The organism is Sphingomonas sp. FW306-1B-B10E, from assembly GCF_058782005.1.
Genome location: NZ_JBYSXG010000001.1, coordinates 1 through 55495, shown reverse-complemented (window position 1 = coordinate 55495; position 55495 = coordinate 1). Strand labels below are relative to the sequence as shown.

Below are 55495 nucleotides of genomic sequence, written 5' to 3'. Positions count from 1 at the left end.
CATGACCTCGACGATTTCGGGATCGTCGAGCCAAGCGGCGATCGAAGAGCCGAGCGCGGTCCGCAGCATGCGAGCGCCCCGTCGCGCGGCTTCGGAACGGACTGGCGTTGCGCTCATCGATCGGCACCCTGGCTAGGCCGGCGCGATACTGCACCGGCGACAGGGCTGACTAAGAAGGCAGGAATTTTGCGCTTGGCAACAGGGACTTATCGGCGTCGCATCGTGGCGTAGAATAAGAAAGTGCCGGCGCAACGCCATGTTGGACGAGGTGCCGCGGCATGGTCGACCGGCCTCGACGGCGCCCGTCCGAGTCGTTTCGGTTATTCGACCGACGCTACTGCGGTTTCAGCCGCTCGGAGGGCGGCGTGGACAAATTGCACGGGCGGGTTAGTCGAGCGCCCATTTCGATGAAGCATCCACGGTGTCGCGCCCCATGTGGCGAATGAAGGCGTGACGAAGGCCCTGCCGTTGCTCGCGCCACTTCGTCGGGTCAGCTTTCGGATCCGTACCGTCTGCCATGAATAGCCAATCGACGAATTGATCTGCGGTGACGGGTCCATGTTCTGGAATGAAGTCGTCGACATGCGACGGACATCCATCAACGATCCATCCGCACCAACCACGCTCGACGCAAACTTCGTGCATGAGCGCGTCGTAACCGGGCCGATGTTCCATCAGCTTTAAATACCAGCACCCGCAAACACCGGTAAAGCGTGCTTCGGGCGAGCATATTGAGTTCCAGACTGGACGGTCATGATCGAGTCGAGACGGGTGGAACCTAGACATCGAGGTTGTTATTGACCGGGCGGGGCCGGGTCGCGATCTTCGGAAATCTCGTTCCGAAGCCTCGGCCCGAACTCCATCCTGCGAGTGAGCGTCTCGACAAACCGCTCCCAGCGTTCCTTGCCCATCGCCTGCGCGGCGGCGAGCGCGGCATCCGGCAGCGGCGGATTGTTGATCAGCCAGAACCGCACGAACAGCGCCAGTGTCTCATTGCCCAGCTCGACGTGCCAGAGAAGACGTTCGGCCTGCCGCGACAGGCGGTCGAGCCGGCGGCTGAGTACCGCCTCAAGATGCTCACTGCTGTCCTCGGAAAGGAAGCTCGACAATGCGGTCTCGACGATAAGCGCCTGGGCCACGCCTTTGCGGGCGGCATAGTCCGCCAGCTGCGCAGAGAGTTCGGGCGGCAGCCGGAACGTGTGCTTGATGCGAAGCGCACTCATAAATCACCTCCGTTCTTTGGATCGAGCGAAATTCGGCGCGCCGTGCCACGCAGGCGACTGTTCAAGCGTCGCGCGGCGGCCGTGTCGTCGGTTGGTGCGTCGTCGAAATCGAACTCGCCACGGCGCGGCGCGGGAGGCGTGACGGTGTCCGGCACCTCGGCCAGCTCGGTCTCGCAGCGAATTCCGCCATTGGCGCTGTCATCGGCACGCTGTGCGGCTAATTCAGTCTGCGGGTGCCCGAGACTGGACAGTGCCGTCCAGTCGCTGGGGCGTACATTCTGCTCCCTCCCCCGCGGGGGTGGATCGACAACCCGGGCGGCAAGCCGCGGGTCGCTGAAGTAGCGGACCTTGCGCGCACGTATCGGTCGGATGCCGGCCACCATGACGATCTCGTCGTCGGAGGGCAGCTGCATCACCTCGCCAGGCGTCAGCAAGGCCCGCGCGGTCTCGGTGCGCGACACCATGAGATGCCCGAGCCATGGGGACAGGCGATGCCCGGCGTAGTTCTTCATCGCGCGCATCTCGGTCGCCGTGCCGAGCGCGTCGGAGATCCGCTTGGCGGTGCGCTCGTCATTGGTCGCGAAGCTCACGCGCACATGACAATTGTCGAGGATCGCGTTGTTCGGCCCATAGGCCTTCTCGATCTGGTTCAGCGACTGGGCGATGAGAAAGGCCTTCAGCCCATAGCCGGCCATGAAGGCGAGCGCGGATTCGAAGAAGTCGAGGCGCCCGAGCGCTGGGAACTCGTCGAGCATGAGCAGGATGCGGTGCCGCCTGGTATTTGGCGTCAGCTCCTCGGTCAGCCGGCGCCCGATCTGGTTGAGCAGCAGCCGGATCAGCGGCTTGGTGCGGCTGATGTCCGACGGCGGCACCACCAAATACAGCGTCGCCGGCCGATCGCCTTCGACCAGATCCGCGATGCGCCACTCGGAGCGGCCGGTGACTTGGGCGATCACCGGGTCGCGATAAAGGCCGAGAAAGGACATCGCGGTCGACAGCACCCCCGAGCGCTCGTTCTCCGACTTGTTGAGCAATTCGCGCGCAGCCGAGGCGACTACCGGGTGCACCCCCGCCTCGCCCAAATGCGAGGTCGACATCATCGCCGCGAGCGTGGCCTCGATCGGACGCCTGGGATCGGAAAGAAAGGCGGCCACCCCGGCCAGCGTCTTGTCGGGCTCGGCATAGAGGACATGGAGGATCGCGCCGACCAGCAACGCGTGGCTGGTCTTTTCCCAGTGGTTGCGACGCTCGAGCGAGCCTTCGGGATCGACCAGCACGTCGGCGACATTCTGGACGTCGCGGACCTCGCACTCGCCCCTGCGAACCTCGAGCAACGGATTGTACGCAGCCGATCCGGGATTGGTGGGATCGAACAGTAGCACGCGTCCGACGCGGGCGCGAAACCCCGCGGTCAGCGTCCAATTCTCGCCCTTGATGTCATGGACGATCGCCGAGCCTGCCCAGGTCAACAGCGAAGGGACGACGAGGCCGACGCCCTTGCCCGAGCGTGTCGGCGCAAAGCACAGCACATGCTCGGCACCGTCGTGACGCAGATACCTGGCCCCGAGCCTGCCGAGCACGACGCCGTCCTCGCCGAGCAGCCCCGCCTCGGCGACTTCTTGGGGCGTTGCCCAGCGCGCCGAGCCATAGGTCTCGGCATGCTTGCGCTCGCGCGCCCGCCACACCGACATGGCAATCGCGACCGCGACCGAGACAATACCGCCCGAGGCCGCGATATAAGCCCCGCGCACGAACACTTCGGGCGCATAGGCGTCGTAGCTGAACCACCACCAGAAGAAGGCGGGCGGCGGATAGACCGGATAGCCTTGGACCGTGAACCAGGGCGGGCCCAGCTCGCCTTGATAGCCGAGCGCCTGTGCGGTCCATTGGGTCGCGCCCCAGACCGCGCCGACCACGATCAGCAGCACGATCGTGACCTGGCCCCAGAGGATCTTCGAGGACTGCATAGATTGTGCCCCTAGATGCCGAGCCCGCGGCTGCGGCCGATGGTCCAGTCGATTCCCCCGCCGGCGGTCATCGCCCCGGTCACGGTCTGTCCTAGCTGACGGTCTAGCGCGGGGCGCCAGGGGACGAGCTGGAAGCCGAGCCCGTCGTCGACCATCGCGAAGCGGCCCGAAGCGAGCGTCACCCGCTCGCGATAGGTGCCGGCGACCGTCGCGCCTGGTGCTGGCTGATAAGGGGTAAGGCCGGTGCGCGCGGCGATCCGGGCGCTCGCCTCGCTCACATCGGCGGCGCGGAGTGTCTCGATCAGGTTCGGCGCGAGCGCCGCGCGGCCGCTCCGCCGGCTCGCGAGCCCCTCGGCAATCAGATGTTCCTCGCGCGCCGCCATCGCCGCGCGAACTTCGGCGCCGAACCCCTGGGACGCGAGTGCGAAGTCCCCGGCGAGCAGCTGGCGATCGAGCCAGGTCGCGCCGCGCGCGGTGACCTGCCGGTCGAGCGGCAGGTCGCTCCGTACCGCGAGCGCCTGGCGCTGGGCGCCGCCGCGGTCCTGCCAGCCGCGCAGCTCGACGATCGCGCCGGGCGCGGCATCGCCGGTGAGTTCCAGATCGTTGAAGCGAAGATGGTGGTACCGGCCATCGATGCCGTCGACGATCGCATAGGTGGTGCCGGTCAGCTCGTCGTGAAGGCCGCGCGCGACCAGCCGCCCCATGACCGGCTCCGGTGCGGAAGGCGAATGGATCGCGAGGCTGTTCTCACGGATCGCATATCCGGCGCCCTGCATCGCGCGGTGCATCGTCTTGATGATGTCGCCGCGGTCGCCGAGTTCGCGAAGCCGTGTCTCGAAGTCGGGCTTGAGCGTCCAGCGCGCCGGACCCGCGGGGGTGGCCATGCCCAGCCGCTCGAGCTTCCGGGCGCGCCCCGCCAGGAGCAGCGTGCGGCGGTCGGGCGTCGTGCCGGGATCGTGACGCAGATCGACCGCGCCGTCCTCGCCGGCACGCGCGCGCAGGCCGCGATCGAGGCTGGTCCAACGGTCGGCCTCGACTTCGCGGCCGAGCGCCTGGCCGATCTCGCGCTCGCTGCGGGGACCCAGCTCGAGAGTCGCCCGCGCCTCGGCGCGGTCGCGTAGCCCCTGCGAGATATAGCCGCGGTCGATGATGAGATCGGCACCATCCTCGGCGGCCCCACGCACCAGGATATGGACGTGCGGATTGTCGGTATTCCAGTGGTCGACCGCGACCCAGTCGAGCCGCGTGCCAAGATCCCGGGCCATGTCGCCCATCAGCTCGCGGGTGAAGGTTCTGAGATTGGCGAGCTCGCTTGCGTCCTCTGGCGAAACGATGAAGCGGAAATGATGGCGATCGTCGGTGCAGCGCCCAGCAAAAGCGTCCCCGCTTGCGTGGTCGAACTGCGCATCGAACATCGAGGCGTCGCGCCCGTCGCGAGTCACGCCGTCACGCTCGAGATAGGCGATGTGCCGTGCGAGCGGCGCCGACCGGAAGCGTGGCCCAGAATGGCGGACGATCCGCGCCTTGACGATGACCCGGCGCGACGCCGCCGATCTCCCGTGCAAAAGTGCCACCCCGCGTCCTCGCCCCAGGCGTCCGGTACCGCCTCCGCGCCGGGCGCCCCGCCGCGCGAAGCCGACCCGGCCCGCCGCGCGCTTGACCTGCGCGGCGAGGCTGAGCGGCTTGACGCTCCCGGAACCTCGGCTTCGTCCCTTTCCGGGCCTGACGCGGATCTCGTCCTCGCCCGCGGTCACGCGCGTGCTCCCGGCGACGCTGCCAGCGCTCCAGATACTGAACTTGCAGGATAAATTCGGGCGGGCGACGGCAGGCTACGGAGGGAGACGGCGCAAATAAAATAAGCAGAACAACCAGTTGCGTCCGCCCCGACGGCCGCGCTTTTATCTCGCCATCCCCCACCACCTTCCTTCCCCACTCCCGACAGCCTGCTTTCCGCCACGGCTTCACTGCAGCAACCGGGCATCCGAGAAAGTCCGAAATGCGTCATTTCGGCGCGCCCGTCCGAGGGACGAATAGGCTGTCGCGCGGAGGTTCGGACGGCCGCAAGTCGGGCTTGTTTTGCGGTTTGGAAGCGCGGGAAACGCGCAGCTGGGATGGGTCCTCACCGGACTTTTCCGATGCGCGAACGAACAGCTCGCCACGCCGCCAAGCATCGGGATCGGGCAAGGCTCGGGCCGGCACCAGGGTGCCGCCGCCCATCATCCGCCCCGACAATCGGGCGACATAGGCGATGGTCTCGGGAGGCAAAGGACGCCCGGCGAGATTGGCTTCGTAGCGCCCCGGACCGGCATTATAGGCGGCGAGGAAACCGGGGTCGCCGTAGCGATCGAGCAGCTCGCGAAGATAAGCGGTGCCCGCGAGGATGTTGTCGCACGGGTCGAAAGGATCGATCCCGAGGGCGTAGCGGCGGCGCAGCTCGGCCCAGGTTGCGGGCATCAACTGCATCAGCCCCATCGCGCCCTTGGGCGACACGGCATAGACCGCGCCGCCGCTCTCCACCGCGATCAACGAGCGAATTAGCGTATCCGGAATCGCGAAGCGGTCCGCGGCGCGAGCGATCGGCGCATCGAGCCCTGTCGAAGATGCGCATGCTGCGACCGGGCCGGCATGCGCGCTCGCCAGAGCCGAGCCGAGGCATGCCGGCACCAGCGCCAAGACCCGCAATGGCCTGGCAAGGCGATGGCCGATCGCACGCATTCTATTGCTGCTCGGTCTCGCGGCGGCGCTGGTTGCGCTGCCAGAAGAGCAGATGCGGCTGGCCCTCGCTGATCGGCCGGAAGAGGTTGGCACGTATTGGCCGCGGGAATTGCGGGTCGTCGACGACGACCGCGAGATAGGCGCCGGCGCGTTCGCCGGTGCGCTTCCACGCAGCCCCGATCTCGGGTCCGTCGGCGTATTCGCCGGCATGGACGCGGTAGTCGGGAGCGTTCCGGATATCGCTCCTCGTTGCGGGAACAATCGCCACCGCCGCCCGCAGTCCGAGCATCTCGAGGCGGCCGACATAGCCGTCACCCTGCTCGCGAAATTCTCCGATCCTGATCATTTCAACGCTCCTTGGTCTTCGCTTGGGAAGGATTTCACGGCGCGCGGCGGCGCTCGGCGGGGCGGTCTCGCCGCTACCGGCAAGCCAGAGGGGGGAGAGCACCGCGACGATTCGACGCGCCGGCACCGGCCCGAAATAGCGCCCGTCGAAGCTGGCGGCCGACGCCGGATTGAGCAGGAAAACCTCGCCGGTGCCGAGGGTGCGACACCTGCTCCAGGATGGAAGCGGACGCCCGGCGCGGTCGCGCTCGCGCGCCTCCGCGACGCGCTTGCCGTCGATCGAAATGGCCAGGCCGACACGGCAGACGCGCTGCCCGGCGACCGCCGCGACATGCTTCAGCATCGGCGCGCGCAGCGGCAGATAGCCGCGCTCCGCCATCAGTCGGGCGACCGGCGCCGGCGCATGCGCCGCGACCAGATCGCCCACCTTCGCAGCTGTTGCGGGCCGCGCCGAATAGAGGCCGACGGGCACGCTGGCGCTGGCGTTCCAGATCAGCCGCGGCACCGGGCGGACAAAGGCCGGGATCATCACCGCGCCGATCGCGAGATAGCCGGTGAGCAGGATGCCCAAGCGAGTCATGCGCCGATCTCACGGCGCAGCAGCCAGGCGCGATGCCGCGCCGGCGAATAGGCCCGCGGCGCGAAGCCGGCGACCAGCCGGTTATGCGCATGGCGCCAGTAATCGGGCGCGACCGCGCTCGGATCCACGCCCATATCCTCGACGGCGTCGATCAGCGCGAGCGCCCGGCGGACTTTGGGCCAGCCGCCCAGATGCAGCAGCAGTTCGCCGCCGGGCGCGACGCAGGCAAGCGTCGTAAAGGCTTCACCGGGCGGGACGGCGCGAACGATAGCGAGGCGGGAAAGGACGGTGCCATAGTCGTTCGACGCCCAGCGGACGAAGGCGAACACGCTGCCGGCGGCGAACGAGAGCAGGCGCCGCCGCCGATCGAGGACCTGGTCGAGTAGCGGCGCGCCGAAGCGAATCCAGCGCTCGGTCGCCTGCTCTACCCAGGTCAGCTCGACCGTGGTTATCCCCGCCAGGGGAGAGGCTTGTCCACCTGCGGGGACAAGCGCGCCGGTCCCGGAGGAGGCGACCAGATCGCTCATCGCCGCACCGCGCCCTTGCGGTCGAGGATGCTCGGATCGATGCGCTTGGCGGGGTGAACGATGCCGGTGCCGCTGTCCGAAGTCGAGCGGCGGACGCCCTGGTCGGCCCAGCGGATCAGGTCGTCGACCGAATAGACGATGCGTCCGCCGAGCTTGCGGTAGACCGGGCCGGTTCCGTAGCAGCGGTGCTTCTCGAGCGTGCGGGCGGACAGGCCCAGAAGCAGCGCGGCATCGGGCGTCCTGAGCAGCCGCTGCGTCGTCTCACCTGTCATCCAAGCCTCCGCGTTGGCCCGGTAAGTTCCTCGGGCTCGTTCCAATCACCGGCATTCAATGGCGGCGGATGGCGAGGCTGAGGGAGCGGGCGAAAGCGCACCCCAGCTAATGTCGCCCCGAGGCGGTGAACAGCCCGCGATAGCCGCGCGCGGCGAGCGCGCGCGCCTCAGCGACGAGCCGCTGGACGCGGCGGCGCTCGCTCATTGCCTTCCACGGTACGGCGTCGGTTCCGGCGAGCCAGGGATAGACGAGTCTCGTGCCGATCTCGCGATTGCTGGCGCCCGCCAGGGCGGCGTCGAGCACGCGCAGGAGCAGCGCCAGGCGCTGGCGCTGCAAGGCGCTCGGGCGCAAGACGGCCAGCGGCTCAGCGACGCTCAGCCCCGCGAACATGCGCCGGGCCGCGTCGCAGGCGGCGGCGCACAGCGCGTCGCCGTGCGGCGGCAGCAGGACGGCCAGCGGCGCATCGCGAGCGGCGGCCATGACCTGAAAGCGGTGCCTGGCGTCGGCGATGTCGAAGACGAGGTGACGCAAATTGGCGAGGCTAAAGTCCACGACCGGAGCGACGTCCGGCAGCGCCGCCGCGCCGCCCAGGCCGCGCGGCGCGGCTACCAGCGAGACGATCGGCGAGGCGCAGTCGGCGCGCCAGATCGCGGGCTCGGCACGCACCGGGCGGTCGGGATCGAACAGGCGCACCAGCCCCCAGCGCGACGCTTCAAGCAACGCCGCCTCACTGGTCAAGCTCCCTCCGCGAGCCCGCCAGGCCGCGCGATATGCCGGATTTCGCCGCAGGAATTCCTGCGCGAAATCGGCGCGGTCGTGCTTCGCTAGCCATTGGGGCTGGGCCAATAAGGGCGAGCGAATGGCGACGGCGAAGCGCTCCGGCCGGGACTATTCCCGCCGGAAAGGCTCGCCATTCGCCGCCCGCTTTCGAACGCCCCGTGACGGTCCAGCCCTGTCCCCGCGCGCGGCCAGCCTCCCATAGCCCCGAGCCAAACCAGACACGCGAAAGGCGCCCCCCCGTCGCCGGCGGGGCGCCTTGGCCTCGTGTCAGTCGTTGCCGGAGCGCCGCGGGCGCGACCAGATCAGGCTGTAGGTCTCGCCGCCCTCGTCGTCGAACAGGTTCGCGAAGATGGGCTGGGTGAAACTCGGATCGTCGAGCTTGACCGAGAGATAGTCGCGCTGCTCCGCCGAGGTCTTGGACCAGGCGGCGCCGATCTCCGCGCGGCCGACATAGACCCGGTGGGTCGGTGCGTTGTCGTTCGGGCGGTTGTCTTCTGGAACGATCCGGACGCCCTTGGCCTGGACGCTGAGGGTCACGATCGAGCCCTGATATTCCTCGCCGACCTTCTTGAAGCTGCCGATGTTCGCCATGTCACTTACTCCGTTTTCGAGGACCGCCCCATGCGGCCTCGATGGCGTCAGAAGGACGGGTGCGAATGACGCCGCAGCTCTGCCCGCAGCAAAGCGGAGGACTGCCCAAACGGGCTTTCTTGCCTCGCGAGGAATGGGCGTGTCCGGGGTCCCCGCGCGCTCGCGCGTGGGGGTGGAAGCCCAGGGGAAGAAAGTCTGCTTGGGCAGTTGCGGCCAGTCAGTCGAGGCGAAGCCGGTATCCGGCCACACCGCCATCAACGAGGCCTCAGGGGCGGCCGGGAAGCGCGAGATGATGATGGTGAACGATCCCGCGCATCATTCAATCGGCGTGGCAGGTTGCGACCAGACCCGTGAACCAGGCAGAATCCGGACCCGACCGGCCGACCGCACCCCGAAACGCACGCCCCTGTCTGCCTCTCGGCCGCGCGCATAGGTGTGCCGTAGCCAAGCTCGCCGCGCAGCCTAGCATTCGATCGTCAGCCGGCCACCGTGCACCGCTCGACATCGCACTGATCAGAGGCGGGGCAGGGACTCAGGACGCTGGCTGCCCCAGGTATGCAATGCCTCGACGCGAGGCTTAGGCGCCCGCGAACGGCGGGTGCCGATCGCAAATCAGCACAAGGCGACCAGTCAGGTTGGACTCAGCCTTTCAATGTTCTATATTCGTTCCATCGAATCACAGACAGGACATGAACGTGGCTGGCATGAACAAGGCAGCGGAAGGCAATCGCGCACTGAGCGAGAGCCAGGCGGAATATTCGAAGCGGCTGTTCGATGCCGTGCTCGAAACGGTGATCGGCCTCAATGCGGTGCCCGGCACCGAGGGCGGCTATGTGAGCCCGGATATCGTGCGGATCGCGCTCATTGACGTGATGGTCGCAGTCGATTTCAATTGCGGTCTGGGGCGGGTGCCGAGCGAGCGCCGCGAGACCGGCGAATATATCGGCAAGCGCTACGCCAAGCTGCTCAAGGACTTCGTCGACACTCCGGAATGCGCATGGACGCCGGCGATGCAGGTCAGCCGCGAAGGCGCGCTAAACTAGGTCGTGAACTCATGATGACCGAGATCGGGTGTTAAAGCGGACGCGAGCTATCTGTGACGCGGGACAAGACGAAGTCAGCACGGGCAGCGACAGTGTCGCGAGGTAGTTCGATTGGCGCGTATCCAGCGTGCAGATAGGCCGCCTTCATACGATGGTAGTCGCTCAGGGCTTTTTCGAAGCCGTGGCGCCTATCTTCGTTGACTTCGTAAATCTCAGGCCAAGGCGCAGCGAAAAAGACACGATCATAACGGTAGCGGGTAACTTCCGAGGGGATTGGACCACCTCGCGAGACTATTATCACCCCTGCGTCGACAACGCCGCGATCGAAAAAGGTAAGCCCTCGCGCCGCTTCGTGATCCGCTACGGACATGGCCATCACGCGCCGGCCAAACGCCAGTGCATCGACTGACGGGAGCGCACGTCCATCGCCTTGCTGCTCCTCACGCAGGATCCGTAGCGCCGCTTCAGCGACCACGGGATGGCCACGTCCTGCAAGCTCGGAAAGCAGGGTCGATTTGCCTCCTCCCGAGCACCCCGAAAGCATCACAAGCACCACTTCATCCCTTTCGATCCGCATGATCGAGATGCCGATCTAACCCACCACTCGCGATGTGTTAATGTCCGGAACGGGGCGACAGCCGACAGGCAGATTTTTTGAGTCTGCGGCCTGGCCCGGAAGCCTCCGCCCTCAGCGGACGAAGGGATCAAATTCGCGGACGATCAGCAACGGATCTCCGTCGAACTCGCGCTCTTCGGCGACGCCGAAATTGCTGCCTTCGATCCGGAACACGACCATGACGGTCATGAGCGTTCGCGAGAGGTTCCAGGCGTTCCTTTGTGCGAGGTTGAGCGGCATGTCCGAGCTCCTGTCCGGGAGCGAGGACCGCCCCCGCTCGACAGGCGCCCGAAGTGCCCGGCGCACGGCCGCAATCACCGCGGAGGCGCAGCCGCAGCGGCCGCATGCGAGGCATAGCGGACCCTTTACGGGTTGATGGCGTTAGGCCGTGGGCCGGGCCAAGGAAGTGCCTCCAGGAGCGGGGGCGGTCCCCGCGAGCAGGAGCCGACCGCGCGCCGGTCTAGCACAGGTCAGTGTACGGACGATCCTCGCGGCTTTATCAAAGATCGGGCAGGACCTGGTCCGCACGGCCCCAGCCGAGCAGCGCTCTCGATCCGGCACGGCGCACCAGTTCGGCCGCATCGCCGACGTGCCAGCGGGCGGGTGTCGCGATCGTCTCCATTTCCTTCCACGTGATCGGCGCCGCGACCGGCGCGCCCGAGCGCGCCCGCACCGAATAGGGCATCACGGCCGTCGCGCCGCGCTGGTTGCGCAGATAGTCGACGAAGATGCGCCCCTTGCGCTGCGCCTTGGGCAAGGCGGCGGTGAAATTGGCGGGATCGGCCTGGGCGACCGCCTGCGCCAGCCGATGTGCGAAGTCCTTCACCTCGGGCCATTCGGCCTTCGGTACCAACGGCGCGATGACATGTATCCCCTTGCCGCCGGTGACCATCGGGAAGGTCTCTAGGCCGATCGACTTGAGGATGTCGCGGAAGTGGAAAGCCGCGCGCCGCACGGCCTCGAAGTCGAGGCCTTCATCGGGATCGAGGTCGAACACCAGCCGGTCGGCCTTCTCGACATCCTCGATCCTGGCGCCCCAGCCATGAAACTCGATCGTGCCCATCTGCACGCAGGTCATCAGCCCGTCGGCGGTGTCGATATACAGGTACGGCTCTTCATGGCCGTCCTTCTCCATGATGCCGACATGCTTCACCGCGTCGCCGAAGCTCCCGGCGTCATGCTTCTGGAAGAAGCATTTCTTGGCGCGGCCCTGCGGGCACCGTACGAGGCTGATCGGGCGGCTGCCAATCCAGGGCAGCATGATCCCGGCGACCGCCGCATAATGGTCGGCAAGCTGCCCTTTGGTGATGCCGCTGTCGGGATCGATGATGCGCTCGGGGTTGCTGATCTTGACGGTGCTGACCGCCGGCGCCGCGATGTCCGCGACCGGAATTTCGGTCTCGAGCACGATCGCCTCGGGCTTCTTGTCGGCGCGCAGCCCCAGATAGCTGGGGTGCCGCAACGTGCCCTCGTTGGTCATCTCGGTATAGGCGATCTCGGCGACGAGACGCGGCTCCAGCCAATGCGCACCGCGCACTTCGGCGCGCGGTGCCTTGACAGTCGGCGCCTCCTGCTCGAGCGGCTGCATCGTCTCCATCAGCCGGAAGATCTCGTCGTTGGAAAAGCCGGTCCCGACCTTGCCGGCGTAGCGCAGCACGCCGTCCTCGTGGACGCCGAGGATCAGGGACCGAAAGGCGCGCGACTTGTCGGACGGCGTCCAGCCGACGACTACGAACTCCTGCCGCTTGATGCATTTGGTCTTGAGCCAGCCGCCCGATCGCGAGCCGATATAGCGCCCCGTCGCCAGCTTGGAGATCACGCCTTCCAGGCCGGCCGAGCAGAAGCTGGCGAGCAGTCTCTCGCCACTGCCGACGATGTGATCGGAGAAGCGCAGACGATCATTCCGCTCGGGGAGGATCGCGCGCAGCCTGGACTTGCGCTCGACCAGCGGCAGCGAGGTCAAATCCTCGCCATCGAGCTCCAGTAGGTCGAAGGCGTAGAAATCGATCGTTGCCGGCGCACCCTTCAAGGCGCCCTGCAGCGCCTGGAAGCTCGACCGCCCGTTCGCGTCGAGCACGACCGCCTCGCCGTCGATCAGCGCCGAGCGAACCTTCAGCCTGGCGGCCTCCGCTACAATTCCAGAAAATCGATCGGACCAGTCGAGGCCGGATCGTGTGTAGGCGCGGGCCTCGCCGCCACCGACTGCGGTCAGCGTGCGATAGCCGTCATATTTCATCTCGTGCAGCCAGCGGTCGCCTGCCGGTACGGTGTCGACGAGCTGGGCCAGCTGCACCGGGCGGAATGGCGGCGGCTTCAGCGCCGCCCCCCCCATGCGCGCAGCCAGCCGTCGCGCAGTCGTCGTCTTCGTCGCTATAGTCGCCCGGGTCATCGGAACACCTCCGACACTCAGACTCGATTCGACGTGGAGTCGTTCCACGCAGCCAATGGCGCGAGAACAAGCCGTCAGGCGACCGCAAAGTGGCTCTCTCGCGAGAGGCCGGCGGCAGCGCGGCGTGCGCGCGGGCCTGTGGGCCAGCCGCCGCGCTGCCCTCCGGCCGCGCGAGTGTGCCATGCGGAAGCAAGAGGCGCGCGAACCCTGGCGGCACCGCAGGTGCCCGCCAGCGTGCGCTCCGCTGAACCCCGCATTCCAACCTGGGCCTGCTTCTGATCAAGGTAGGAACGTCGACGGTAATGACGTCGGCTTCTGGGCGATTTGCCGTCTGTCGCGTATGAGCAGGCTGTGGAAAGCGGAGCTTGTTCGGCTTTCTGCTGCAGCCGCAAATAGCCATGAACGGAGGCTCAATGCGCACCTTGCGCTGCTCGAAAGCGGACGCCCGTTAATCAACTAACCACCGGAGCCTGAGCGCCGCCTGTGTGTAGGTCTCCACGACGTTCTGCGACGTGCGTTTAAGCAGCGGTGGTCGGATCAACGAACAGCCGCGCTCGTTGGGAGCCTCACAGTCACAAGGCCGGCACGGCATGAACAATATTGAGCGCGGCACTGGACGCACGCTGCTTCTGATCCACGGCCTGGGCGGGAGTTGGCGATCCTGGAGTACCATCTTGGACGCGCTCAGCGCCTCGCGAAGGGTTATCGCGATCGACCTTCCCGGCCATGGTGCCACGCCCGCAGAGCCCGACAGCGGTACGTTCGACGGTCTGGTGGGCAGCGTCGAGCGGTACATCGCGGAGGCAGGCCTGACCGGCATTGATGCCGTCGGAAGCTCCATGGGGGCGCGAATCGTGCTCGAGCTCGCACGGCGCGGGGTCGTCGGCAACGTGGTCGCGCTCGATCCCGGCGGCTTTTGGCGCGGTTGGGAGCGGACCTTCTTCAGAATCACCATCGGCGCTTCCGGTCGCCTGTTGCGCGCCATTCGCGCGCACTTACCCGCATTGAGCCGAAACGCCGCGTCGCGCACGGCGCTGCTCGCGCAGCTCTCCGCGCGTCCTTGGGCGCTTGATGGTCAGGTCGTCGCCACCGAGCTGGAGGGTCTCAGCAAGACGCTGACGTTCGACGCGCTGGTCCATGACCTTGCTACGGGGCCTGAACAGGCCGGACCCGCGGCCGCCGGTACTGGTCGGGTCCTCATCGGGTGGGGTCGGCACGACCGGCTTTGCCTACCGAGGCAGGCTGCGCGCGCGCAAGCAGCCTTTCCCGCCGCCCGGCTCCACTGGTTCGAAGGCAGCGGCCACTTTCCGATGTGGGACATGCCGGCGGAGACGGTCGCGGTTATTCTCGACGCCACTCAGTGAAGCCTCCGGACGTCGGGCGACTTGAGGTGAGCGAGAGTGACAGCCTAAAGCCAGAAGCGTCACTAACCGCCCTCCCCTTCCCCGATTCCGGCAAACCATTCATATTTGGAAATCGCGCTCGCGAGCCTTGGCCGCTCCTGACGCTAAACGGCGACATCTGGGACGAAGCCGCCGTCTCGAAGACCCTTCGAGTAACATCTTTGGCGGATACGCTTTGCGCCCTGTCCAGGGACGGTCTTCGACTGCTCTGCCAACCAATGCCCTTCGATCGCGCTGCCCCTGGCGATGGTCCATTCATCAGGAGCGAGCCATTCTTCCATATGTCGACTGGAAGGCGAGTTTCAGCCGGCGGTTAGCCCCCGAAGGGGCGCCTGCCGGACGAGACGAGAACGCGACTGCCACGTCGCCTCGCTCCCAAGCTCTGCCTTCCGCTCATCAAAGGCGGGCGGGGGATTGCCGTGGGCACCGATTCGTTGCTTTGGAGTTATGAGAAAGACAGCCGGCGCAGATCGACGGCCAATTCTCCGGGAGAGCGGTTCATGCCTGTCCGTGTCAACGGTGTTGAAACGCCGCTCCCGCAAGACCCCCGTGTCTCGCTGCTCGACCTGCTTCGCGAACATGCTGGCCTTAGCGGCACTAAGAAAGGGTGCAACCAGGGCGCATGTGGCGCATGCACCGTGCTGGTAGATGGCGAGCGCATCCTCTCCTGCCTTGCGCTCGCGGTGCAATATGAAGGGCGTGAGGTCACGACGATCGAAGGCCTTGGGACGCCGGAAGACCTGCATCCGCTCCAGCAGGCGTTCGTACTGCATGACGGATTCCAGTGCGGCTATTGCACGCCGGGACAAATCTGCTCTGCGATAGGCATGGTCGAGGAACTCAAGCGCGGCGTGCCGAGCCACGTCACCGCCGATATCGCCGCCGATCAGATCGCGCTCAGCCCTGACGAGTTGCGCGAGCGGATGAGCGGCAATCTGTGCCGCTGCGGTTCGCATAACGGCATCGTCGCGGCGATCGCCGAGACCTTTGCGGAGGCGGCCGAATGAACCCCTTCCACTATGCCCGCGCTGCCGATGCCGGTGAGGCGCTGCGCCATATCGGCGTTTCCGACGCCAAATATCTGGGCGGCGGCACCAATCTGGTCGACCTGATGCGCGAGACGATCGAGCGCCCCGCGGCGCTGGTCGACGTCACCGAGCTCGACCGTTCGATCGTGGAGACGCCCGAGGGCGGGCTGCGGATCGGTGCGGCGACGCGCAACACCGCCCTCGCCGAGCATCGGCTGGTTCGCACCCGCTATCCGATGCTGTCCCGCGCGATCGTCGCGGGCGCCAGCGCGCAGATCCGCAACATGGCGACAGTTGGCGGCAATCTGCTTCAGCGCACGCGCTGCGCCTATTTCTATGACAACCAGGGGTCGCGCTGCAACAAGCGCAGCCCCGGCCAGGGGTGCGATGCGATCGGGGGATTCAACCGCAACCATGCGATTTTCGGCGCTTCCGACGCCTGCATCGCGGTGCACCCCTCGGACATGTGCGTCGCGCTCGCGGCGCTGGACGCGACGGTGCACCTCGAAAGCCGCAATGGTCCGCGCAGCCTGCCGTTCGCCGAACTGCACCGTTTACCCGGCGACCGGCCTGATATGGAGACGCTTCTCGAACCCGGCGAGCTGATCACCGCGATCGAACTGCCGCCGCTGCCGATCGCCGCGCGTTCCGGCTACCGGAAAGTGCGCGATCGTTCGAGCTATGCCTTCGCGCTGGTTTCGGTCGCAGCGGCGCTCGAAGTTGCGGACGGCAGGATCGAAGACGTGCGGCTGGCCCTAGGCGGCGTCGCGCACAAGCCATGGCGCGCCCAACGCGCCGAAGCGACGCTGCTCGGCCAGCCGGCGGGCGAAGCGGCCTTCCGCGCCGCCGCCGATGCCGAGTTGGAAGTGGCGCGGCCGCAAAAGGACAATGGCTTCAAGATCGAGCTGGCGCGGCGGACGATCGTCGCGATGCTCGGGCAGCTCGCGGGAGAGGCGGCATGAGCATTGTCGAGGACGCCAAGACGCTCGCCCAAGGGCTGATGCAGGGGGCCATGGCCCGCGCGGTGGCGCTCGCTCCCGATAGCTGGATGCCCGGCGGCACCCCCGACCCGCTGATCGAGCGGAAGCACGGCCATGTCGGCAAGCCGGTGTCGCGGATCGATGGGCCCAAAAAGGTCTCGGGCGCCGCGCCGTTCGCGGCGGAATTCCCGATCGAGGACATGGTCTATGCCGCGGTCGCCTATAGCAGCATCGCCAAGGGCCGAGTCACCGACATCGACGTGCGCGCGGCCGAGGCAGCGCCGGGCGTGGTGCTGGTGATGACGCACTATAACGCGCCGCGGCTCAAGCCCGCGCCGCTGTTCATGAGCGACCCCAAGGCCGCGGCGGGGGATAGCGTGCCGGTGTTGCAGAACGACCGCATCCACTGGAACGGCCAGCCGATCGCGGTGGTGCTCGCCGAAACGCAGGAACAGGCGGATTACGCCAAGTCGCTGATCGTGGCACGCTATGCGGCCGAGGAAGCGGCCACCGATTTCGAAACGCTCCGCGCCGGGCCGACCAGCCCTTCGCAGTTCATGGGCGGGCCGATGCACAACGAGATCGGCGACGCGAAGGCGGCGCTGGCGGCGGCGCCCGTCGCGATCGATTCGAGCTACGGCACCCCGCGGCACAACCACAACCCGATCGAGCTCCACGCGGTGACGCTGGCCTGGCAGGGCGACACGCTGCGCATTCACGACGCGCAGCAGGCGGTGGCGCATTCGGCCTGGACGCTGGCGCAGGTGTTCGAGATCCCGACCGCGAATGTCGTGATCACCTCGCCCTATGTCGGCGGCGGTTTCGGCAGCAAGACGCTGTGGCAGCATCAGATCCTCGCTGCCGCGGCGGCGCGAATGGCCGGGCGGCCGGTGCGGCTGATGCTCAGCCGCGAGGGCGTGTACCAGGTGGTGGGCGGACGATCGCCGACACGGCAGCGCGTGGCGCTGGGCGCACGCGCCGACGGCACGCTGACCGCGCTGATCCATGAAGGCGTCACCGCCAAGACGGCGCACAATGTGATGCCCGAGCCGTTCATCCTGCCGACGCGCAGCGCCTATGCCACCGAGAATCTGTGGCTCGACGTCCAGCATGTCGAACTCGACATGGTCAGCAACACCTTCATGCGCGCTCCCGGCGAGGCCGTGGGCACCTTCGCGCTCGAATGTGCGATCGACGAGCTCGCCGAGAAGCTCGGGATCGATCCGATCGAGTTGCGGCTGCGCAACGAGCCCGACAAGGATCCGATCTCGGGCCTACCCTTCTCCGCGCGACATATCGACGCGGCGTGGCAGATGGGTGCGGACCGGTTCGGGTGGAGCCAGCGAAATCCGGTGCCCGGCAGCGTACGCGACGGCGAATGGCTGGTCGGAACGGGCTGCGCGACGGGCACCTATCCCTATTACCGCATGCCGGGTGGCGCAGCGCGGCTTACGCTGGCGCACGACGGCAGCGTCACGGTCGACGTTGCCGCGCACGAAATGGGAATGGGAACCTCGACCGCACAGACACAAGTAATCGCCGATCGGCTTGGGCTCGAGCTCGATCAGGTGCAGTTCAACTATGGCGATTCGACGCTGCCCGGGCTGGTGCTTGCCGGCGGATCGCAGCAGACCGCGTCGATCGGCGCGGCGGTGATCGCGGCGTACAACAAGCTGGTCGCCGAATTGTTGAGCCTGGCGGGCAATGATTCGCCGCTCGCGGGATTGAAGTCCGACGAGATCGGCAGCCGCGACGGAGGGCTGTGCAAGCTCGACGATCCTAATCGCTGGGAGAGCTATGCGTCGATCCTCGGCCGGGCGCAGCGCGAGACCATTGTGGTCGAGGCGCAGCCGCCGCAGCCGCTCGAGACGATGCACTGGTCGATGCACAGCCACGCCGCGATGTTCTGCGAGGTGCGGGTCAACGCGATCACCGGCGAACCGCGCGTGTCGCGCTTTCTAGGGTCGTTCGATTGCGGACGCATCCTCAACCCCAAGACTGCAGCGAGCCAATTCCGCGGGGGGATCATCATGGGGTTGGGTCTCGCGCTGATGGAGGAGACCCAGTTCGATCCGCGCAATGGCCGGGTGATGAACCCCAGCCTCGCCGAATATCATGTGCCTGTCCACATGGATGTGCCCGAGATCGACGTAATCTGGACCGATCTTCCCGATCCGCACACGCCGATGGGCGCACGCGGAGTGGGCGAGATCGGCATCACCGGCACCGCTGCGGCGGTGGCCAACGCGATCTACAACGCGACCGGCAAGCGCGTGCGCGAACTTCCGATCACGCTCGACAAGCTCCTCTAATCAACCCCGCGCCTATGGGTAGCCTGTCCGATATCTCGAGGCATAGAGACTTACAAGCGGCCGCTCAGACCGCCCATTCCGCTTCTCAACTGCAGACGCTCGTTCATGCCCGGGCCACGACCGCTTTAGGCGGGCCAGATCGGTCGCCGGCATGTCTCAAACCGGGTGGATTGCGGACCGGCAGCTTAGCGGCCGCCGCCGAGGCTCTCTGCCGCCTTGGTCGAACCGATACGATTGGAATTAACGAACGATGTTCTTCGCTCGAACCCGCAGCAGTGGTTCGATCAATACGGTCATAGTTCCATCTCCGAGATACCGCTTCTCGTGTCGCGTGGTACTCACCCGACCATAGAAGTCGACAGTGAGTGTCCCCCACACCGGCTCGGGCTTGTTCCAACGAGCTACCTTCCGAGCCCGGGCGCCGAGTTGCGAACAAGCCTGTCCCAAACACTCGATCGAGGCACCATCCTCGAGACGAACAGCTTGCGCCCCGACGACACGACACTGCTCGAACCGGCTGTTCTCGAAATTCGTGAACCACTCACAACTGAGATGCTGCCTCGGTCCAAAGCTCGTGCCCTTGAAGGTTAAGCCCTGATCTCCGGCAGGTGAGATGGGCGCCAAAATGAGCGCGATGAGTTGCCACATTTCGATAGCCTAGCTTCAATCACCATGTCCGCAACCCTATGATCGTTCACCGCGCGATATACGACTGCTTCCGGCCAGCGTCCGGGCAATGCGGGTTGACCGACTTCGGGAACCTCTGCGATATCGCGGGACGGCAACAATCGGGGCATTTCCTGCCAGTCCGCTTTTGGCAGCAGCTCCAGGCTCGCGAACGTCCGGGACCGGGTGGTTAGCTGCCGTTCCAGAAATCATCATCTCGCACTCCGAAAGCGGTGACTTCCCGGCCGCCATCCCCGACTTCCAGCGAATGATCGCTAAGCCCCACCGCGTCGCAAGCAAGAGGTCGTCCATCTGCCCATGTGACCCGCAAATCAACGACGCGATCCAATAGGCTGCCGTCGATTTGCGTTGCATGATCGGAGGGGTGGTAAGCCTCGTTTGGTCGAAAAACGCCGAACGCTACCCCCATGCCGCTATCCCACCCGGTAAAGGCCACCGCACCAATCACGGTGGTGTTAGCTTCAACGATGAAAGGCTTTGGTGGCGGCATCTGCGATGGATAGCCGTTTCGGGAATGTCTGCAATCGGGGCGGCAGCTGACTGGCAGCTAGGCGGCCGCAAGGACCCAGAAGCGGTCACTCGGACCGAGCTTTTTGATCCCAAACTTCGGGCATTCGTTCACCTCAGGTGGCTGTGCTCACCCACCGGATCAACCGGCTCGACGCCTAAAAGTGAATATCGCCTACTAGCAACGTTCGCTTGGGGCGCTCTATCGTGCCTACGGAGGGCCGCTAACCATTAACGACGGCCGACGCGCGATGATTTGACGCGTTCCGCCTTACCGTCGCCGCAGACGTGGCTCGCACTGACGACGGCTCCAATACGGCTCCTGCCTTGCGCGCATGTGGGCCGCTAATATGACCAATGCTCGCCGACGCTGTCGGTTTGAAGAAGGTAGGACTGTAAGCAGTTGCCAATCCGTCGTTCGCAGCCACGCTAGTCTTAACGCCTTCCGTCGACATTTGCTCTACCACAGGCTTATCCGTTGGTCGGCGGGCAGATAGAGTGCATCCGATGGTTTAATCGCAAATGCGCGATACCACGCGTCGATATTGCGGACGACGCCATTTACCCGGTAAGCGGGCGGCACATGGTAGCTGTTGGCGGCGATGTGCCGAATGGCGCTGTCCGGCGCCTTGTAGCACCACACTGCCGCCCAGCTCCGAAAGAGCTGACGGAGCGCATCCTGCCGATCTTCGTCGGGTGTCGGATGGTCTATTCGATACAGCTCGTACGCTCGCAGCGCCAGCGAGACGCCCGAGAGATCCCCGATGTTTTCGCCGAGCGTGCGGCTGCCATCGAGCTTCACCCCGGGCAGAGGCTCAAAGGCGCTATATTGCTCGACCAATCCTTTCGCCCGCCGGCGGAACGAAGATTGCGCTGCCGGGGACAACCACGGGCGCATCACTCCCTTGCTGTCATAAAGCAGACCCTGGTCGTCGAAGCCGTGACCGATCTCGTGTCCGATGATCGCGCCGATCGCGCCGAAGTTGGCGGCAGGGTGCCCCTTGGCCGAGAAAAATGGAGGCTGCAGGATCGCGGCGGGCACCTCGATCGCGTTGAGCAGCACGCTGTAGCTAGCGTTCACCGCCTGGGGCGCTTGATACCATGGCTCGACGCGCGCAGACGCGTCGGTGAGGCGCGCGCGCTGCCGAGACCACTCTTGTTCGACGAGCTTGTCGAGATTGCCGATCGCATTATCTGGATGAAGGTCCCTAGCCTGCCCTTCCGGCCAGGTACGGGGATATCCGACTTTAAGCGCCATTGCATCGAGCTTTGCAGCCGCTTCCGCCTGGGAGACCGGATCCATCCAATCCGCGCCCGCAATCCGCTCAGCCATCGCACGTTTCAGATAGCCGAGCAGTTCGGCAGCCGAGGCTCGACTTCCTTCGGAGAAATGGGCTTCCACGTATAGCCGCCCGAGCTCCATCGGCATTCGCGCCTTGAGAAAGCCGAACGCTTCGGCCTTTCGCGTAGGCTTGGTGGCTCCCGGGCGCACGACCGTCTGAAAGCGCCAATATGCGTCTCGATACGACGCCGGCAAAACGTCCACCGTATTACGAAGCCACGAAAATGCGAGCCAATCTTGCCAGGTGGTCACCGGCGTTTCGCGGAAAAGCCGTGCCTGCAAAGCAATTGCCGTATCTTCGCCCACATTGACCCGCTCCACATCGCCCACACCGCGAGCGGCCAACATCGTTCGCCAAGGGAGGCCTGGCGCATATGCCTCCAACGCCTCGACCGTCATGATATGGAGATTGGCGCGTCGGTCGCGAAGCCGTTCCAGATCCCACTGGCGACGTGCTATCTCAGTCTCGAGAGCAACGATCGATCCGGCACGTCGATCGGCGTCGGGAAGCCCGGCAAGTTCGAACAACTCGCGAATGTAGGTTCGATACGCCTCGCGCACGCTGCGCGCATAGTCGTCCTCTGCCGTATATATCGCCGCGGCCAATCCGAGCATCGGCATGCTCTGGTTCTGCTGGTCGACATGCACCGTCCACACGCCGTCGGCGGGAAAGACATTGAACGCGATAAGTCCACCGGATCGCGGATCTGCCATGATCGCCGCCACAGCCTGATGCGTCTTTGCGGATCGGATCACCCGGAATATCCTCTGGATGTGCCGGGCACCTCTTTGCTCGAGAGCCTGCTCGTTCAGCAGGGCGGCGTATACGATCCCAATCCGTTCGGCCGCGGATGCCGGTGACAAATTTGCGGCCGTCGCTTCAATCAGGCTCTGAAGTTGGGCATCGACCTTGTCGGCGATGCGATCGAACTGACCGTAGTCCCACCGCCCTTCGGGCACCGTCATGCGATCGAGCTCAGCAGCGTTGACGTATCGATAGAAATCGTCGCCGGGCCGGGTGGTGGCGGTCGCTCGAGTGACCCGCGCTGAGAATATGGTCGCGATTGACGAGGCGGTGCCGAGCCGTAGGGCGTTGCGGCGCGTAACGGATCGTCCAATCATGCGTCTGACCTTTCGGTAACCATTTATGACTACAACTGTAGTCGAGACGGATCAATCAAGCTTGCAGTCGGGTCGGGACGATCAGCTTATTGTCGGCAAGCCCCTGACCGATCTGTTCCAAGGTCACGGTTCAAATGGTCGGCCCGGGCGGAAGCGACCACGATCATAATCACCGGATGCGGCTTCTGCGCTGTTGCAAGCCTCTCGAGCTCACAGGTCGCTTCAAGGCCGGCGGTGGAAAGTCCGGCATTGCGAAAATGGGAGGCGACAGCGTCGCCTCGGAGGGCAACGCCTCTGCGTTCCCTGACCGCAAGAATGCCACTACCTGCGCTGCGATGTCGGGGTGCTCGCCAAATAGCGCCTCGCGGCTATGATGCCTGCCGCGATGCACCACCATCGCCCGCGCATTCGGGAAGTAGGGCAGCGTGCCGAGCATGTTCTCAACCGGGGTCGCGATATCCCAGTCGCCATGTATAAAGATCACTGGCGTCGAGTTGCGCTTGGGCGCGCGAAAACCGTCGTCGAGTGTGGGGGTCGGCCATGCGTCCTCCGACGCGATCAGCGCGTCGAAGTCCCAAAAGCCAAGCAGGGATGCCGCGGGATCGGTCTTGAGCAGATAGGTACGCTGTGGTGACGCGTTCAGGCTGGAGTCGATCAGCTGCTCGATCAGGCGTACGGGTCCTTCCCCATTCGCACGGCGTTGGGCCGCCTCGGCCGCCAGTTCGTCATAATGGCCATAATAGGCTGACAATACGAAAGCGGGCCAATCCGCTGGCGCGCGCAACAACGAAGCCTGGAAATCACCGACGCCCAACCTGATCGTACGCGCTCGCGTCGCCTCCGAATCGGCAAGCGTTACCGTCACCGGCGTTGATCGCAGCCGTCCTTCCACGGTGCGGATCGCACCTATCAATCCCTCTTTGGGGATGTAGGGCCGCAGCCTCGGATCTTGTTCCGCCTCCCACGCGATGCGTTGGAGCGACGCGAGGATTTGCGAGGGCATGTCGAACGCCTTGTCGAGTGGCTCGGTGCCGGACAGGACAGCCCGCGCGACTATATCGGGATGCAGCCGCATTACCGCGAAGCTCCATTGCGATCCGAAACTCTGCCCCGACAAACTGATCTTGCGATAGCCGAGCGCGACGCGAAGATCGTTCACGTCCTCCGCGCATTGGACGACGGTGTAGCCAGCTAGATCCTTGCCGGGGTTCGCAGCAATAGCGCTGCGCGCGAGTGCGGCCATCTCGACTGCCTCGGCTTCACGGTTGCGGGGCTCGCTAAGCGACTTCTCGGGAGCGGTGAGTTCGAGAAGGTCGCCGCGGGTCGACCATCCGCGCTGATCGACCAGCACGATGTCGCCCGCGTCGGCATAGCGCAGCAACTCCGCCAGAAGCGTCTTCGATTCCGCATCGCTGCCGGTAAGTGCACTGAGATAGCTGCGGCCCGGACCGCCCGGCAGTATGAATATCGGCGGAGCGCTATCCGCATGCGTGGCCTTGACACGCGCGAAACCCACTCCGATGAGCCGACTGTCAGGAGCCAAGCGGTTCTCGGGCACGAACAGCGTCCCGATCTCGTAAGCCAAGCGCACGCCCTTTCCGGTGAGGGTCGACCCTGCTTCGATGGCGATATCACCTGCGCGATGGTTGTCGGGTCGTGGCACGGCGGCCGACGAAGCGCCCAGCGGCACAATCAACATCAGGAGTTTGGCGGCCAAGCCGACTGCCGATAGTCGCATCTCTATCTCCCTACCGAACATATTTGCCGCCCCTCGCACTGACGCGCAGCCGGAGCTTGCGGAATTTTAACTAATAACTAAAATATAATGGTGACTTTTTAAGTCAAACCTAAATTTGGGGTTCGTATGCAACCTTCTTTTCGACGTCGCGCCGCGCTGTTTCGCCTCGCCTGCATCTCCGGTGCGATCGCCATCGCATTCCTGATCCTGGGAACACGGGTACTCACGATCCACGACGTTCAGGTCGTGCCCGTGTTCAGCTACCTCGTGGGCCTAGGCTTTCTAGGTCAGGCGTTCGGAGAGGTCGCCGGTGGGCGTGGCTTTCGCTCCGGAGCCCTGCGCGGACTTCGCCGATGCGGCGGGATGCTGCTTTTTGGCGGGCTTTACGCGACCTTCGTTATCCCAATCCTCAAGCACGCGTTGCTCGAAAAGGGTGCTGACAAGTTCTTCGACCCCGCGTCGCTCGTCGTCGCCTTTGTCGGAGCCGCACTTCTGATGCTGGCGAGCCTCCTCGCCGATGCAGGTTCGATGGAAGCCGAACTGGAGCAGATGTTTTAATGCCGGTGCGCGTAACTCTGGACGAACGGCTGCACGCACGGCGCATGACCGCACGCGACCTGGCGGGTCGGATTGGCATCAGCGAGACACAACTCTCCCTGTTCCGCTCGGGCAAGGTTAAAGGCATCCGCTTTTCGACTCTCGCCAGGCTCTGCGAAGCGCTGGAGTGCCGGCCGGGCGATCTGCTGGACTATGACCCGGAGGAAAATGGTACGGGTAGATAGCCCAGCGGCGGTATCGCGCCGCTGTTGCGAATGCGCCGGCAGCCTAGACCAGCGAAGACCCAGTTGCGGACATTCACACGGCCCTGCCCGATTCCGGAAGCGGACGCTCGTTCATCTCAACCTTAGATGCCGGCTAAGCGAGCTCGTTTCGCCCTCTCGCCTGGCGCACGCATCTCAGAAGCGGTCGTTCCGGGAAGGTGGGCTGTGCACGACGTGCGTTTCCCCCCTCACCGCACCGTCTTCATGATCGCTCCCGTAAGGATGTCGCGCTCGTCGATCGTTACCGTCCATTCGACGGCTCCGTTTGAGAAGTCCGAGAGGTAGACATCGTTGCCTGCTGGGTCGACTCGGAGAAATCGGATTGCGCGCAGGGCGCCCAGCTCGCCGAACTGGCTCCGAAGAGCGGCGAGATTGTCCCGCACGGCGCTACTCAGTTGATTTCCGATTCGCAGATAGTCGGGCGATCCGGACGACAGCCCTGCGAGGAAGCCACGCAGCACCCGCTCACCTGATGGATAGGGCCGCTGTGACAGCACGCGTGCAGCGAGGCGATCGCGCACCAGCTCAATCTTGTCCGCCACCGGCTTCCAGGCATCGGAAAGCGCCGCATAGACTTCAATGAAGCGCGACTGGCACATCCCCTCGGCGCTTCCGAGACAGACAATGCCGATTTGCGTTTCCGGATCGAAGAACGCGCTGGCCGCATAACCGGTGACTAGGCCGTTATGGCCCATGAGCGTCCGACCTTCATGGTCTTCCGACGTGAATCCTATGCCGTAACGGCCGCCGCCTGCCGCGGCGAAGCTCCGGGTATAGTTTTGTTGAAGCCGGGCGGCATCAAGCGGCGCACGTGATGCGAATCCCATTTCGAACGCGAGAAATCGTGCGATGTCCGGAGCCGTCGAGAATAGTCCGCCATTGGGAATGCGATATCCGCGACCATTCTCCAATTCCGCTCTTGGCGCGACAACATCGCCATCCGGGCGATGGCCAACCGCCAGCCGCGAAAGCGCCTCGCGGCGCGGTGAGAAGCTCGTCGACCGCATCCCGAGCGGCCGCAGTAGCGCGTGATCGACATAGTCGACATAGGGCCGTTGGGCCGCCTTCTCGATAGCCAGGCCGAGTGCAGCATATCCGATGTTGGAGTATCGTCCCTCAGCGTTGGGCGGAAACGGCGCTTTGGCGGCGGCCAGTCCCTCCCGCGTGCGCGCCTGCCAGTCTGTCAGGGGCCCCGAGGACAGCGCCGGATCCCCTGGCTCGCGCGCAAGCCCGGATCGATGGGTCGCAAGCGCCACGAGATCGACCGAGGCGGCTTGGGCACCCAGCGGGATGACCAGTTCGGGGACATAGCGCCACGCCGGTGCGCTCAGCTTGAGGCGGCCGTCTTCCGCGAGCTTGAGAAGCGCATACCCGGTAAATTGCTTGGTGATCGAGCCGATCCGGTAGAGCGTCTTCGGGGTCGCCTTGATGTGCTTCCGCGGATCCGCAAAACCATAGCTCCGCACCAGAACGATCTTGCCGCGCATGACGACGGCCACCGTCATGCTGCCGAACCGGTGCCCGGCCGCCTCGGCATCGAACAATCTGCGCACACGCTTCATCACTCGAGGATCGAAAGGCGATCCAGCCGGCGACGCGCGCGCGACGCAGTGCTGCAGGGGCGCATAAGCACCCGAGCCGGCAGCGTCGCCGCGCCGGCTTTTCCCCATCGGAAGTCCCCGCGTCGAGATTGCCGCGGCGTCGGTGGCTTGCAGCATAGCTGCCCATGGGCGCCGGGGGCGCGTGGAGCGGCACGCGCAGTCGCTCGCTTCGATGGTGAGCAGTGCGGCCAGGCTCAGGATCATGGCCGTTCCTCCTCTTTCCGAGCCGGATGATTCCGTTGCTGCTCGCGGATGCGGTCGGTCAGGCTCCGCGCCTGCAGCGCATTCTCGATCCGCCACAACGGATCGAACACCTCGGCATCCGCCTCCCGCATCAGCGTTTCGAGCGCGGGAATGAAATGCCGGCGCACCGCGACGAGCTTGCGCGCCTGCGCCTGACCGGCGGGCGTGAGCGCGACCAGGGTGCGCCGACGATCCGGATGGTCGACCTGCGTCTCGACGAGGCCCTGGTCTCTCAGCTTCCCCACATATTTGTGGATCAACGGATGCGATTGAACTGTGCTCGCGGCGAGAAACATCACCGTCTGCGGGCCGCGTACATGGAGCAGGTGAACGACGGACACCATGCTGGAGGGCACGATCACATCATAGTCGGCCAGCACTTCGTCGCTTGCATCGACAATGCGGTTGGCAAGCCGGCGCAGCACATGCGCCAACCAGATAACACCCTGCGATCGCACAAACTCGTCCGACAAGCGCAAGCTCCATCACGCGTAATATGTAACGCGTTACCTATTACGATTAGTGCATGGGCGCAATACAGGTATGCTTGCCGGCTATCGGATCGTCGCGCGGACGGTAGTCGAGGACGTCGCGACCCTCAGGGTTGCGCAGCGGGCGGAGTTTGATGTGGGGCTGCGGTACGCTTGGGCGGAAGCGGACCGGCATCTCCGCGGCGAGCGAGACCCATACCCGGACATTCAGGCCGCCCTCCCCGCTTCTCAGAAGCGGACGCTCGTTCATCTCCGTCCCCCGTGGCCGCTTAGCGCCCCAGAAATGGTCGTCCAGCTTCGGTCAGTGAGTTGCCGGAAGCTGCCGTTCGTTCACTTATGCCTGATTGTCTGGCTCCGGATCGTCGTCCGGATACGGTCGGCCGTCGAAATTCAGGGTCCGATAGTGCTCAGTGTAATGCGGCCCAATCGCGAGGTGTTCCAAATCCAGCGCCGGGTTCGGCATTGAGGTCGTGAAAATAATCTGATGGGTGAGGCGCACCTGCTTGGATAGTTCGACGATCATCTTCTGGAAGTTGTAGCTGCGCACCTGCTCCATCCCCTTGTCCTCGACATTGTCCATAAGCAGGAATCGGGGGTGATAGAATTTTTCATCAGATGCGGCTGCACCAAGCAGTGCGAGGATCACCGCATTCTTCAACACGACGTTACTGCTCTCGGCGAAATTGAGCTTGCCATCGACAAGGATGGCATCGTCCTCAAAATCGACCGTCACTTGACGGGGATCCGCAAACTCCTCTTGGCGCTTCAGATCCTGCTTCAACAGCTCCTTGGTCATGGTTCCGACCAAGCCCATAGCCTGGGTGACGCGTCCGCCACTTGCCATACGCAGCGAGTCGATGCGCGCGGTCACAACGTCGACCGATTTCTGCGCGTCATCGCGTTCAGCGATCAGCTTGGCCACCTTCTCGGCCAATTCCCGCACCGATCCCAGATAGGCGATCTGCTGTCCGATCTCGCCGATGCGCTGGTTGAGGCCGGCCAGGCGGGCCTCACGCGGTGACACAGCAAGCTCGAACTCGGATTGGAAGGCGATGGAACGCTTGGCCATCGCCTGGCGTGCCGAACGCAGTTCCTGCCCCGTTTTCTGTAGCTCCAGCTCCTTGCCCTCGAGGATCTGGCGGGATTCGCGCAGCTGCAAGCTGATATCGAGCTTGATCTCCAGATAGCGCGCGCTCTCGCGTTCAGGATCAACGGGCTTGGTGCACACGACGCAACGTCCGCTTTCCCGCTCGCCGTCCAGGGGCTCGAGGCAGGCGGGGCAATAGGCAAAGTCGATCGCACCGAGCGCGTCGGCGATCGACGAAGCGGCGCTCACCTTGCCCATCGTCTCCTCGAGATAATCGACGAAGACGTCCAAGTCGGTGATTTCGAGGCCCAGTCGTTCGCTCTGCTCTTCGAGGCGCCGCAGCGACGTGCGCTGGCTGCGCAATTCCTTCACCGCGTCGGTTCGCCGGTCCTGAAACTCCTTTTCCGCATCCTCGGGCTCGTCTTCGTCAAGATTGCCGATCTGCTCGACGAGCTGGTCGGCTTCCTTCGATAGCGCCGCGATCCGCGCGCCGAGCTCGCCGGTGTTCATCGAGCCATAGTCGCTCGGGATGGCCTCCAGCAACGAGCGGAGCCGTTGTTGCCGATCCTCGAGCAGCTTGGTCGCTGTCCGAAGCTCGACCTGGGCTTCATAAAGCGCATAACTGTTGGCGCCGAGCAGCAAGTCGCCAACCGCAGCGCGGATGTCGCGCGTATCGAACCTTTCGAACCGGAACAGGCGCGGGGCCGGCGTACGCTGATCGGAATAGAGCAGGCGCATTATCTGGTGAGCGGTGACGTTCGACCCTTCGTCGCTTGGCGCCTCGGGAATGCCGCAGGCGCGGAAGAGCACCTGCGAGAAGCCCAGTTGCTTCTCGGTCTGCCGGCGGATCGGATAGCGTTCCCATCCCTCGAGCGGGCTTTTCTCAGCGTCCTCGAGCCGGCCATAGAAGACGGTGATCGGCTCCTGCTTCGTGCCGACCCGCCGTCTGAGGGTGAGGGTGGCGGACGCGGTCTGGATCTCTGCGCGGATCTCGTCGCACTGGCGTGCGCGGTCCTTCCAGTCGTCGAACTCGCCGCCGAACACATAGAAGATGAAGTCGGCGATAGTCGATTTGCCCGAGCCATTCTCGCCGCGGATGACGTTGACGCCGAGATGGAAGCGCTCGTCGTAGACCGCGCGACCATGGGAGAGGACTTTCAATCGCCGGAGCGCGAGCAGGCTGAAGCTCATGTGCCGGGCCTCCGCAGGCCGGTACTCAGCCGCAATTCGCCGGGCGCGTCGGCACCGATGCGCGCGAAGCTCTCGACCAGGAACTCAACCACGCGACGCTCTGCCTGGGTCACGAACACGGTGTCGGCAATCTCTGGCAGCTTGTCGCCGCCCTCGATACGACCTTGGCGCAGGGGCTCGATCGCGACGAAGCCCTTGCCGACGATAGTCCGCAGCGCCTCCTTCTGCACCGGCTCCATCTTCGCGAAAAGCATTTGCGGCGATGGATAGCTCAGGAAGCCCTTTTCCGGGCGCATGATCGAGAGTGCCTGGAAATCCCGGCGCGTGTCGGAATCCATCCTGGTCTTGTGGAGCAGGCCGGGGCTCGCAAGATAGAAGTCCGAGACGTAAAGCCGCTCGGGAGTCATGTCGCGCTCGGGCCAAGCGACGATCAACGCCAACATGCGCCGGACGGTGTCGTAGACATCAAGGTGCGGATACCAAAGCCGAACGTTCATTGTGGGTCCCAGCGGATGTGGCATTGCTCGGTCAGAAAGTACAAAGCCTCGACGACCCTCCTCGCCGGGACGCGCTGCTCGACGAACTTGGTGACCACAGCATCGATCACCTGGGTCTGGATCGCCTGCTGGATCTGAGGATCGGATGCCGCCTTGCAGATCAGTGGCAGGTAGACATGCATTTCGAACCGCTGCTGAACTTCATCGAGCAGATTGTCATTAGCCTCCTTAGCCGCCGCATGCAGACCAAGCCGGATGTAGCTCTGGGCGAACTTATTCTGCGCCTCATTGGCGAAGGCATATTCATGCTCGCGATTGGCCGCGGTCAGCTTTTCGAGGAGGTCCCGCCGGTCGCTCGCTTTCTGAGTGAAATCAGTGCCGTCGAACTGGAAGGGCTCGTCCGGCCGCCCATCCATGATTGAGGGGCAGGTCTCTTCGAACTTCCTGAGCTTGCGCACTAAGCTCAGATAGACCGGTGAATTACGGTTGGCGGGCTTGCAGATCGAGATATGGTCGGCATCGACCGGGATAGGATTTACCCCTGTGACACCAGGGTTTGCACTTTCCTTGGTGACGATAATCGCTCCTTTGGTCGCAAACTTCTCGTAGAAAACGACAGTCTCGATCGGGCGTTTCGCAGCTGTCGTCTTGTACGACGCATTCAGCTCGTCCAGCTGGGGACTTCCTGCCTTCAATGTCTCGATAGTTGCCGAGGTGGTCCGAGGCAGGAGGAATTTGAGCGTCGAGGCGACGCTTGAGCCACTGTGTGGAGTCGCCAAGAACGCCACGAACTTGGTGTTGCTAGCGATCGCCGACCAATCTGAATCATCGGCCTCGTTGCCGGTCCGGATAATTTGCTTGGCCAGCAGGCCACCCAAGCTATGGCAAACCAGTGCGATAGGTCGACTGCCCAGCCCCATGCCCGCTAGCTGCTCGAGCACCGCCTTGGCGCGCTCGTAGAGCGACATGGCTTGCTCGATCCACTTCGCCCACACATCTGCCGGATAGCCCAATGTGTAGACATTTGCGTTGGGTAGATCTTTGGCGAGCCAGAGTGGCCAGTAGGCGTCCGAGGGATCCTCGGTATTGCTCGTCCACGAGCCCTTGGGGTCGCCAGAGAGTCCGTGGATGAAGATGAGGTCAAATGTACCCGAGCCGCCCGCAATTCGCTCGATCGAAAACGACATACGCCTGACAGTCAGCCCCCTAGGAACGCCCCCCCGGCGATCCTGTTTAGAGATGTGATAAGTGAGCCGAGGATGAATGTAAATTTCCCAACGAGATGGGTTTAGTTCATCGGATGAGCTGACGCATGGTGTCGCGCGGGTAAGAAGGCGCTTTTATCCCTTGGTAGACACTTTTACCCGCTGCTTCGCTCCATTGCGACAATCTCTGTGGGCCAGCCGATGGAAGCGCAAGATTTAGGATCTTGTGCCTGAGTTGTGCCGGTTCAATGCTCCAATAATCTGAACCATTATGAATCGATTGGTGCCCGTGCCCGCAAGTGGCGCCTAAACGCGGATAGCGGCAGATTGCAGCTATCAGGCTCGCCAGGCAAAAAGCGGACTGACGGCTAGCGGCCCGTTATCGGACCGGCAGTGCGGCTAGAAGCCGCCGGTAACGAATGCGCCCGAATTGCGGTCGTTGAGCGGCGTGCGCGCTGTCCCCGAAACCCGCGGTTCGTTCATCCCCGGCAACGAACGTCCAAGGGACGGGGGTTAGGGACTTTCCGTCGACGCTGACGGCGATTGCTCGTCGTCCGTGGGCGAAGCACCAACCAGTACGGCTGGCGATTGCGCCTCAGAAGAATCCTTGGTCAGGAAGGCATGCAGCGCTTTCAGCTTCATCAGAAGCTCGCTGAACGTAATCACCGTCACATCCTTGAGGCCGTTGCGGAACAGCTCGAACGATTTCCGCTGATCCGCATCGTCGATATCGCGCCCGGCGATGACCAGCCCCTGAAGGGCGTAGGTGAAAATGTCGAACTGCCCGGAAGCGATCTTCTTGTTGTTGATCTCCATCTGCAACTGATAGCGCTGATCGAGAACCTGGTTCACTGCGCCGGCAATTTCCTTGTCCGGTGCATATACGCCGCCGCGATAGGGTTTGGCGGCCATAAGCTTGCTGTCCGGTCGCTTGATCTCGATGATCGCCATATTGCCATAGGCGCCTGCGCGCAGAAGATAGTCCGCGATCTTACCGCCGGTGCCGTTGAATTTGACGCCGCCTACAGCGACTTGCTCCCCGAAGACCGCGATCGGTAGGCCGAATGCGAGACGGACAATGAAGGGATTGTCCGACAGGAATATCTGCCAGAAGGTCTCATTGTGCTTCTTCGCCATATGCTCCTCGATCCTGGCGATCAGCTCCTCCAGCGTCAGCAGTTCGATTTCCCGATTTAGTGCGAGCAGCTCGGCTTCCCGCGCCTTCAGCCCGGAGCGGTTCTGCCGGGCAGCCCTGACGATGTCGGTTGCCGCAGCGACTGGAGGCTGTCGTCCTGGCAGACTCAGTGCAGAAAGCACCGAATCAGCGAGCTCGGTAGGGTTCAGTCCAGTCGGCGACGGCTGCGCCGCCAGACTGAGTTCGGTAGCGAGCGCGTTGCGCAGATAGTCGCGCTTGGCGCTGTTACCGAACAGGACCGCACGCAAATGGCTACGGTTGATCGCCCTGCGCCATTTGTCGAATGTACCGTAGACGATGTGCGCCGTGGTGCCGGAGACGCTCGAGTGCAAATATTCCGATAGCACCAACTCGGTGAACCCGCCGATACGTTCAAGCTCGTCGATTATGAAACGCATATCATAGGTCGCGCCGAAGCCGGCGAAGATGTCCTTCACGAAACCCGGCGGCATTGTAAGGACTTCGATGTCGAAATTTCCGAAGCCATCGTCGAGATTGCCATGCCCCTCGAACTTGATGGTTTGGAGCACCTCGTATTTGCGGTGGAGAAAATAGGGACTGCCGACCGTCAGCGTCGTAGGATGGGTTTCGATGGTGTCCGCGGCGCTATCGTAGCGTGCCAGGAGCTGGCGATGTCCGGCCTGGAAGTTGGCGGTGAGATTCGCGGCTACCGCAGCAGCGTGAGCGCGGCCACGCAGTACGATCTCCATGTCATAGCCAGCCGCAGTGCTGGTCACCTCAATGACTAGGTCATCTTCGAGACGATGGGCGGATACCTGCAGCCCAAGCCTAGCCGGCGCAGGCGTTGGCGTGGTGATATTAATGGTTCCGCTGCTATAATTTCTTCCCGGCACGCTCAGCCCCCTGTCTGGCCCTATTGCTAATTTTGGAGGTCCCGTCCGTCAAAACAGGGTACGCACGGCCGCCAAGGTAGCGACCTGCCGGGTCTGGAAGTTCCTGACCAATGTCATCAGTCGCAGATTGATCCTGTCCTCCCGGCCATAGAAGCGGTGCCGATTCCTGAACCTTTCGAACTGGCCATTCTTGCGATCCGGCATCAGCACGAATCGCTCAATCGCCTGGCCGTTCTCGATGACCTCATAGGCCTTGGGCATATCGTCGAGCAGGCCATCATGGATGAGCAAGTTGCGGACCAGCTCAATCTCGGCAACCTCGTCGCACGCCTCGAACAGCGTCCCGGCGGCATTGTTCAGCTTCAATCGCTTGCGACCCCCGAACAGGAAGTTGGACGAAGCGAGCTTCGGGTAGCTGCTGAAATTCGTCGGCATATGTTCGACTTCGCGCGCTAGCTTGGCAACATAGTCGAGCAGGCTGTGCAGCCGGATGAAAAGGAAGCCTAGGATAGAAAATAGCATCGTGACGGTCGGTGATGTGCTCCAGCGCGTCCCGTCCTCCTGTGGAATGCCGGGCGTGAAAAAGGGTTCGAGATTGAAGATGCGATAGAATTCGCCGGTGAGTTGGGACACTTCCTTGGTGCATTCCTGGATCGCCGAGACGAGCACCCTGCTGTCATAAAGATAGAGGAGCCGATTGAGATCGGGAAAGCTGGCAAGCTTGACCAGAGCTGCCTCGAAGGCGTCGCGGCCCATAGCCGCCTCGGAGTTGAGCCCCGCCTGATCGAGGAATGGCGGCGCTATGTGGAGCAAGGCGTGATAGCGCTTTATGTCGCCGAAGATCTTGGCGGCCAAATCGTTGTGCAATGCGACGCATTCCGCCTCAACGGCGTAGAGGCCGTCATCTTGGACGGGTCGCCAGCTTCCCTGCGGCTCCTGCCAGAAGCAATCGCCCTTGGCGCCGTCGCGAAATAGTGTCGGAATGCCGTTGAGATTCAGGATCGGAGACGTGGGACCAAGCGAGGGTCCCTCCTCGCGGTCCATCACGCGCCCGCGGCCGCGTACGGCAGCAGCGCCCGCATCCAATCGCTAAGGTCCGGATTCTGTGCTCCGTTCACATATACATCGCAGAGCCTCACCTTACCGGCGGGAAGGTCGAGGGCGATATGCAGGCCGGCCGCATAGCCATAGTCACCGCGCTGGTCGGTCATGCCCTCCAGCTTCCAGATGTCGCCGTCATAGTGCTTGTTGTTCGCCTTCTTCACTTCAATGACGAGGAGGTTCTCGCGCTTGCCGACGCGGTGAACGATGATGTCGGGGACGATCAGTCCTTCGCGGACAAGGTCGTCTTCGGTAACGCCGTGGCGGAGGCGCTTCGCCACATCCTCCCGGCGGTTCCATTCGTTTCCAACCGACCAGCCCGGAAATCTCGACGGCAGAAGTTGCGCCAGCCGCGCCACGATCGCCTGCTCTCCCGGATTTGCATAAATGAGCTCTGCATCTTGAAGCAGCTCCACAACCGCTTCGGCAAATATTTCCAGCGCGGCTTGAGGATCGTCTGTCTGGTCTGGCATGAAGTTCGAACATCCCGATCAAGAGGTTGCCAAGCGTGCGCGTCGAAAAAGCAGAAGTCGAACATTACGCGGCATATCTCAAGGACAAGTCGCGCCCGCCGAGCAGGGGCGGCAATAGCGGTGCATGGCATCAGCACGTCCTCACAATCGGGGGCGAGACATATTCCTTTCTGGCGCCCTGGTCTGGAAAGCTGGTCTATAAGGGAGAGACGGTGAGTTTCGACTGGGAATGGGATTCGAGCGGCAAGTACCGCAATGCCGACCTCGCCAGCGTGGTTGCGTTTAAGCCAAATGGTGAGCAGGTCTGGAGGGGGGATCGCGGCAACAAGAAATGGCGCACCGCGAACACCCGGCCCCCGGGCCGTCGCAGCGAGTGGGAGAATTGAACGATCCCATTGCGGCGGCACAGGCAACCGGCACGAAACCGTTCACCAGAAAAAATAGCCTGCCGGACGTCTATGCCAGCTCCCATGGCTGCACCGTTGCCGCCTATTTGCGAGACATCATCCTACCCGCGGTCGCCGCGCTCAAACGCGGCGTCAAGTAGCGGCGGCTTGCATGGTTTCACGCTGGAGTGCGGAACGGCATAAATTGGTCGTTTGCTGCCAGTCGCCCGGTGGCGCGCGAACGGCGGCTATTCACATTCGGGCGTTTGAAACCTGCCAGTCGGCAACCGGCCCACTTTCAGCCGTTCGGGGCGCTGGATGCCAGGGATGGCAGCTACTGGGCCGGCTGCGGACAGACAGCTTTTGGCATAGGCTCGGCCAAAGCGGACGTAACCCGGCTGACCGCGGGCTCAACATACAACGGGTGGCTTCCTGCCTGTCCACCACCGGCAGGAAATCTTCCATAGCGGTTTTCTCGTTTGGCCAAGGGACGAGCGACGTAGAATGGCCGGATGTTCAGGGTGAGTCAGGTCGAGCTTGGTCGTAGCCGCTCCAACTCCTCGGTGAGCCGGGCCACTTCGGCGTCCTTGTCGGCAAGTCGGGAGACGTTTGCCTCCTGAGCCGCTCGCAAGGCATCCTCTGCGGCGCGCCGCTGACTGATCTCGACAAAGCTGAGAACGACGCCGTCGATCCGATCTTCTACCGTACGATAAGGCCGCAGGCGCATCATCAGCCACCGATCGTCCTTGGTCCGCACTTCAGCTTCCAAGGGCGTCAGGTCGCGAAGCACCTTCTCGACGTCGTCGTGTACGCCGTCATATTCAAGTTTGTGCGTAAAATCGGTGATCGGCCGGCCAACATCCGAGTCCGTCACACTGAATAGCTGTTCGACCGCAGGGGTAAGCATCTTGATCCGCAGCTCGGGATCTAGGAACAGCGTACCGATCTCGGTCGCGTTCACCAGGTTCTGCAAATCGCTGTGCGCGTTGGCGATCCGGTCCAGCTTGCTCTTCAGTTCGGTATTTACGGTCTGCAGCTCCTCGTTGATCGACTGCAGCTCCTCCTTGCTGGTCTCCAATTCCTCTGCGGTGGAGCGATATTCCTCGTTCACCGATTGAAGCTCTTCGTTCGCGATCCGCAACTCCTGGATGGAACTCTCATGTTCACGGCGGCTTGCGCTCAAGCGTTCCTGGGCACTGCGCAATTCCTCGCGCAGGCGCCGGACTTCCGTAGCGCCGATCGCGTCCTCGCCAACCTCGACATTCTCCTCCGGGCCGGCGACGCCGCCATCCATAAACAGAACCAGCGCCTTGGGTGCCAGGTGCGGCTCGTCGGGCGCTGGCGCCACGTACATCACGACACGGTGCCGCTCGCCGTCGAATGCAACGTTGACGGGCAGTGTCATCGTAGACTCCTGGTTGGCGAAGGCCCGATGCAATGCACTCCGCAATTCGGCCCGCAACTCGGCACGAACAACGTCAGGAAGTTCTCCGCTCATCGGACCCTCGGGCGGCGAGATGAAGCGGCCGGCGTTCCGGGATAGATTGAGGATCCGGTGTTCCTCATCGACGAGCGCACTTGGCGGTGCCACCAGCTCCAGCGTCGACGCATGCGCGAGGCCCGGCGTGCGACCCCGCCGGCCGAGCTCCCTTCGCGGTGAGATCGGCGAGTCGTGGCGATGCTCTCGCGGCAACTCGTTCAACAACTCTATGGAATGTCTGCTGCGGGGCTTCGTCGAATAGATGCGGGCTTCCCTGTTCTGGGTGGCGAACAGCTCGCTTCGGGAGTCGGCGCTCTCGGCAGACCCGAGAAACAGAAATCCCCCCGGACGCAGGGCATAATGGAACAGAGCGAGAAGCTGCGCCTGGAGATCGCGCTCGAGATAGATCAGCAGGTTGCGGCACGTAATCAGATTCAGCCGCATGAAAGGAGGATCCTTCAAAGCACTGTGATGCGCGAACAGCACAAGGTCTCGCACCTCCTTGCGCAGCCGGTAATGTTCGACTTCCTCGACGAAGAAGCGCCGGAGTCTCTCTTCTGTGAGATCGGCCTCGATGGCTCGCGGATATCTGCCCTCGCGCGCTGTCGCCAGCGCACCATCGTCGAGGTCGCTCGCGAAGATCTGGATCTTGGGATGGGACTGTCGGCGATCTGCCTCCTCCAGCATCAGCATGGCGATGCTGTAAGCCTCCTCTCCGGTCGCGCAGCCAACCGACCAGACCCGGATCGCATCCTGCGCCTCATAGGCGTCGAAGAGCTGGGGTATAACGGTATCCGCTAGCGCTGCGTAGGCTGAGCGATCACGGAAAAAGGACGTTACCGAGATCAGCAAATCACCGAACAGCTCCTGCGCTTCCTCCGGATTCTCGGTCAGATAGGTCACATAGGATGCGAGGCTTGGCTGGCGGGTCACCTGCATTCGCCGCCCGATGCGTCGCCGAACCGTGGCCGGCTTGTAGCTGGTGAAATCATGCCCGGTGCGGGAGCGCAGGAATGTCAGGACGCGCGAGATCAGGTGTTCTGCCTCGACGTTATCGGTTTCCACCAGGGCCCGCTTGCTCCTCGTCGTCTCGGCAATGCACTCTGCGAGCTTCGGGATCGCCCCCACGAAGTCGGCGACGCCCGTCGCGATGGCGCTGCGCGGCATCATCGGAAACTCCGCTTCGTTCGGATCCTGCACGAGAATGAGGCCGCCCGCTTCCTTCACCTTGGTGACGCCTATGGCGCCATCCGAGCCGGCGCCCGTCAGTACCACGGCAAAGCCATCACCTCGCGCAGCGGCTATCGAACGGAAAAACATATCGATCGGGGTGCGTTGCCCGCGCGGCTCCTTGAAGGGCACGGCGCGAACGCGATTTCCCTCGATCACGAGTTGCCGGTCAGGAGGGATCACATAGGCGCAATCCGGCGTCAGCTCCGGCCCGTCCGTGACCTGATAGACGGGCATGGTCGTCGCACTACCGAGAATCTCGGCCAGCTGGCTTGGATAGTCGGGCGCCAAATGCACGATCACGACATAGGCCAGACCGAGCTCGCGATCGATCTCGTGAAAAAAGGTCTGTAGCGCCTTTATCCCGCCAGCCGAGGCACCGATTGCGCAGACAGGGGTTATGCCTCTGTCCAGTCCGGCAGCTTGCTGGCTGACTTTTGACATGCAGGCTGATCCTCCGGGTGACACTTACGGCCTGTTTGTCAGGAGGGGTTCCTGCTAAACGTCACGGCGAAGCACGCCGTTCACTGCGCGATAAACGCCTCGAGCCAAAGATCGGTAGCCTATGGGCCATTTCTTCTTTCATTTCCACGATGGCTTCGCCCTATCGACGGATACAGAAGGCTTGGAGTTTTCTGACAGCGAACGCGCCTATCTGGAAGCGGCTGCTGCGGCGCGCGCGATGTGGGCTGACCTGCTGGAGAGTAGAATCGATCCCAACGGTTGCGCGTTCGAGATTTGCGACGAGCAGAATTCGCTGCTGTTTCGTTTCCGGTTCAGCGAGCTCGTCGAAGGCTGCCGCAAGGCGGTACCGGAGACTGTGAAGCAATGCCAGCTTCACCGCGAACTGAAACATACGATGGAGCGCGCCCACGGTGCCGCCGCCCATCTACAGCGCGGCCTGAAGGAGGCTCGGCACGGGCTGAAGGAAGCAACGCAGATCCTGAAACAGCTGCACTTCGTTCGTTGACTCGATTGCTCCGCGTAGCGACCAATCGAGTCATGCCACAAGGGCGGGAACTCGTTCAGTCGAAGCAAGCGGCCCACTTGATGTTGTCGCTGCGGCGGGCTGCTGGGCCGGAGCGCAGGGCGGTTCAAGATGCGTCCTGATGTAGATATGCGGGATCGAAATCCGCTTCCTGCTTCAGGCGCGCCCAGTCCGAAATCCTGAGCTTTTTACCGACGCGTTCTATGACGCCGTCTTCCGCGAGCTCTCGCATCATCCTGTTCACATGAACCGAAGTCAGTCCGGTCGCGTCTCCGATCTGCTCCTGGGTCATGGGCAAGTCACAGCTTCCGACGCTTCCCAGCCCGACAGCTTCGCATCTGATCAGAAATTCACATAGCATGTGGGCGATGCGGGCCTTGGCATTCCGCCGACCGACGTTCAGAACCCACTCCCGGAAGATGGAAGCCTCTATCAGGATTTTCTTCCATAGGGCCTCGCCGAGAGATGGGCGCGCTCGGGCCAGTTCAATGAGATCACGGCCAGCGACCCATGCAATTGTGGCGGCGGTGATGGTCTGAACGTCGTGATCCGCCCGCCGGAGCAGAAGGTGCTGCAGGTCAAGCATTTCTCCCCTGATGTGGAAAGAGACGATCTGCCGGCCGCCATTAGCGGTCATCTTGTAGCGGCACGCGAAGCCGTCGAGGAGGATACAACACTCCGTGGGCCGTGTGCCCTCCTTCACCAAGTTCTTGCCAGCCGGAACACGCACCTCGGTCCGCGAGATTTTCGCAAGAGCCGAGCGATCTTCATCGGAGAGATCGGCGATACGGCAAAGTTGGTTGAGCACGCTGTCGAAATTCACGGATTACCGCCCTATCCCAAGATAGATGGAGCCTACGCTTCCAAACCAACAAAGTTGACTAATCTCGATCAATTTCGCGAAGATCTCAGCCGGCGGGGGTAGCGGCGAACACGTGCTATTTCGCAGCCTCCGTGGCAGAGCGACCGTTCGAGCGCAGGACTCGACCGCGCAGGCAAAGCAGTAGTTCAAAGGCCAGCGGATCGGCGGGTATCTTCCGACCCGCTGCTTCGCGTGCGAGGGGCGAGCCGCTTACTGGTCGGTAGAGATCGGTCGCTGCCACTCAGTCTCAGGGCCCCGCTGACCAATTAGCTGTGGTGCGGGCATGTGCTCGCCCGCACCACCAACGAGCGAATGACCGCTTTCGGATCAGCCGCCTGCCCGAATGACTGCAAGCGAGGCTATCCCCATGATGCGGCCCTTGGGCGACTTTCCCGCCAGCCGACAGCAGCACGGTTGTGAAACATCCCTTCCATCCCCATCTACATCCCATCGCCGGCTTTCGATCCGTAAGCGCCGGTGGCTGGGTTCGTCATGTTCTCGCTTGCACCGCACGAGACAAAAAATGGACCTCAACTATCTTCTCTCGCGTCATCAGATTTCGCTAATGCGCGCACGCGCGGCGCCGTGCGTCGCATCACGCGCTTCGCACCGTGCCTTGGTTGCCGGCTATGCCGGGCGGATCCGCGAACTGCAGCTGGCGCTCGGCGCACCGGTCTCGGTAATGGCCGTCTGATGGGGGCGATCACCCGCATCGCGGTGGGCGAGACCTCCGAGGAGCGAGGGCGCAAACGCTTCCGCTCAGGCACGGGGACGAAATTGGCGCCGGACGTCCATGCGCGCCAGTCGCGCATCGCCCTGCTGGCCTTCCAGTCCTTCCCAGACCGCGAAGCCGCTTTGCTGTTCCTCAACGGCGACGACGAAGCGCTGGGCGGACGCCCGATCGACGTTGCAAGCGCCAGCGAGGCGGGCGCTGGTCGCGTCGCAGCCGCGCTGCGCAGCCGCGGCGGGTACGCAGAGAGCTGAACCTGCCACACCGCCTATGCCCAGGCGCCCGAAGCTTAGGGCAGCGCAGCAGGCGCAAGGCTTCCGCGCAAAATAGGGCCCGTCACCGGCGAGGACGGCGCTGCTAGTTCTTGCAGCGATCGCAGAGCTTGAGTGAGGCGCCCTCCGCAATGCCCGTGCTGTCGGTCTCGACATCGAGGACCCACTCCGGCTCTCGCGCGCACTGGCCGACCAGTGTTGGGCCGCTCGCCGAATGCCGGCTTTCCGACGCGACGGCCCCGAAGCAGACATTCGAGGCAGGGCGTCTCGCTGACAGCGGGAAGAGCTGCAGTTGGACTGGTTCTTCCCGGTCCGCCTGGCAGCGGGAGTCCAACTCGCCGCGTCCACTCGGCAGCCAATCAAGGCCGCGGGAGACCATCGAACATTCCTGATCCCGACAGGCTCCGCCCAGCGTGAAAGACGAGCGACGCGCGGCAAAAGTCGGGTTGTGGCTGCGGCACCGATTGAGAGACAGATCGTAGCGCACCAAACCTATCAATCGCGCACCGCCACCCCATATTGTAGCCATCGCAGCTCCTGCCATGAGCGCGCTGCGACTGAGAGATGCTTCGTGCTCCCGCTCGGTCGAGGAGACACGCTATGGGCATTCACCATATGATTGCGCCGCAAGGCAATGACAGTCCTGCATCAGCGCTGATGGTGGCACCTCAGGGGTCGGAGGCAGACGCGCTGCAAGCGGCGATTGCTGACATGACCACTACCTTTTCCACCGACTTCGTCAGCGGCAGCATTGGCCAGCGACACAACATATGAACATCGCTCGCGCGTTCTTCGCCAGATGCGAGGAGATCTGGCGACTATGCGTGCGCGAGGTAAGGTGGAGACCGGCTGACGTGCGAACTGACCTCGGTCGGACCCGGTGCCGGGTCGGGATGTAGCAGGTGCCGGGGCGGCGCGACAAAGGCGCAAACATGCCTTCCGATATCCCCTCGCGCGGAATAGCGCTCCCTCGTTTTGGACGGCACAACAGTCGTGGCGAACGGGACAGGGCCAATCGGCCATCGATGCCGTGTGCCCCCTCAGAGGCGCGGCGGCACGTCTCGAGCTTCGTAAGCGCGCTTTTCCTTCCGCAAACGGCGCAGATATGAGCGCTCGCGCGAATAATAGATCCTGAACGCGACGAAGCCGGCGACCAGCAGCGTCAACGCAAGCACCAGGCTCCACGCGATAATCAGTCGGGTTTCCATATGTCGTCCTTTGAGCCTGGATCATCGGTTCGGCCTGTTACGGAGACCTCCACCGTCATGCTGAGAAAGGCTTCTGTCGCGCCAATGTAGCGGCCGTCGACCGGGCTTAGCTGCGCAATGCTGCGGCCGACGGCGACGGGCACCAGATGCGCTTCGCCCATGCGAGCATTAGTGGGGTCGAAGGCAACCCAACCAGCGCAGGGCAAATAGATCTCGGCCCATGCGTGCATGGCACCGTGTTGGCTGCTCCGGTCAGCGGCATCATCCGAGAGCGGCGGATCGAAAAGATACCCCGAGACCGCGCGGGCTCCGAAACCGAGTTCCCGAACTGCTTCGATGAACAGCGTGGCGAAATCGCGGCATGAGCCTGAGCCGAGATCGAGCGTCTCCCGCGGGGACTGTGTCCCCAACTCCTCTCGCACAACATAGGTCAGCCCTGCGCTGGCGGCGGCGTTTAAGTCTTGCAGCAGAGACAGGGTGTCGGTTTCGCCCCCAAGTATCTTCGCGCGCGCCCAAGCCGCAAGCCGGCCATCCTGGTCTTCATGCTGCGGCTTCACCAGTGCGCCAAGATCGGTCCGCTCGTCCTGCGAATAGTCGAACGGATAGCGGTGCGCGCGCGGCGCGATCTTGAGGATCGGCCAGGCGGCAGCGTTTTGTTCAATAATCATGCGATTGGTGATCACCAGGCGCTCCACCGGCTGACTGAAGGACGCGGTCGCGACGAGGTTGCCGAACACGTCCTGCGTCCATTCGAGCTCCGCCGAGGGTTCGCAGCTTAGGAGGCCGGAGATCAGCCGGAGCGCATGCGAACTCCGGGGCTGAGCATCATCCGGTGTGGAAGAAGCTCTACCGGTTCGCGATAAGCATAGACAGTGACATGCGATATCTGCAGCCGCATCCGTTATCTCCAGAACTGCAGCCGTCGACCCTCGGCAAGTCTATTCGTCGGCATGCCCTCGGTCAGGATTCTCACTCAGCTCGCGAATGCCGGCGGACGGAGGTTCGCTCTGTATGGCATGCGCCTTCGCCACCGACCGGGTACGAAGCTTTCGTTCCTCGCGCAGACTGGCGGCGAGACCTTCCTTGGCCCAGGCGGCCGCAGCTGCGCTCGCAACGACCCGGACATTTTCGAGCGCCGAGGAGGCGGCAAGCGCATGGTGATGCGCTTCCCGGGTACGGCAGAGTGTTGATGACGGCTGCATGGGTCGCCTTTCTTGGATGAGGTTCGGCTCAGGCTTTTTTGGGCGACCGAGTCGGAGGCGCGCCATTCAGCGAAGGATTGGACGCATTCTGCTTCGGAAGTTCCGGCTTCTTAGGCTTGCGGGCCTCGCGGTTGCCGCGCTGCTGTCCTTTGGCCATGTCGTCAGGCTCCTTGGTCTCGCCCTCTCGGGCCTTTGGATGAAGATGGAAGCGTTCCCCATCGGAGCGGAGGCTCCAGCCGTGCGCGGGGCGCTGTGTGAACATGCCCGGTCGTCGCCGCCCTCTGGCCCCGCCGCCTGCTTGCGCGCAGCGACGGTGTGCGGTGCGACCCGCGCAAAAAGGGAGTCAGGGAAAGGATGACAGAAAAGCTCCGCGTCAGAGCGGGAGCATGAAGAACTCTCAGTCGCGACCAGGCTCGATACGGACAGCGCGATAGGGGTATATGGTGACCGTGGCACTCCGGCACCAGTCCTGTCGGCAGGCCGGAAATAATTCTTCGGCGGCCTTGTTGTGATGTGCGGCTACTCCAACATTGTGCAGTGCAGCAATAGACACTGTCACGTACGTCAGGGCTTTCGCCGTGGCCGGGAGAAAGCCACATGCGAAGCTTGAACGATACGCTGAACCGCCTGTCTCGGCTGCGTGCTCAGGCGCCGGCAGTCGCGGGCGGAGACCGCCTGACTGACCTCCCCGCGTTCGGCTCCAATCCGGGTGCGCTCCGGGGCCGCTTCTACATGCCCGAGGCGCTGCATGAGTCAGGAGCGCTGGTGGTCGTGCTTCACGGCTGCACCCAGGACGCCGCAAGCTATGATCGCGGCTCGGGTTGGTCGCAGCTTGCCGATGAACTGGGTTTTGCGCTCCTGTATCCAGAGCAGCAACGCGGGAACAACGCGAACCTCTGCTTCAATTGGTTCAATACGCAGGATACCCGGAGAGATTCTGGTGAGGCGCTTTCTATCCGCCAGATGGTTTCTGCGATGGTAGCCCGGCATGAACTGGATCCTGCCCGCGTCTACGTGACCGGCCTTTCCGCCGGCGGCGCGATGGCCTCGGTGATGCTCGCTACCTATCCCGAAGTGTTTGCAGGTGGTGCGATCATCGCCGGCTTGCCCTACGGCACTGCCACTTCGGTTCCGCAGGCCTTCGATCGGATGCGCGCGCATGGCGGGCCGCCAGCAGCTTCGCTCGGTGCTCTCGTCGCTGCTGCATCCTCACACAAAGGTCCATGGCCAACGATCTCGGTTTGGCACGGCGACTGCGACACGACCGTCGACCACGCGAATTCAGCCTTGGTGGTCGAGCAATGGCGAGTGCTCCACGGAGTTGGAAACGAGCCGAGTGCCGAGGAGAGCATTAATGGCCACGTTCGTCGCCTATGGCGTGACGTTCGCGGGCGGGAGGTGATCGAGGAGTATCGCATTGCCGGCCTCGGCCACGGAACTCCGCTCAGCACCTCGGGCGTGGAGGCCTGCGGTTCCGCTGGGCCGTATATGCTTGAGGCGCAGATTTCATCGACGCGCCGGATTGCACGTTTCTGGGGTCTCGAGCAGGTACAGGCGGAAGATCTAGCCGCCAGCACTGAAGCAGCGCAGCATTCACCGGCGCAACGCCCCGGAGCCTCGCCGCCGGCAATGGTGGCTGCCGAGCTTCCTGGCACCGAAAAGCTTGCGCATCCGACCTCCGGTGGTGTCGGACGCATCATAGAAGACGCTTTGCGCGCCGCTGGCCTGATGCGCTGACCGCCTTGGAGCGCGTTCCAGCGGCGCTCTCGGACCGCCCACTTTTCTGCCGACCTTAATCGGTTCGCTGGTTCTGACGACGGCGTGGCTGCCGGTTCGCGGCTGTTGCTGCCGACAATGTGCGCGGTACAGGCAGCGGCCTGTTCGCCGCTGCGGCGCGCACTAACAGCTTCACCCGCGTAAACTTCCCGTGCTGGTCCTATCGCCTCGTCGTGTCCAACGAAGAGGTAGGGCCGACGCGGTCAAGTTGTCGCAACATGTCGCTGAAGCCATTATCCTGCCGCGGCATCGGGACGCAGCGAGCAAGATTTTCCCCGATCCGTTCGCAGCTCTGGCGTGCGCTCGAGACCGTGACGACGGTTGGTTCACGCGGCACAGCTCATCCAGTACGAAACGTCGCATTTCGCGAGGGCAAATCGCCGACGTGAAACAGCAGTACGCTTGATACAGATCAAGAGTTCCACATCTTGGTATGCGCCGGAAGAACGGCAGCTTCCGGGCACGCCGCCGAATCAGCTGAACGGCCGTTAATGGGGCGCGTAGCTGCCGTTTCAAGCTTCCCGGAATAAACGTCCGCTTACGCCATCTCGCTGCCCGAAAGGGGACCGGCAGCTCTCCCCCCAACGCCAAGGTTTGAGCCCCCTACCTCGCCACCTGAACAAACGTCTGCTTACGCGCGATCGCCGCCCGAAAGCGGACGGGCGGCTTCCCCCCAATCATGACCGTCGTTGCTGCATGAACAAACGGCGGCTTGGGGGCTTGAGGACGGGGCGGTGAATCACAGAAACTAGGGTGCAATACTGCCCTACGCTCGCCGCAACCTTTTCAGATATGGCAGATCAGTCGCACGCATCTTGGGGCTCAGCCGTGTGTCGCAGCACTACGGTTTCGCCAGACTTGTGGAGTAACGCCCTCCCAGCTGCGAAAAGCTCGATAGAACGAAGTCGTGTCCTGGAAGCCCAGAATGCACGCGACTTCTGCTATGTCAGTGTAGGGGTCTGACAGCAGCTTTTGCCCGAGTTCTTTCCGCGCTTCCTGCACTAGCGCGCGGAAGCTGCCCCCCTCGTCGGTGATGCGGCGCTGCAAAGTGCGTTCGCTCGTCCCAAGGTCACGCGCGACTGCCGCCATCTCTGGACGGCCGCTTGCGAAGCCGCGCTTCAGCACGGCCTTCACTTGCTCCGAAAATGAGCTGCGGGGCCGGAGGCGACCGAAGCTTTCCTCCAGCGCCGGCGTGACGATCTCGATCAGTTCGGCATTGTGTCCGGGAAAACGCCGATCAAGATCGGAGGCCTTCAGCGCCAGCATGTCGCGCGGGCGGCCGTGTAGGATCGGGCAGCCGAAGAACTCCGCCTGCCCAGGCGAGGGCACGCCCCCGCGGGATAGCTCGAGCCGGATCGGAGTGAGCCGCTGGCCGGTCCCCCGCCTTCCGAGCGACAGCAGGAAGGCAAAGCTGACATCGACCGAAAGGTCAGGTTCGTGACTCGCGGCGTGGAACCAGTCCTTGCTGATATGGACCTCCGGGCCGCGCTCCTCGACCACGATCTGCTCCGGCATCGTAAACTGCTTGAATCGCGCGATCCGGCGAACGCCATCCCGGAAATCGGACGCGAGGCAGGCGGCCACGAACATCGGCTGGTGTCCGACTGAGTCGGTCGCCTGTACGAAGCGCAGCCAATAGTCCGCATCCCCGGCCAGTTCGGACGTCGCAGACCAGAGCGAGAAAAGCTGCTCGGTGCTCACGAAGCGACGCGTATCGAGATGCAGCGTGACGGGCAGGCGCGCCTGCCGCAGCACGGCGACCGGGCTGAGGCCGGTCGCCTCGATTGCCGACCAAAAGGACTGCTGCAGGCGGCACTTGTCGGGAATGCTGTTCGTCATCTTTGGCGCCCTTAGGAGAGACCAGGTCGCGTCGGCGGTCAAGGTCGCCGGCCAGCCCAAGTAGGCCGGCCGGCGGGACAAGTTCTCGTCACTTGACCTCGACACGGGCATGATCGCTGCAATGTGCGGCGAGCGCCTGCCAAGCCGCTGCCCAAGCCTTGTCCCCCTCGTACAAGGCCGATCGCAGCCAGGCCCATGTCATCCGAAGGGCGATCGCCAGGCGCTCCGGATCCTCATCGTCGGTCTCCCGTGCATCATAGCCCGCGATGCCGCCGAGCCCATGCTTGCCGCCGACCATGGTTAGTAGCGCCTCAGCACCCGGCCCCTCGTGATAGGCGTCCTCGTGCCAGGCGGGACCACGAACGGTGAGGTGCGCGGAGGTGTCCTCATCACCCACGACCACCAAGGTCCGCGTGGCGAGATGCGAGAAGTCCGGATTGAAGAAGCTGTAGCGGGTCGCCGCCATCTCGCTCAGGGAAGTGCCCCCGTTGCCGGGCGCGGTCAGCATGATGCCGGCCTTGATACGCGGTTCGTAGAGGTCGACATCCTGTGCGTCCGGGTCGTTTGGATCGGTCAACCGGGCGCCCAGCAACATGCCTGCGGTCTGGCCGCCCATCGAGTGGCCGATGACCGAGATGCGGTCGCGATCCATGCGTCCGGCGATCGGCGGGACGGCAGCCTCGATCGTGTCGAGCTGGTCGATGATGGCAGTCATGTCCTCGACACGCGAACGCCAGAAGAGCGGGCCTCCCGGGGCGTCGGCAGGCAGGCCGGCAACCTTCGAATTGAGGTGGGTCGGCTGTATCACCACGAAACCGTGCTCGGCGAAGAAGTTCACGAGTGGTCCATAGCCGTCCTTCGACGGAAGGTAGGAGGATGGGCCATGGCCGTGCGACAGGAGGACGATCGGTAGCTTGTCGCCGGCCAGGGGCGCAGTGATGCGCAGTTCGAGCGGGATCTCGCGTCCTTCGACCTCGAGAACCACAGGGCTGACCGAGATCGTCTGGCTCGGTTCGCTGACGGGAATCCGCAGCGCGTCCTTGATCAGATTGTTCATGTGTCCGACTCCATTCGTCCGGGCCAAAGCGGCTGGCCCGATGGAGTCGTGCTAAGCGGCCCCTCGCTTGAGGGCATTGGCGCTTTCCGCCAAATGACTTGCAGAGAACGCCAAGCCTAAAAGCCCTGATAATGCGTCGGAGCCTGGGATGAGAGCTGGGGGCAGCGCTGAAAGAGTCCTGAACGGTTGCAAGGTAGACCTAACTTCTGCGTTCGCGATCGTCACCGCCCTTGGGCGGCCGAGACCCTTTAGGGACTCAGTGCCGCATAGCGGCATAGAGCGCGGTCGCGCGGCAAGCGCGGAACGCACCCGCCGTTCTAAAATTAAATGCCCGCTTGCAAACTAAGGGACTCTAGCCGTTCGAGGCTCACCGCTTCGACGATGTCCCGCAGGTCCTTTACCGAAGCCGTGAGGGCGGTGAGATCTTCAATACTGATCTCATAGCTCGGCGAATACCGGGCCTCGACATAAGCGCGCTTGAGCAACTCGAAACGACGCCGTTCAATACGATTGGTGCGCAGCCATGCGGCCACTAGGCGCGGCTCCTTGTCCTCGGAAAGCGACCGTAAGAACTTGATGTTGTGAGAGCGTGGGAAATAAAGTGTGCGGACCAAGAGGAAACAGGCGTACGCGGTCTCGGTCGCTTGGTGCAGATTGAACACGGCTTTGTTGCGCCAGTCTTTATCTGAGCCCTCGGCTGCCGCCAGTTCACCCATGCGAAGCCAGTTCGCCGCCGACCGGATCTCATCCTCGAAATAGCGCTGCGCCATCGCCAGCGCGTCCGCTGGCGTCAGCGGCTTCGGCGCCGCCAGCGTGTGCTGCGGCAGTTCGTAAAGCACCACCCCATCGCGGACGATATCGACCCAGAAATACTCGCCGCGCTGGAGCGCCTTGTTCACTTCGTCGAGGGTGTGAACGATGATATTGACCGGCCGCTGCACCTTGGGATCGTGGAGGATCTTGTCCTCAGCGATATACCAATATGCCGCGATGTCGGTCAGATCCTCATGGCTGACGATGACGAGCAGGTCGAAATCCGACTGGTAGCCATTCTCGGGCTCGTCGACCCAATCGCTTCGCGCATAGCTGCCGAACAGGATGATCTTGAGGATCCTGCCGTTCTTCTTCCACGGCTGGGTGCTGGTCGAGATCGCCTGCGCGAACTCGACCATCAGCGTATCGCGCACGCGCGCCAGCTCGGCCTGCTGGACATCGGGAAGGTGGTCGAGATCGACGCGCATGATCATTTCCTAGCTGTGGCGGGCCGTGTCCTCAATGTTCCCTTGGAGCTTCGCGAAACTCCATGAGATGCACCATGGCGGATCCGAGCAGCCGCTCAACTTCGGCAACGGTGATGTCGAGCTCGGCGGCGATCTGGAAATAGTCGAGGTCGCGGTAGCGTGCCCGGTCGAACACCTGGCGTTCGGGCTCGGGCATGGCGTCGAGCGCATTGCGCAGTCTGCGAAGATCGCGGTTCATGATCGTTCTCCTGTCGCATGGCCGGCCGGAGCCGGGGGAGAAAGGCGCCGCGGGCCCGCGATGCGAGGCGGGGCGCACCCGAAGGGCCGAAACGCAGTGGCGGACATGGGCGAAGCCCATGTTGCGCGCCGCCGACGCGGGCCAGGACAGCCTCGCCCGGGTCTGGCTGTGCGAGGCGACGATCAACGCCGCCGATGGTCGAGGATCGCGATGCCGGCCGTGCGGGCCTTGTCGAAGAGGTTGTCCTGGATGCCGCCGCCGGGAAAGATGATGATCCCGCGAGGCATCATGCCGATCACCTGGTCGTTGCGCTTGAATGGTGCCGCCGCCCGGCTGTGCCTGGCGAAGTCGGGTGCAATCGGCACCTGCGGCACCTTGCGCTCGCGAGCCCAGAGCGCCGCGATGTGCTCGACACCGGTGCGCGAGGCGCCATGGAGGAGCACCATTTGCGGATGGCGGCCATGCACTTCATCGAGCACCTGGAAGACCTTGCGATGGTCGCAATAATCGGCACCGCCGCTCAAATAGATGCGCTCGCCGGCAGGCACGAGCAGCCTGGCGTCGGCATGGCGCCGTTCGTTGACGAACTCGCGGCTCTCGATCACCGCGGCGGTCATAGCGCGGCGGTTGAGCATCGATCCGCTGCGCGGCAGCCAGGGCCTGCGGAGATGATGGCGGAACTGCTCGGCAAAGGCCTCGCGGAACGCCTCCATCGCGTCGCGGCGCTCGATCATGGTGCGCCCTTCAGCGATCGCGGTCTCCAGCTCGACCGATTTGACTTCGGAGCCGTCCTGGTCGCGTTGCAGCCGGCGCTGGCCGAGCTCGTTGCCGTCCAAGTCGCGCTCGATTCGCTCGATCGCGCGGTGAAAGACATTGGTGAAGCCCCAGAGCAGATCCTCCAGGTCGGGCTCGAGGCGGGTGTCGCCGAGACAGGCGATCATCGCATCGAAAGTGTCGGCGGCGGCGCCTTCGACCATCCGGCCCTCGGGCAGCGGGCGGGGATCGAGGTCGTCGTCGAACGGCCTGCGCCCGAACAGTTCGAGTTCCTGGAGAAGCTCTGAGAATTGCGAGCCCTGCGGCTCCTCGCGATCGTCGTCGATCATGGCCTGTCTCCCGTCTGTTGCCGCGCCCTCGCGGCCTTCCGGCGACACGAGACGGCATGCCGGCGCGGGCGCGCACCTCCCGCGGGAGGCCGGAGCGCAAGCGGAGGACGGCAAAGCCGGCTATTTTGCTTCGCGATGCAAAGCGGGTGCGCGCACCCGCGGCGGAAAATAGCCGGGCGGCGCCGTTGCGCGCCCGTGCCGCTTGCCGATCCGTCGCCCTTTCGAAGGCCGGGCGCGGCTCTCGCAGATGGCAGGAATGGCGTTGGCGTGCGATCGGCGGCGCCCCGCGGTCAGGACAATTGCAGCGCATCCTCGGGCTGGAGCTGCGGGTGCAGATGTCGGACCAACGCCTCGACCCCATCGGCACACAGGTCGCTGTTGAAATCGTCGAGCCGGGAAGCAAGCGGCAGCAGCTCGACACCCGCCAACGCCGCGCGCTCCGACAAGGCGGCGAACGCCATCTTCCCCGCGCTATCGGCTTCGCGCGCGACATAGAGGCGGCGCAGCGCCGCCGGGGAATTAAGCGCGGCGAGATGGTTGGCGGACAGGCCCGCGATCATCGGCATGCGTGGCAGCACCATGCGGAGCGATAGCATGGTTTCGACGCCTTCGCCGAAGACCATGACCGGGCCGGCGGCACCAAAGCGGACGCCGTTGCCGAGCAGGTTGCCCATCGCCCGTCGCGGCCGCGCGAGCCGGGCCTTGGCGCAGTCGCGCGGATCGAGCCAGGTCCGCTGAACCCCGCTGACGGTGCCGTCCTCGTCGGTGACCGCCGCGATCAGTGCCGGCATCGCCGAGGGGGTGCCGGGCGGATCGTCGGTGCTGCGTCGATGCCAGCAGCGCGGATGGAAGCGGAGCCACCGCTCGCCGCGTAGGCCGGTGATGCACCGGGTGAGCAGATAGCGCTCGGTGACCGTCGCGCCGATCAGCCCGGACGCGGCGAACAGGCGCTGGGCTGCCTGTGGCGACCCCTGCGGCGACGGCGTGCCCTCGAGCTCGGAGCGAGGCTGCGGTAAAGACAGAAAGCGGCGCGCCTCGGCGAGCGTGTCGGTCAGCGCCAAATGTCCGCAATGGATGCCGATCAGGTCGAGCAAGTCGCCATGTTCGCCGGTTGCGGCATCGGTCCATTTGCCGGCCGCGCCCTTGCCGCGATCGGGGCCCTTCAACCGTACATACAGGCTATGTCCCTTGGATCCGTGAGCATCCCCCACGATCCAGTAGCGACCGTTGCGATGCCCGGCGGGCAGATAGTGGCGGCAGACGACTTCGGCACGCTGTGCGAGCTGCCGGGACAGGTCCGAGGCCTGGGCCATGATCGGCTCCCGCAAAAGGAGGGGACCCGCCGCGCACAGCGGATCCCCAAATTGGCCGGGCTATTCGGCGGCGATGGCGAGCGGCGCTTCGTCCTCACTGTCCAACAGCGGCTCGGCACCCGACGCGGCCTCCGCCGGCGCCACCGGCGGGACCGGCTCGGGCTCTGTCGACGTGCGCAGCGGCTCGGCGAGCCACCCGCTGCCCGCAAGCAGCGTCTCTGCCTCGCGCGCCATGTCGGATTTCTTGAAGCCGGTGAGGCGCCCCGAGGTCTCAGCACCTTTGGCTTCCTCGACCGCGGCGAGGATCCGCAGCTTGGTCACACGCCCGAGATAATTATCGACCGTCGCGGACCAGCCCGCCGCGACCGGATCGAGCCCGGCCGCGCGGGCGAGGATGTGCGAATGCTCGATCCTGCCGGCGACCGCCCGTGCCGACACCCGGCCCTCATTATAGCGGTTGGCCGGTTCCCACACCGCATTGATGCCGAACGCGGCGCAGTGCGCGAACAGCAACGCCTGGTCGTCGGCGCCGAGGCCGGCGAGCATCTCCCAGAGCTGGTCCGGATCGTCGGGCAGGCGCTCCGCCCATTGCGCATGACGCTGGTCGATCGCCCGCGCAGGGGCAGAGTCGGCGAGGCCCGGTGCCTGGGTGCCGAGGTTCCCGCCGCGCATCGAGATGCCCACGCAGCTCTGGGCGCTCGAATAGGCGTAGAAGGTGTCGAGCACGATCGCGTGCAGCACCGCGGCGAACGCCACCTGCGGGCTCAGCGCGACCGCGTTGCGCAGCGCCAGTGTCCGCCAGGTGGTGAGCTCGGTGACGAGCCGATCGGGGAGCGGCTTGCGCAGGTCGTCGGGATCTTCGTCCTCGTCGGTCGGCTCGCTTTGCCCGACGGTGACGCCGGCAGCGCCATCCTCGGCGTCGGCCTCGGGCTCGCGCACCTCGACCTCTTCCTCCTCCTCATCGGCGACCACCGGCTCGTCCTCGGGGCGGACATAGCCGCGATCGACGTCGAGATTGCCGAGATGGTCGATCGTCACGAACACGCCGGCGCGCGCCATCTCGTCCGGATCATAGGTAAGGGGCCGCTGCACCAGCCCGGCGATCTCCTCGTCGATCGCATTCACGCGGACATGGACCTCGTCGGGAATGTCGCGTGCCTCCGCCCATTCGGCCTCGAGCGCGTCGGCTTCCGCACGAAGCGCTGCCAGCCGTGCTTCCTGCTCGCCGGTCAGCTCGGGCTGCGCGCCTTCGATCGGACGCATGCCGTCGTCATAGCGGTATGGCAGGTCGACCGCGGCGACGACCCATTTCCAGCCCTCCATGCCGACGCCCTCGGCCAGGGCGCCGAGCTTGTCGGCCACCAGCGTCTCAAGCAGGCCGACATCCTGCAACCAGCCGCCAGCGTCGTCCTCGAACAGGTCGCGCAGCACATAGCCCCCCGCCGCGACATAGGCGTCGAGGCCGACGAAGCGCGCGCGCTTGTCGGTCGCGCGCACCGCCTGCTCGGTGAGCTTGCTGCGGATCATCCAGGGCTGCTTGTTGTGGCTCGACTGGAGCTGCTCCCAGACCTGCTCCTGGCGCGCATGGTCCTCGGAGACCGAGAAGGCCATCAACTGCTCGAGCGTCATGCCGTCCTCGGCATAGACATGGTGGAGCTTGGGCGAGACCGAGGCGAGGCGCAGACGCTGCTTGACCACTGCGGGCGTGGTCATGAACGTCGCGGCGATCGTCTCGATGCCGGTGCCCTGGCCGGCGAGCTGGTGCATTGCGCGGAACTGGTCGAGCGGGTGCAGCGCCTCGCGGTGCGTATTCTCGGCGAGCGAATCCTCCTCCGCGGAGATCTCGTCATCCTCGCGCACGATGCATGGCACCGGCGCGTTCCGGGCCAGCCGCTTCGCCTTGACGAGCTGCTGGAGTGCGCGGAAGCGGCGGCCGCCGGCGGGGACCTCGAACTTGCCGGTGGGATTGCCCTCGCCGCCGCGCTCGGCGCGCACGGTGAGGCTCTGCAGCAGCCCGCGACGCGCGATGTCCGCGGCGAGCGCGTCGATCGAGACGCCGGCCTTCACGCGCCGGACGTTCGACTGGCTGAGCACCAGCAGGTTGAACGGAATGTCCCGGGATGCGCTGAGCGCGATCTTGCTATGCTTGGTCATGGGTCTTCTCCATGACGGGCAGCCGGGAGACTCTCTCTCGGCCTTCAACCCGTCATGAAGCCGGCGCAGCCCTCTACCTCTGAAGGAGGAGAGGACCGCGCCGACACCGCACCCCCCGTACGTGGCGCCTACCCCACCGCAGCGAGGAGCTTTGCCGCCTTGCCCTCCAGATCGAGCCGCGCATCCTGATGGGCACGCTCCCGCGCGAGCGCAGTGATCCCCTGGACGAAGTCGAAGATCGAGGCGGGCGGATGCCCCTCCTCGTCGAGCACAGTGGCGATGATCCTGCCGGTCTCGGCCTTGGAGAAGCCGCGCTTGCGCAGGAAGTCCTGCCGGTCGTCGTCGGTGCGCGCGACGATCCTGGCCCGCGCTGCCATGATGCCCGACAGGAAGGGCTGCGGCGACGAGGTCGCGAAATTCTCGAGTGCCGGCGCCGCCTCGTGCGCGAAGCGGCTGGCGGCGAACTTCGAATGGCGGATGCTGATCTCCTCGAAGCCTTCCGCACCCCAGATGTTGCGGTTCATGCACACCGCCCGGAGGTAGAAGCTCGCCATGCCGAGCGTCTTGGCGCCGACCTCGCTGTTCCAGCAGTAGAAGCCGCGGAAGAACAGGTCGGGGTCGCCACCCGGCAGCCGGCCCGCCTCGATCGGATGGGCATCGTCGACGAGGAACAGGAAGACGTCGCGGTCGCTCGCATAGAGGGTGGTGGTGTCCTTGCTGACCTCGACATGGGGGTTGTGGGTCATGGTCGACCAATCGAGCAGGCCGGGGACCTTCCAGCGCGTGTCGCCGGTGCCATTGCCGGCAATCCTCATCACCGCCCCGACCAGCTCATGATCCCAGATCCGGCCGTAGTCGGGTCCGGTCACGGCGCGCAGCTCGGTACGCCCGTCCTCGGTCTCGAGCGTCTTCATCAGCTCGGCGCGGTGGCTGAGCAGCCCGTGCTGGAGGTTGATGCCGGCGAGCGGTGCCGGAAGCTCGCGCAGGTAGCCGGACGGCGCGCCGACCAGGGTGCAGAGCTGGCCGAACGACCAGTGCGTCGGCGCGACCGGCTCGTCGCGCCCCGGCACGATCAGCGCCAGCCGCTCGGCATTGTCTCGGCTCGCCTCGACCCGGACTTCGCGAGTCTCGACGGTGCGCGTGGTGGCGCGGCGCGCCCGCGCCAGAGTCGCGGCATGCAGCTCGCTGAGTGACAAATAGCGCTCGTCGTCGGGCCGCGAGAACCATTCAGACGAGACCCGGCCGATGCGCGAGCCGCGCGAGATGTCGACCTTATAGGGGGTGGTGGGCCTGGGCGGCGCGGATGCGTGATCGAGTATAGTGGCCATGGAAATTCTCCGCGACGGGCGCCGAGAGACTCTCTCTCAGCCCTGACCCGTCACGGCCGAACCGGCCGCCCTCTTCCTCTCCTCGGCCGCGGTGTCGCGGGGCGCCGCGCCTCGCAGCAGTATGTGAGTCCAGACCGAGGCTCGGCGTCAGGGGAATGCCC

General features: G+C 64.2%; 54 protein-coding genes and 1 pseudogene (1 of these 55 cut by a window edge). 14 read left to right on the top strand and 41 right to left on the bottom strand.

Annotated elements, in window-relative coordinates:
- From trbB to AC3WJI_RS00225, 11 genes are all read right to left on the bottom strand, one after another.
- A protein-coding gene (gene trbB / locus AC3WJI_RS00275) for a P-type conjugative transfer ATPase TrbB (RefSeq protein WP_492755222.1) crosses the window boundary here: on the bottom strand, window positions 1–117 show its start. Its footprint begins 858 nt before the window's first position; the window shows 117 of its 975 coding nt (coding positions 1–117); its start codon is at window positions 115–117; its stop codon lies beyond the left edge, outside the window.
- Between the two features lie 270 nt (window positions 118–387).
- Window positions 388–675 (bottom strand): hypothetical protein, encoded by a 288-nt coding sequence (locus AC3WJI_RS00270; RefSeq protein WP_492755221.1) that lies wholly within the window; start codon window positions 673–675, stop codon window positions 388–390.
- A gap of 119 nt (window positions 676–794) precedes the next feature.
- Window positions 795–1223, bottom strand: coding sequence for a CopG family transcriptional regulator (locus tag AC3WJI_RS00265; RefSeq protein ID WP_492755220.1), 429 nt, complete (start codon window positions 1221–1223; stop codon window positions 795–797).
- Window positions 1220–3190, bottom strand: a complete 1971-nt coding sequence (locus AC3WJI_RS00260) for a conjugal transfer protein TraG (protein ID WP_492755219.1) — start codon at window positions 3188–3190, stop codon at window positions 1220–1222. Before AC3WJI_RS00260 ends, AC3WJI_RS00265 begins: the two co-directional genes overlap by 4 nt.
- Window positions 3191–3201: 11 nt before the next feature.
- Window positions 3202–4944 carry a relaxase/mobilization nuclease domain-containing protein gene (locus AC3WJI_RS00255; protein ID WP_492755218.1) on the bottom strand — a complete coding sequence of 581 codons (1743 nt, stop codon included), beginning with the start codon at window positions 4942–4944 and terminating at the stop codon, window positions 3202–3204.
- Window positions 4945–5191: 247 nt separating this feature from the next.
- Complete coding sequence (locus AC3WJI_RS00250) at window positions 5192–5905, bottom strand: lytic transglycosylase domain-containing protein (RefSeq protein WP_492755217.1); 714 nt, start codon at window positions 5903–5905, stop codon at window positions 5192–5194.
- A gap of 1 nt (window position 5906) precedes the next feature.
- On the bottom strand, window positions 5907–6830 hold the full coding sequence (locus AC3WJI_RS00245) for a DUF736 family protein (protein ID WP_492755216.1): 924 nt from the start codon (window positions 6828–6830) through the stop codon (window positions 5907–5909).
- Window positions 6827–7357: a DUF2840 domain-containing protein gene (locus AC3WJI_RS00240; protein WP_492755215.1), complete on the bottom strand. Its 531-nt coding sequence runs from the start codon at window positions 7355–7357 to the stop codon at window positions 6827–6829. The genes AC3WJI_RS00245 and AC3WJI_RS00240 overlap by 4 nt, the downstream gene beginning before the upstream one ends.
- Window positions 7354–7629: a helix-turn-helix transcriptional regulator gene (locus tag AC3WJI_RS00235; RefSeq protein WP_492755214.1), complete on the bottom strand. Its 276-nt coding sequence runs from the start codon at window positions 7627–7629 to the stop codon at window positions 7354–7356. Before AC3WJI_RS00235 ends, AC3WJI_RS00240 begins: the two co-directional genes overlap by 4 nt.
- 106 nt (window positions 7630–7735) lie before the next feature.
- Window positions 7736–8476 carry a DNA -binding domain-containing protein gene (locus AC3WJI_RS00230; RefSeq protein ID WP_492755213.1) on the bottom strand — a complete coding sequence of 247 codons (741 nt, stop codon included), beginning with the start codon at window positions 8474–8476 and terminating at the stop codon, window positions 7736–7738.
- A gap of 201 nt (window positions 8477–8677) precedes the next feature.
- Window positions 8678–9001, bottom strand: a complete 324-nt coding sequence (locus AC3WJI_RS00225; RefSeq protein ID WP_492755212.1) for a DUF736 domain-containing protein — start codon at window positions 8999–9001, stop codon at window positions 8678–8680.
- A gap of 704 nt (window positions 9002–9705) precedes the next feature.
- Here AC3WJI_RS00225 and AC3WJI_RS00220 point away from each other — a divergent pair.
- Window positions 9706–10044 (top strand): hypothetical protein, encoded by a 339-nt coding sequence (locus AC3WJI_RS00220; RefSeq protein WP_492755211.1) that lies wholly within the window; start codon window positions 9706–9708, stop codon window positions 10042–10044.
- 31 nt (window positions 10045–10075) lie between these two features.
- Here AC3WJI_RS00220 and AC3WJI_RS00215 read toward each other — a convergent pair whose 3' ends face one another.
- The 3 genes from AC3WJI_RS00215 to ligD form a co-directional block, all read right to left on the bottom strand.
- Window positions 10076–10621, bottom strand: a complete 546-nt coding sequence (locus AC3WJI_RS00215) for an AAA family ATPase (protein WP_492755210.1) — start codon at window positions 10619–10621, stop codon at window positions 10076–10078.
- A 111-nt stretch (window positions 10622–10732) separates the two neighbouring features.
- Window positions 10733–10900: a hypothetical protein gene (locus tag AC3WJI_RS00210; protein ID WP_492755209.1), complete on the bottom strand. Its 168-nt coding sequence runs from the start codon at window positions 10898–10900 to the stop codon at window positions 10733–10735.
- 259 nt (window positions 10901–11159) lie between these two features.
- A complete protein-coding gene (ligD, locus tag AC3WJI_RS00205; RefSeq protein ID WP_492755208.1) occupies window positions 11160–13049 on the bottom strand; it encodes a DNA ligase D in 1890 nt (629 codons plus the stop codon).
- Window positions 13050–13639: 590 nt separating this feature from the next.
- Here ligD and AC3WJI_RS00200 point away from each other — a divergent pair.
- The 4 genes from AC3WJI_RS00200 to AC3WJI_RS00185 all read left to right on the top strand — a co-directional run bounded on the left by AC3WJI_RS00200 (window position 13640) and on the right by AC3WJI_RS00185 (window position 18772).
- Entirely contained in the window at window positions 13640–14413 is a 774-nt protein-coding gene (locus AC3WJI_RS00200; protein ID WP_492755207.1) for an alpha/beta fold hydrolase, read from the top strand.
- A 539-nt stretch (window positions 14414–14952) separates the two neighbouring features.
- Entirely contained in the window at window positions 14953–15459 is a 507-nt protein-coding gene (locus AC3WJI_RS00195; RefSeq protein ID WP_492755356.1) for a 2Fe-2S iron-sulfur cluster-binding protein, read from the top strand.
- Window positions 15456–16442 carry an FAD binding domain-containing protein gene (locus AC3WJI_RS00190; protein ID WP_492755206.1) on the top strand — a complete coding sequence of 329 codons (987 nt, stop codon included), beginning with the start codon at window positions 15456–15458 and terminating at the stop codon, window positions 16440–16442. Before AC3WJI_RS00195 ends, AC3WJI_RS00190 begins: the two co-directional genes overlap by 4 nt.
- Window positions 16439–18772: a xanthine dehydrogenase family protein molybdopterin-binding subunit gene (locus tag AC3WJI_RS00185; RefSeq protein ID WP_492755205.1), complete on the top strand. Its 2334-nt coding sequence runs from the start codon at window positions 16439–16441 to the stop codon at window positions 18770–18772. Before AC3WJI_RS00190 ends, AC3WJI_RS00185 begins: the two co-directional genes overlap by 4 nt.
- A 240-nt stretch (window positions 18773–19012) precedes the next feature.
- Here the strand turns inward: AC3WJI_RS00185 and AC3WJI_RS00180 are convergent, their stop codons facing one another.
- The 4 genes from AC3WJI_RS00180 to AC3WJI_RS00165 form a co-directional block, all read right to left on the bottom strand.
- On the bottom strand, window positions 19013–19420 hold the full coding sequence (locus AC3WJI_RS00180; RefSeq protein ID WP_492755204.1) for a hypothetical protein: 408 nt from the start codon (window positions 19418–19420) through the stop codon (window positions 19013–19015).
- Window positions 19421–19628: 208 nt separating this feature from the next.
- Complete coding sequence (locus tag AC3WJI_RS00175; protein WP_492755203.1) at window positions 19629–19949, bottom strand: hypothetical protein; 321 nt, start codon at window positions 19947–19949, stop codon at window positions 19629–19631.
- Window positions 19950–20426: 477 nt separating this feature from the next.
- The gene (locus AC3WJI_RS00170) at window positions 20427–22430 is read right to left on the bottom strand and encodes a M13-type metalloendopeptidase (protein WP_492755202.1); all 2004 of its coding nucleotides are present in this window, start codon (window positions 22428–22430) and stop codon (window positions 20427–20429) included.
- A 169-nt stretch (window positions 22431–22599) separates the two neighbouring features.
- A complete protein-coding gene (locus AC3WJI_RS00165; RefSeq protein ID WP_492755201.1) occupies window positions 22600–24168 on the bottom strand; it encodes an alpha/beta hydrolase in 1569 nt (522 codons plus the stop codon).
- Between the two features lie 126 nt (window positions 24169–24294).
- Between AC3WJI_RS00165 and AC3WJI_RS00160 the strand changes: the two genes are divergently transcribed.
- Window positions 24295–24726 carry a hypothetical protein gene (locus AC3WJI_RS00160; RefSeq protein WP_492755200.1) on the top strand — a complete coding sequence of 144 codons (432 nt, stop codon included), beginning with the start codon at window positions 24295–24297 and terminating at the stop codon, window positions 24724–24726.
- A complete protein-coding gene (locus AC3WJI_RS00155; RefSeq protein ID WP_492755199.1) occupies window positions 24726–24950 on the top strand; it encodes a helix-turn-helix domain-containing protein in 225 nt (74 codons plus the stop codon). Before AC3WJI_RS00160 ends, AC3WJI_RS00155 begins: the two co-directional genes overlap by 1 nt.
- A gap of 227 nt (window positions 24951–25177) precedes the next feature.
- Here the strand turns inward: AC3WJI_RS00155 and AC3WJI_RS00150 are convergent, their stop codons facing one another.
- The 9 genes from AC3WJI_RS00150 to AC3WJI_RS00110 form a co-directional block, all read right to left on the bottom strand.
- Window positions 25178–26794: a serine hydrolase domain-containing protein gene (locus AC3WJI_RS00150; RefSeq protein WP_492755198.1), complete on the bottom strand. Its 1617-nt coding sequence runs from the start codon at window positions 26792–26794 to the stop codon at window positions 25178–25180.
- A complete protein-coding gene (locus tag AC3WJI_RS00145) occupies window positions 26791–27306 on the bottom strand; it encodes a MarR family winged helix-turn-helix transcriptional regulator (RefSeq protein ID WP_492755197.1) in 516 nt (171 codons plus the stop codon). Before AC3WJI_RS00145 ends, AC3WJI_RS00150 begins: the two co-directional genes overlap by 4 nt.
- Before the next feature lie 46 nt (window positions 27307–27352).
- Window positions 27353–27574 carry a hypothetical protein gene (locus AC3WJI_RS00140; RefSeq protein ID WP_492755196.1) on the bottom strand — a complete coding sequence of 74 codons (222 nt, stop codon included), beginning with the start codon at window positions 27572–27574 and terminating at the stop codon, window positions 27353–27355.
- 84 nt (window positions 27575–27658) lie between these two features.
- Window positions 27659–29602, bottom strand: coding sequence for an AAA family ATPase (locus tag AC3WJI_RS00135; protein WP_492755195.1), 1944 nt, complete (start codon window positions 29600–29602; stop codon window positions 27659–27661).
- Window positions 29599–30123 (bottom strand): ABC-three component system middle component 5, encoded by a 525-nt coding sequence (locus tag AC3WJI_RS00130; protein ID WP_492755194.1) that lies wholly within the window; start codon window positions 30121–30123, stop codon window positions 29599–29601. Before AC3WJI_RS00130 ends, AC3WJI_RS00135 begins: the two co-directional genes overlap by 4 nt.
- Window positions 30096–31286, bottom strand: a complete 1191-nt coding sequence (locus AC3WJI_RS00125; RefSeq protein ID WP_492755193.1) for an ABC-three component system protein — start codon at window positions 31284–31286, stop codon at window positions 30096–30098. The genes AC3WJI_RS00130 and AC3WJI_RS00125 overlap by 28 nt, the downstream gene beginning before the upstream one ends.
- A gap of 531 nt (window positions 31287–31817) precedes the next feature.
- Window positions 31818–33209, bottom strand: a complete 1392-nt coding sequence (locus AC3WJI_RS00120; RefSeq protein ID WP_492755192.1) for a Shedu immune nuclease family protein — start codon at window positions 33207–33209, stop codon at window positions 31818–31820.
- Window positions 33210–33401: 192 nt separating this feature from the next.
- Complete coding sequence (locus tag AC3WJI_RS00115) at window positions 33402–34400, bottom strand: hypothetical protein (protein ID WP_492755191.1); 999 nt, start codon at window positions 34398–34400, stop codon at window positions 33402–33404.
- Entirely contained in the window at window positions 34397–34927 is a 531-nt protein-coding gene (locus AC3WJI_RS00110; RefSeq protein ID WP_492755190.1) for a hypothetical protein, read from the bottom strand. Before AC3WJI_RS00110 ends, AC3WJI_RS00115 begins: the two co-directional genes overlap by 4 nt.
- A 35-nt stretch (window positions 34928–34962) precedes the next feature.
- On the opposite strand from AC3WJI_RS00110, the gene AC3WJI_RS00105 reads away from it, so the two are divergent.
- Together AC3WJI_RS00105 and AC3WJI_RS00100 are read left to right on the top strand one after the other, a co-directional pair.
- Window positions 34963–35313 (top strand): hypothetical protein, encoded by a 351-nt coding sequence (locus AC3WJI_RS00105; protein ID WP_492755189.1) that lies wholly within the window; start codon window positions 34963–34965, stop codon window positions 35311–35313.
- Window positions 35310–35474 (top strand): hypothetical protein, encoded by a 165-nt coding sequence (locus AC3WJI_RS00100; RefSeq protein ID WP_492755188.1) that lies wholly within the window; start codon window positions 35310–35312, stop codon window positions 35472–35474. The genes AC3WJI_RS00105 and AC3WJI_RS00100 overlap by 4 nt, the downstream gene beginning before the upstream one ends.
- A 365-nt stretch (window positions 35475–35839) precedes the next feature.
- Here the strand turns inward: AC3WJI_RS00100 and AC3WJI_RS00095 are convergent, their stop codons facing one another.
- On the bottom strand, window positions 35840–38467 hold the full coding sequence (locus AC3WJI_RS00095; RefSeq protein ID WP_492755187.1) for a chemotaxis protein CheB: 2628 nt from the start codon (window positions 38465–38467) through the stop codon (window positions 35840–35842).
- A 121-nt stretch (window positions 38468–38588) separates the two neighbouring features.
- Here AC3WJI_RS00095 and AC3WJI_RS00090 point away from each other — a divergent pair, with 121 nt between their 5' ends.
- A complete protein-coding gene (locus AC3WJI_RS00090; protein ID WP_492755186.1) occupies window positions 38589–38993 on the top strand; it encodes a DUF6894 family protein in 405 nt (134 codons plus the stop codon).
- Window positions 38994–39117: 124 nt separating this feature from the next.
- Here AC3WJI_RS00090 and AC3WJI_RS00085 read toward each other — a convergent pair whose 3' ends face one another.
- The gene (locus AC3WJI_RS00085; protein ID WP_492755185.1) at window positions 39118–39834 is read right to left on the bottom strand and encodes a Crp/Fnr family transcriptional regulator; all 717 of its coding nucleotides are present in this window, start codon (window positions 39832–39834) and stop codon (window positions 39118–39120) included.
- A 562-nt stretch (window positions 39835–40396) separates the two neighbouring features.
- Between AC3WJI_RS00085 and AC3WJI_RS00080 the strand changes: the two genes are divergently transcribed.
- The 3 genes from AC3WJI_RS00080 (at window position 40397) to AC3WJI_RS00070 (ending at window position 41649) form a co-directional block, all read left to right on the top strand.
- A complete protein-coding gene (locus AC3WJI_RS00080) occupies window positions 40397–40567 on the top strand; it encodes a hypothetical protein (RefSeq protein WP_492755184.1) in 171 nt (56 codons plus the stop codon).
- Window positions 40567–40857: a hypothetical protein gene (locus AC3WJI_RS00075; protein ID WP_492755183.1), complete on the top strand. Its 291-nt coding sequence runs from the start codon at window positions 40567–40569 to the stop codon at window positions 40855–40857. Before AC3WJI_RS00080 ends, AC3WJI_RS00075 begins: the two co-directional genes overlap by 1 nt.
- A 618-nt stretch (window positions 40858–41475) precedes the next feature.
- Window positions 41476–41649, top strand: coding sequence for a hypothetical protein (locus tag AC3WJI_RS00070; RefSeq protein WP_492755182.1), 174 nt, complete (start codon window positions 41476–41478; stop codon window positions 41647–41649).
- Window positions 41650–41915: 266 nt separating this feature from the next.
- Here the strand turns inward: AC3WJI_RS00070 and AC3WJI_RS00065 are convergent, their stop codons facing one another.
- The 4 genes and pseudogenes from AC3WJI_RS00065 to AC3WJI_RS00050 all read right to left on the bottom strand — a co-directional run bounded on the left by AC3WJI_RS00065 (window position 41916) and on the right by AC3WJI_RS00050 (window position 43442).
- The gene (locus tag AC3WJI_RS00065; protein WP_492755181.1) at window positions 41916–42083 is read right to left on the bottom strand and encodes a hypothetical protein; all 168 of its coding nucleotides are present in this window, start codon (window positions 42081–42083) and stop codon (window positions 41916–41918) included.
- Window positions 42068–42751, bottom strand: a complete 684-nt coding sequence (locus AC3WJI_RS00060) for a transglutaminase-like domain-containing protein (protein ID WP_492755355.1) — start codon at window positions 42749–42751, stop codon at window positions 42068–42070. Before AC3WJI_RS00060 ends, AC3WJI_RS00065 begins: the two co-directional genes overlap by 16 nt.
- Window positions 42752–42799: 48 nt before the next feature.
- Window positions 42800–42981: pseudogene (locus AC3WJI_RS00055) on the bottom strand (transglutaminase N-terminal domain-containing protein); the annotation flags it as partial.
- 332 nt (window positions 42982–43313) lie between these two features.
- Window positions 43314–43442, bottom strand: coding sequence for a hypothetical protein (locus tag AC3WJI_RS00050; RefSeq protein WP_492755180.1), 129 nt, complete (start codon window positions 43440–43442; stop codon window positions 43314–43316).
- Window positions 43443–43882: 440 nt separating this feature from the next.
- Here AC3WJI_RS00050 and AC3WJI_RS00045 point away from each other — a divergent pair, with 440 nt between their 5' ends.
- Window positions 43883–45022 (top strand): extracellular catalytic domain type 1 short-chain-length polyhydroxyalkanoate depolymerase, encoded by a 1140-nt coding sequence (locus AC3WJI_RS00045; RefSeq protein WP_492755179.1) that lies wholly within the window; start codon window positions 43883–43885, stop codon window positions 45020–45022.
- Between the two features lie 861 nt (window positions 45023–45883).
- Here the strand turns inward: AC3WJI_RS00045 and AC3WJI_RS00040 are convergent.
- The 8 genes from AC3WJI_RS00040 to AC3WJI_RS00005 all read right to left on the bottom strand — a co-directional run bounded on the left by AC3WJI_RS00040 (window position 45884) and on the right by AC3WJI_RS00005 (window position 55334).
- Window positions 45884–46900, bottom strand: a complete 1017-nt coding sequence (locus AC3WJI_RS00040) for an AraC family transcriptional regulator (RefSeq protein WP_492755178.1) — start codon at window positions 46898–46900, stop codon at window positions 45884–45886.
- 88 nt (window positions 46901–46988) lie between these two features.
- A complete protein-coding gene (locus tag AC3WJI_RS00035; RefSeq protein ID WP_492755177.1) occupies window positions 46989–47957 on the bottom strand; it encodes an alpha/beta hydrolase family protein in 969 nt (322 codons plus the stop codon).
- A gap of 323 nt (window positions 47958–48280) precedes the next feature.
- Window positions 48281–49198 (bottom strand): HEPN domain-containing protein, encoded by a 918-nt coding sequence (locus AC3WJI_RS00030; protein WP_492755176.1) that lies wholly within the window; start codon window positions 49196–49198, stop codon window positions 48281–48283.
- A gap of 31 nt (window positions 49199–49229) precedes the next feature.
- On the bottom strand, window positions 49230–49436 hold the full coding sequence (locus AC3WJI_RS00025; RefSeq protein ID WP_492755175.1) for a sigma factor-like helix-turn-helix DNA-binding protein: 207 nt from the start codon (window positions 49434–49436) through the stop codon (window positions 49230–49232).
- Window positions 49437–49618: 182 nt separating this feature from the next.
- On the bottom strand, window positions 49619–50539 hold the full coding sequence (locus tag AC3WJI_RS00020; protein ID WP_492755174.1) for a DUF2493 domain-containing protein: 921 nt from the start codon (window positions 50537–50539) through the stop codon (window positions 49619–49621).
- Between the two features lie 290 nt (window positions 50540–50829).
- Entirely contained in the window at window positions 50830–51852 is a 1023-nt protein-coding gene (locus AC3WJI_RS00015; protein ID WP_492755173.1) for a DUF7146 domain-containing protein, read from the bottom strand.
- Window positions 51853–51912: 60 nt separating this feature from the next.
- Entirely contained in the window at window positions 51913–54006 is a 2094-nt protein-coding gene (locus AC3WJI_RS00010; protein WP_492755172.1) for a ParB/RepB/Spo0J family partition protein, read from the bottom strand.
- Between the two features lie 128 nt (window positions 54007–54134).
- Window positions 54135–55334: a DUF932 domain-containing protein gene (locus tag AC3WJI_RS00005; RefSeq protein ID WP_492755171.1), complete on the bottom strand. Its 1200-nt coding sequence runs from the start codon at window positions 55332–55334 to the stop codon at window positions 54135–54137.
- Window positions 55335–55495 lie beyond the last annotated feature (161 nt).

Bases quoted from the DNA above. Each gene is read 5' to 3' on its own strand.
- AC3WJI_RS00250 (WP_492755217.1), bottom strand. From the start codon at position 5,905: ATGCGTGCGATCGGCCATCGCCTTGCCAGGCCATTGCGGGTCTTGGCG.
- AC3WJI_RS00130 (WP_492755194.1), bottom strand. From the start codon at position 30,123: ATGCCACATCCGCTGGGACCCACAATGAACGTTCGGCTTTGGTATCCG.
- AC3WJI_RS00030 (WP_492755176.1), bottom strand. From the start codon at position 49,198: ATGCGCGTCGATCTCGACCACCTTCCCGATGTCCAGCAGGCCGAGCTG.
- AC3WJI_RS00200 (WP_492755207.1), top strand. From the start codon at position 13,640: ATGAACAATATTGAGCGCGGCACTGGACGCACGCTGCTTCTGATCCAC.
- AC3WJI_RS00235 (WP_492755214.1), bottom strand. From the start codon at position 7,629: ATGACAGGTGAGACGACGCAGCGGCTGCTCAGGACGCCCGATGCCGCG.
- AC3WJI_RS00020 (WP_492755174.1), bottom strand. From the start codon at position 50,539: ATGATCGACGACGATCGCGAGGAGCCGCAGGGCTCGCAATTCTCAGAG.
- AC3WJI_RS00110 (WP_492755190.1), bottom strand. From the start codon at position 34,927: ATGCCAGACCAGACAGACGATCCTCAAGCCGCGCTGGAAATATTTGCC.
- AC3WJI_RS00080 (WP_492755184.1), top strand. From the start codon at position 40,397: ATGGACCTCAACTATCTTCTCTCGCGTCATCAGATTTCGCTAATGCGC.
- AC3WJI_RS00050 (WP_492755180.1), bottom strand. From the start codon at position 43,442: ATGGCCAAAGGACAGCAGCGCGGCAACCGCGAGGCCCGCAAGCCTAAG.
- ligD (WP_492755208.1), bottom strand. From the start codon at position 13,049: ATGACCCGGGCGACTATAGCGACGAAGACGACGACTGCGCGACGGCTG.
- AC3WJI_RS00015 (WP_492755173.1), bottom strand. From the start codon at position 51,852: ATGGCCCAGGCCTCGGACCTGTCCCGGCAGCTCGCACAGCGTGCCGAA.
- AC3WJI_RS00070 (WP_492755182.1), top strand. From the start codon at position 41,476: ATGGGCATTCACCATATGATTGCGCCGCAAGGCAATGACAGTCCTGCA.
- AC3WJI_RS00270 (WP_492755221.1), bottom strand. From the start codon at position 675: ATGGAACATCGGCCCGGTTACGACGCGCTCATGCACGAAGTTTGCGTC.
- AC3WJI_RS00035 (WP_492755177.1), bottom strand. From the start codon at position 47,957: ATGAACAATCTGATCAAGGACGCGCTGCGGATTCCCGTCAGCGAACCG.
- AC3WJI_RS00135 (WP_492755195.1), bottom strand. From the start codon at position 29,602: ATGAGCTTCAGCCTGCTCGCGCTCCGGCGATTGAAAGTCCTCTCCCAT.
- AC3WJI_RS00010 (WP_492755172.1), bottom strand. From the start codon at position 54,006: ATGACCAAGCATAGCAAGATCGCGCTCAGCGCATCCCGGGACATTCCG.
- AC3WJI_RS00025 (WP_492755175.1), bottom strand. From the start codon at position 49,436: ATGAACCGCGATCTTCGCAGACTGCGCAATGCGCTCGACGCCATGCCC.
- AC3WJI_RS00150 (WP_492755198.1), bottom strand. From the start codon at position 26,794: ATGATCCTGAGCCTGGCCGCACTGCTCACCATCGAAGCGAGCGACTGC.
- AC3WJI_RS00245 (WP_492755216.1), bottom strand. From the start codon at position 6,830: ATGACTCGCTTGGGCATCCTGCTCACCGGCTATCTCGCGATCGGCGCG.
- AC3WJI_RS00260 (WP_492755219.1), bottom strand. From the start codon at position 3,190: ATGCAGTCCTCGAAGATCCTCTGGGGCCAGGTCACGATCGTGCTGCTG.
- AC3WJI_RS00090 (WP_492755186.1), top strand. From the start codon at position 38,589: ATGGGCCATTTCTTCTTTCATTTCCACGATGGCTTCGCCCTATCGACG.
- AC3WJI_RS00040 (WP_492755178.1), bottom strand. From the start codon at position 46,900: ATGACGAACAGCATTCCCGACAAGTGCCGCCTGCAGCAGTCCTTTTGG.
- AC3WJI_RS00180 (WP_492755204.1), bottom strand. From the start codon at position 19,420: ATGTGGCAACTCATCGCGCTCATTTTGGCGCCCATCTCACCTGCCGGA.
- AC3WJI_RS00215 (WP_492755210.1), bottom strand. From the start codon at position 10,621: ATGCGGATCGAAAGGGATGAAGTGGTGCTTGTGATGCTTTCGGGGTGC.
- AC3WJI_RS00210 (WP_492755209.1), bottom strand. From the start codon at position 10,900: ATGCCGCTCAACCTCGCACAAAGGAACGCCTGGAACCTCTCGCGAACG.
- AC3WJI_RS00095 (WP_492755187.1), bottom strand. From the start codon at position 38,467: ATGTCAAAAGTCAGCCAGCAAGCTGCCGGACTGGACAGAGGCATAACC.
- AC3WJI_RS00220 (WP_492755211.1), top strand. From the start codon at position 9,706: ATGAACAAGGCAGCGGAAGGCAATCGCGCACTGAGCGAGAGCCAGGCG.
- AC3WJI_RS00160 (WP_492755200.1), top strand. From the start codon at position 24,295: ATGCAACCTTCTTTTCGACGTCGCGCCGCGCTGTTTCGCCTCGCCTGC.
- AC3WJI_RS00155 (WP_492755199.1), top strand. From the start codon at position 24,726: ATGCCGGTGCGCGTAACTCTGGACGAACGGCTGCACGCACGGCGCATG.
- AC3WJI_RS00005 (WP_492755171.1), bottom strand. From the start codon at position 55,334: ATGGCCACTATACTCGATCACGCATCCGCGCCGCCCAGGCCCACCACC.
- AC3WJI_RS00045 (WP_492755179.1), top strand. From the start codon at position 43,883: ATGCGAAGCTTGAACGATACGCTGAACCGCCTGTCTCGGCTGCGTGCT.
- AC3WJI_RS00075 (WP_492755183.1), top strand. From the start codon at position 40,567: ATGGGGGCGATCACCCGCATCGCGGTGGGCGAGACCTCCGAGGAGCGA.
- AC3WJI_RS00125 (WP_492755193.1), bottom strand. From the start codon at position 31,286: ATGTCGTTTTCGATCGAGCGAATTGCGGGCGGCTCGGGTACATTTGAC.
- AC3WJI_RS00195 (WP_492755356.1), top strand. From the start codon at position 14,953: ATGCCTGTCCGTGTCAACGGTGTTGAAACGCCGCTCCCGCAAGACCCC.
- AC3WJI_RS00170 (WP_492755202.1), bottom strand. From the start codon at position 22,430: ATGATTGGACGATCCGTTACGCGCCGCAACGCCCTACGGCTCGGCACC.
- AC3WJI_RS00065 (WP_492755181.1), bottom strand. From the start codon at position 42,083: ATGGAAACCCGACTGATTATCGCGTGGAGCCTGGTGCTTGCGTTGACG.
- AC3WJI_RS00185 (WP_492755205.1), top strand. From the start codon at position 16,439: ATGAGCATTGTCGAGGACGCCAAGACGCTCGCCCAAGGGCTGATGCAG.
- AC3WJI_RS00190 (WP_492755206.1), top strand. From the start codon at position 15,456: ATGAACCCCTTCCACTATGCCCGCGCTGCCGATGCCGGTGAGGCGCTG.
- AC3WJI_RS00060 (WP_492755355.1), bottom strand. From the start codon at position 42,751: ATGATTATTGAACAAAACGCTGCCGCCTGGCCGATCCTCAAGATCGCG.
- AC3WJI_RS00225 (WP_492755212.1), bottom strand. From the start codon at position 9,001: ATGGCGAACATCGGCAGCTTCAAGAAGGTCGGCGAGGAATATCAGGGC.
- AC3WJI_RS00120 (WP_492755192.1), bottom strand. From the start codon at position 33,209: ATGGAGATCGTACTGCGTGGCCGCGCTCACGCTGCTGCGGTAGCCGCG.
- AC3WJI_RS00175 (WP_492755203.1), bottom strand. From the start codon at position 19,949: ATGCCGCCACCAAAGCCTTTCATCGTTGAAGCTAACACCACCGTGATT.
- AC3WJI_RS00265 (WP_492755220.1), bottom strand. From the start codon at position 1,223: ATGAGTGCGCTTCGCATCAAGCACACGTTCCGGCTGCCGCCCGAACTC.
- AC3WJI_RS00140 (WP_492755196.1), bottom strand. From the start codon at position 27,574: ATGAACGAGCGTCCGCTTCTGAGAAGCGGGGAGGGCGGCCTGAATGTC.
- AC3WJI_RS00240 (WP_492755215.1), bottom strand. From the start codon at position 7,357: ATGAGCGATCTGGTCGCCTCCTCCGGGACCGGCGCGCTTGTCCCCGCA.
- AC3WJI_RS00165 (WP_492755201.1), bottom strand. From the start codon at position 24,168: ATGCGACTATCGGCAGTCGGCTTGGCCGCCAAACTCCTGATGTTGATT.